The sequence below is a fragment of the Pseudomonas sp. Pse79 genome, assembly GCF_024519615.1.
GTDB lineage: Bacteria > Pseudomonadota > Gammaproteobacteria > Pseudomonadales > Pseudomonadaceae > Aquipseudomonas > Aquipseudomonas veronii.
On record NZ_JALJRR010000010.1, the window covers coordinates 170863 to 213632 of the forward strand.

At 60.8% G+C, this 42770-nt stretch carries 48 protein-coding genes and 1 pseudogene (1 of these 49 running past the window's edge); 25 read left to right on the forward strand and 24 right to left on the reverse strand.

What is annotated here, in order from left to right; genetic code table 11:
- On the forward strand, positions 1-83 hold the end of the coding sequence (gene fadD1, locus NR164_RS15210; protein WP_017847197.1) for a long-chain-fatty-acid--CoA ligase FadD1. Its footprint begins 1609 nt before the window's first position; the window shows 83 of its 1692 coding nt (coding positions 1610-1692); the start codon falls outside the window, past its left edge; the stop codon is at positions 81-83.
- A 116-nt stretch (positions 84-199) separates the two neighbouring features.
- Here the strand turns inward: fadD1 and NR164_RS15215 are convergent, their stop codons facing one another.
- Positions 200-577, reverse strand: coding sequence for a hypothetical protein (locus NR164_RS15215; RefSeq protein ID WP_017847198.1), 378 nt, complete (start codon positions 575-577; stop codon positions 200-202).
- Between the two features lie 199 nt (positions 578-776).
- On the opposite strand from NR164_RS15215, the gene NR164_RS15220 reads away from it, so the two are divergent.
- The 3 genes from NR164_RS15220 to def all read left to right on the forward strand — a co-directional run bounded on the left by NR164_RS15220 (position 777) and on the right by def (position 2636).
- Positions 777-962, forward strand: coding sequence for a CsbD family protein (locus NR164_RS15220; protein WP_046382290.1), 186 nt, complete (start codon positions 777-779; stop codon positions 960-962).
- 180 nt (positions 963-1142) lie between these two features.
- Positions 1143-2093 carry a YihY/virulence factor BrkB family protein gene (locus tag NR164_RS15225; RefSeq protein ID WP_046382291.1) on the forward strand — a complete coding sequence of 317 codons (951 nt, stop codon included), beginning with the start codon at positions 1143-1145 and terminating at the stop codon, positions 2091-2093.
- A 3-nt stretch (positions 2094-2096) separates the two neighbouring features.
- Positions 2097-2636 (forward strand): peptide deformylase, encoded by a 540-nt coding sequence (def, locus tag NR164_RS15230; RefSeq protein ID WP_026140057.1) that lies wholly within the window; start codon positions 2097-2099, stop codon positions 2634-2636.
- A 43-nt stretch (positions 2637-2679) separates the two neighbouring features.
- Here the strand turns inward: def and NR164_RS15235 are convergent, their stop codons facing one another.
- The 5 genes from NR164_RS15235 to NR164_RS15255 form a co-directional block, all read right to left on the reverse strand.
- Positions 2680-3096, reverse strand: coding sequence for a GNAT family N-acetyltransferase (locus tag NR164_RS15235; RefSeq protein WP_046382292.1), 417 nt, complete (start codon positions 3094-3096; stop codon positions 2680-2682).
- Positions 3097-3493: 397 nt separating this feature from the next.
- Positions 3494-4006: a hypothetical protein gene (locus NR164_RS15240; protein ID WP_046382293.1), complete on the reverse strand. Its 513-nt coding sequence runs from the start codon at positions 4004-4006 to the stop codon at positions 3494-3496.
- 177 nt (positions 4007-4183) lie between these two features.
- The gene (locus NR164_RS15245; protein WP_046489885.1) at positions 4184-4609 is read right to left on the reverse strand and encodes a hypothetical protein; all 426 of its coding nucleotides are present in this window, start codon (positions 4607-4609) and stop codon (positions 4184-4186) included.
- Between the two features lie 213 nt (positions 4610-4822).
- Positions 4823-5455: a glutathione S-transferase family protein gene (locus NR164_RS15250; protein WP_017847205.1), complete on the reverse strand. Its 633-nt coding sequence runs from the start codon at positions 5453-5455 to the stop codon at positions 4823-4825.
- Positions 5456-5630: 175 nt separating this feature from the next.
- Positions 5631-6662 carry a LacI family DNA-binding transcriptional regulator gene (locus NR164_RS15255; protein ID WP_162231529.1) on the reverse strand — a complete coding sequence of 344 codons (1032 nt, stop codon included), beginning with the start codon at positions 6660-6662 and terminating at the stop codon, positions 5631-5633.
- A gap of 213 nt (positions 6663-6875) precedes the next feature.
- On the opposite strand from NR164_RS15255, the gene NR164_RS15260 reads away from it, so the two are divergent.
- Positions 6876-7409 carry a gluconokinase gene (locus tag NR164_RS15260; protein ID WP_046382296.1) on the forward strand — a complete coding sequence of 178 codons (534 nt, stop codon included), beginning with the start codon at positions 6876-6878 and terminating at the stop codon, positions 7407-7409.
- Positions 7410-7493: 84 nt separating this feature from the next.
- Positions 7494-8846, forward strand: coding sequence for a GntP family permease (locus NR164_RS15265; RefSeq protein WP_046382297.1), 1353 nt, complete (start codon positions 7494-7496; stop codon positions 8844-8846).
- Positions 8847-8987: 141 nt separating this feature from the next.
- Here NR164_RS15265 and alaC read toward each other — a convergent pair whose 3' ends face one another.
- Positions 8988-10205 carry an alanine transaminase gene (gene alaC / locus NR164_RS15270; RefSeq protein ID WP_256822909.1) on the reverse strand — a complete coding sequence of 406 codons (1218 nt, stop codon included), beginning with the start codon at positions 10203-10205 and terminating at the stop codon, positions 8988-8990.
- Positions 10206-10401: 196 nt separating this feature from the next.
- Here alaC and NR164_RS15275 point away from each other — a divergent pair, with 196 nt between their 5' ends.
- Complete coding sequence (locus NR164_RS15275; RefSeq protein ID WP_017847210.1) at positions 10402-10884, forward strand: GyrI-like domain-containing protein; 483 nt, start codon at positions 10402-10404, stop codon at positions 10882-10884.
- Positions 10885-10991: 107 nt separating this feature from the next.
- Here the strand turns inward: NR164_RS15275 and NR164_RS15280 are convergent, their stop codons facing one another.
- Positions 10992-11486 (reverse strand): GNAT family N-acetyltransferase, encoded by a 495-nt coding sequence (locus NR164_RS15280; protein WP_017847211.1) that lies wholly within the window; start codon positions 11484-11486, stop codon positions 10992-10994.
- Between the two features lie 144 nt (positions 11487-11630).
- Here NR164_RS15280 and NR164_RS15285 point away from each other — a divergent pair, with 144 nt between their 5' ends.
- The 3 genes from NR164_RS15285 to NR164_RS15295 all read left to right on the forward strand — a co-directional run bounded on the left by NR164_RS15285 (position 11631) and on the right by NR164_RS15295 (position 13778).
- Positions 11631-12050 (forward strand): nuclear transport factor 2 family protein, encoded by a 420-nt coding sequence (locus tag NR164_RS15285; RefSeq protein WP_046382301.1) that lies wholly within the window; start codon positions 11631-11633, stop codon positions 12048-12050.
- Between the two features lie 42 nt (positions 12051-12092).
- Positions 12093-12437, forward strand: coding sequence for a YciI family protein (locus NR164_RS15290; RefSeq protein ID WP_177034248.1), 345 nt, complete (start codon positions 12093-12095; stop codon positions 12435-12437).
- A gap of 123 nt (positions 12438-12560) precedes the next feature.
- Positions 12561-13778, forward strand: coding sequence for an RNA polymerase sigma factor (locus NR164_RS15295; RefSeq protein ID WP_256822910.1), 1218 nt, complete (start codon positions 12561-12563; stop codon positions 13776-13778).
- 54 nt (positions 13779-13832) lie between these two features.
- Here the strand turns inward: NR164_RS15295 and NR164_RS15300 are convergent, their stop codons facing one another.
- The gene (locus tag NR164_RS15300) at positions 13833-14687 is read right to left on the reverse strand and encodes a LysR family transcriptional regulator (protein ID WP_017847215.1); all 855 of its coding nucleotides are present in this window, start codon (positions 14685-14687) and stop codon (positions 13833-13835) included.
- A gap of 87 nt (positions 14688-14774) precedes the next feature.
- Here NR164_RS15300 and NR164_RS15305 point away from each other — a divergent pair, with 87 nt between their 5' ends.
- The gene (locus NR164_RS15305; protein WP_177034252.1) at positions 14775-15287 is read left to right on the forward strand and encodes a multidrug/biocide efflux PACE transporter; all 513 of its coding nucleotides are present in this window, start codon (positions 14775-14777) and stop codon (positions 15285-15287) included.
- Here NR164_RS15305 and NR164_RS15310 read toward each other — a convergent pair.
- Positions 15186-15944, reverse strand: a complete 759-nt coding sequence (locus tag NR164_RS15310) for an SDR family NAD(P)-dependent oxidoreductase (protein WP_126585418.1) — start codon at positions 15942-15944, stop codon at positions 15186-15188. The genes NR164_RS15305 and NR164_RS15310 overlap by 102 nt on opposite strands.
- Before the next feature lie 105 nt (positions 15945-16049).
- Here NR164_RS15310 and NR164_RS15315 point away from each other — a divergent pair, with 105 nt between their 5' ends.
- Complete coding sequence (locus tag NR164_RS15315) at positions 16050-16946, forward strand: LysR family transcriptional regulator (RefSeq protein WP_017847218.1); 897 nt, start codon at positions 16050-16052, stop codon at positions 16944-16946.
- On the opposite strand, the gene NR164_RS15320 is transcribed toward NR164_RS15315, so the two are convergent.
- Complete coding sequence (locus NR164_RS15320; protein WP_017847219.1) at positions 16943-17860, reverse strand: LysR family transcriptional regulator; 918 nt, start codon at positions 17858-17860, stop codon at positions 16943-16945. The genes NR164_RS15315 and NR164_RS15320 overlap by 4 nt on opposite strands.
- A 104-nt stretch (positions 17861-17964) precedes the next feature.
- Between NR164_RS15320 and NR164_RS15325 the strand changes: the two genes are divergently transcribed.
- The 3 genes from NR164_RS15325 to NR164_RS15335 are packed head-to-tail and all read left to right on the forward strand — an operon-like array spanning position 17965 to position 20629.
- A complete protein-coding gene (locus NR164_RS15325; RefSeq protein ID WP_232590509.1) occupies positions 17965-18723 on the forward strand; it encodes a 5-oxoprolinase subunit PxpA in 759 nt (252 codons plus the stop codon).
- A 56-nt stretch (positions 18724-18779) separates the two neighbouring features.
- A complete protein-coding gene (locus tag NR164_RS15330) occupies positions 18780-19658 on the forward strand; it encodes an allophanate hydrolase subunit 1 (RefSeq protein WP_256822911.1) in 879 nt (292 codons plus the stop codon).
- Positions 19655-20629 (forward strand): biotin-dependent carboxyltransferase family protein, encoded by a 975-nt coding sequence (locus NR164_RS15335; protein ID WP_256822912.1) that lies wholly within the window; start codon positions 19655-19657, stop codon positions 20627-20629. Before NR164_RS15330 ends, NR164_RS15335 begins: the two co-directional genes overlap by 4 nt.
- A gap of 139 nt (positions 20630-20768) precedes the next feature.
- Here NR164_RS15335 and NR164_RS15340 read toward each other — a convergent pair whose 3' ends face one another.
- Both NR164_RS15340 and NR164_RS15345 read right to left on the reverse strand, forming a co-directional pair.
- On the reverse strand, positions 20769-22385 hold the full coding sequence (locus NR164_RS15340) for an inorganic phosphate transporter (protein WP_256822913.1): 1617 nt from the start codon (positions 22383-22385) through the stop codon (positions 20769-20771).
- A gap of 140 nt (positions 22386-22525) precedes the next feature.
- Positions 22526-23548 (reverse strand): transporter, encoded by a 1023-nt coding sequence (locus NR164_RS15345; protein ID WP_017847224.1) that lies wholly within the window; start codon positions 23546-23548, stop codon positions 22526-22528.
- Between the two features lie 845 nt (positions 23549-24393).
- On the opposite strand from NR164_RS15345, the pseudogene NR164_RS30585 reads away from it, so the two are divergent.
- Together NR164_RS30585 and NR164_RS30590 are read left to right on the forward strand one after the other, a co-directional pair.
- A pseudogene (locus NR164_RS30585) lies at positions 24394-24504 on the forward strand (hypothetical protein); the annotation flags it as partial.
- Between the two features lie 228 nt (positions 24505-24732).
- Positions 24733-25437, forward strand: coding sequence for a methyl-accepting chemotaxis protein (locus tag NR164_RS30590; protein WP_371918780.1), 705 nt, complete (start codon positions 24733-24735; stop codon positions 25435-25437).
- A 59-nt stretch (positions 25438-25496) separates the two neighbouring features.
- Here the strand turns inward: NR164_RS30590 and NR164_RS15355 are convergent, their stop codons facing one another.
- Complete coding sequence (locus NR164_RS15355) at positions 25497-25805, reverse strand: PepSY domain-containing protein (RefSeq protein ID WP_017847226.1); 309 nt, start codon at positions 25803-25805, stop codon at positions 25497-25499.
- Between the two features lie 87 nt (positions 25806-25892).
- The gene (locus tag NR164_RS15360; protein WP_017847227.1) at positions 25893-27020 is read right to left on the reverse strand and encodes a glycerophosphodiester phosphodiesterase family protein; all 1128 of its coding nucleotides are present in this window, start codon (positions 27018-27020) and stop codon (positions 25893-25895) included.
- 233 nt (positions 27021-27253) lie between these two features.
- Here NR164_RS15360 and NR164_RS15365 point away from each other — a divergent pair, with 233 nt between their 5' ends.
- Positions 27254-27577 (forward strand): DUF2025 family protein, encoded by a 324-nt coding sequence (locus tag NR164_RS15365; RefSeq protein ID WP_017847228.1) that lies wholly within the window; start codon positions 27254-27256, stop codon positions 27575-27577.
- 58 nt (positions 27578-27635) lie between these two features.
- Here the strand turns inward: NR164_RS15365 and NR164_RS15370 are convergent, their stop codons facing one another.
- Both NR164_RS15370 and NR164_RS15375 read right to left on the reverse strand, forming a co-directional pair.
- A complete protein-coding gene (locus NR164_RS15370) occupies positions 27636-27956 on the reverse strand; it encodes an antibiotic biosynthesis monooxygenase (protein WP_046382310.1) in 321 nt (106 codons plus the stop codon).
- On the reverse strand, positions 27953-28660 hold the full coding sequence (locus tag NR164_RS15375) for a CTP synthase (RefSeq protein WP_256822915.1): 708 nt from the start codon (positions 28658-28660) through the stop codon (positions 27953-27955). The genes NR164_RS15370 and NR164_RS15375 overlap by 4 nt, the downstream gene beginning before the upstream one ends.
- A gap of 80 nt (positions 28661-28740) precedes the next feature.
- Between NR164_RS15375 and NR164_RS15380 the strand changes: the two genes are divergently transcribed.
- Positions 28741-29622 (forward strand): LysR family transcriptional regulator, encoded by an 882-nt coding sequence (locus tag NR164_RS15380; RefSeq protein WP_256822916.1) that lies wholly within the window; start codon positions 28741-28743, stop codon positions 29620-29622.
- Between the two features lie 20 nt (positions 29623-29642).
- Here NR164_RS15380 and NR164_RS15385 read toward each other — a convergent pair whose 3' ends face one another.
- The 3 genes from NR164_RS15385 to NR164_RS15395 form a co-directional block, all read right to left on the reverse strand.
- Positions 29643-30167, reverse strand: coding sequence for a DUF1003 domain-containing protein (locus NR164_RS15385; protein ID WP_046382313.1), 525 nt, complete (start codon positions 30165-30167; stop codon positions 29643-29645).
- A gap of 117 nt (positions 30168-30284) precedes the next feature.
- A complete protein-coding gene (locus NR164_RS15390; protein WP_046382314.1) occupies positions 30285-31343 on the reverse strand; it encodes a diguanylate cyclase in 1059 nt (352 codons plus the stop codon).
- Between the two features lie 191 nt (positions 31344-31534).
- A complete protein-coding gene (locus tag NR164_RS15395) occupies positions 31535-32161 on the reverse strand; it encodes a TetR/AcrR family transcriptional regulator (RefSeq protein WP_256822917.1) in 627 nt (208 codons plus the stop codon).
- Between the two features lie 124 nt (positions 32162-32285).
- On the opposite strand from NR164_RS15395, the gene NR164_RS15400 reads away from it, so the two are divergent.
- The 3 genes from NR164_RS15400 (at position 32286) to NR164_RS15410 (ending at position 35842) form a co-directional block, all read left to right on the forward strand.
- Positions 32286-33344: an MBL fold metallo-hydrolase gene (locus NR164_RS15400; RefSeq protein ID WP_079444556.1), complete on the forward strand. Its 1059-nt coding sequence runs from the start codon at positions 32286-32288 to the stop codon at positions 33342-33344.
- A gap of 198 nt (positions 33345-33542) precedes the next feature.
- Positions 33543-34196, forward strand: a complete 654-nt coding sequence (locus tag NR164_RS15405) for a hypothetical protein (protein WP_256822918.1) — start codon at positions 33543-33545, stop codon at positions 34194-34196.
- Positions 34197-34336: 140 nt separating this feature from the next.
- Positions 34337-35842 (forward strand): amidase family protein, encoded by a 1506-nt coding sequence (locus NR164_RS15410; RefSeq protein ID WP_256822919.1) that lies wholly within the window; start codon positions 34337-34339, stop codon positions 35840-35842.
- 58 nt (positions 35843-35900) lie between these two features.
- On the opposite strand, the gene NR164_RS15415 is transcribed toward NR164_RS15410, so the two are convergent.
- From NR164_RS15415 to NR164_RS15435, 4 genes are all read right to left on the reverse strand, one after another.
- On the reverse strand, positions 35901-36275 hold the full coding sequence (locus NR164_RS15415; RefSeq protein WP_256822920.1) for a helix-turn-helix transcriptional regulator: 375 nt from the start codon (positions 36273-36275) through the stop codon (positions 35901-35903).
- A gap of 157 nt (positions 36276-36432) precedes the next feature.
- Positions 36433-37386: a hypothetical protein gene (locus tag NR164_RS15420; protein WP_046382318.1), complete on the reverse strand. Its 954-nt coding sequence runs from the start codon at positions 37384-37386 to the stop codon at positions 36433-36435.
- Between the two features lie 114 nt (positions 37387-37500).
- Positions 37501-38148: an HAD-IB family hydrolase gene (locus tag NR164_RS15425; protein WP_256822924.1), complete on the reverse strand. Its 648-nt coding sequence runs from the start codon at positions 38146-38148 to the stop codon at positions 37501-37503.
- Between the two features lie 364 nt (positions 38149-38512).
- Positions 38513-39439, reverse strand: coding sequence for a LysR family transcriptional regulator (locus tag NR164_RS15435; RefSeq protein WP_046382319.1), 927 nt, complete (start codon positions 39437-39439; stop codon positions 38513-38515).
- Between the two features lie 305 nt (positions 39440-39744).
- Between NR164_RS15435 and NR164_RS15440 the strand changes: the two genes are divergently transcribed.
- The 3 genes from NR164_RS15440 to NR164_RS15450 are packed head-to-tail and all read left to right on the forward strand — an operon-like array spanning position 39745 to position 42530.
- Complete coding sequence (locus tag NR164_RS15440; RefSeq protein ID WP_256822921.1) at positions 39745-41181, forward strand: NAD-dependent succinate-semialdehyde dehydrogenase; 1437 nt, start codon at positions 39745-39747, stop codon at positions 41179-41181.
- A gap of 12 nt (positions 41182-41193) precedes the next feature.
- Entirely contained in the window at positions 41194-41526 is a 333-nt protein-coding gene (locus NR164_RS15445; protein ID WP_017847243.1) for a carboxymuconolactone decarboxylase family protein, read from the forward strand.
- A 2-nt stretch (positions 41527-41528) separates the two neighbouring features.
- Positions 41529-42530, forward strand: coding sequence for an NAD(P)H-quinone oxidoreductase (locus tag NR164_RS15450; RefSeq protein ID WP_256822922.1), 1002 nt, complete (start codon positions 41529-41531; stop codon positions 42528-42530).
- The last annotated feature ends 240 nt before the right edge of the window (positions 42531-42770 follow it).

Consider the following 42770-nt stretch of genomic DNA (forward strand, 5'->3'; position numbering starts at 1 on the left):
CCTTGCCGACCACCAACGTGGGCAAGATCCTGCGTCGCGAATTGCGTGATGAAGAACTGAAGAAACTGGGCCTGAAAAAGTAACCCAGGCCTAAATGTGAGAGGGGGCTTGCTCCCGATGGCAGAGTGTCAGCCACTGCATCGAGTGACTGAACCACCGCTATCGGGAGCAAGCCCCCTCTCACATTCTGACCGCGTTCCTACAGGGTGAATGGCGCGAAGCTGACGCCAGCACCGGCTGGGCGTACATCCTTGAGGAACGAGTCCTTGTCCGCGCTCAGCTCCAGGGTAATCTCTGGCTTGCGCTTGCCCGCATTGCGCACCACCAAGCCTTCGAGCTTTTCACGCAGGAACACCGTCGGCACCTTCAGGTGCAGCAACTGGTCAGTCTCGGCGTTGTGCAGCAACAAGTGAATCCACTCGTACTGGCCCACCGCGATCCGCGCCACCGGCAGGTCGAACCACCAGATGTTGCGTTTGCGGTCCAGGTCGGTGAAGTGGCAGTTGTTGACGCCGAGTACGGCACCGCCCAGTTCCTGGTTTCTGCGGGCGATGGCCTGTGCTTTATTGAGTTTCATAACCTTCCTACGGGATCTGTTATTCAGCGTTGTAGCCTGAATGTGCCGGGCATTCTCGTGGGTTGGCCGCAAAACATAAAGCCAAACCTGCTGCCGGCGATGAAATGCCCGCGTAAAAATAATTGAAACTCTGCCGAACAGCCTTGGGTCAATCTCTAGGTAATGACCAAAACCCCTCGATTGTTCCAGGAGAAATACCATGAGCAGCACATCGGATAAGGTAAAAGGCGTCGCCAACGAAGCAGTCGGCAACATCAAGCAAGGTGTCGGCAAAGTGACCGGCAACGACAAGCTGCGCGCTGAAGGGGTGGTCCAGGAAAAGAAAGGCGAAGTGCAGAAAGCCGTGGGTGATATCAAGGATGCGGTGAAGAAAGCGATCAAGTGACCCTGATTCGCCGGTTGGATTCACCCAGCCCGACGGCCATCCACGGATGGCCGTTTTTGTGTCACCTGAAGCGGTTAATCTTTCGAAATTGTTTCAATGTCGCCAAATAGGCTACCTTGATGTAGAAAACGGCCCCTGAGTCGCCCACGAACCTGACTTTTTGCGGCGAAAGGAGACGCTATGATTTTCCCGGTACTCGATGGTCTCAAGCTGCACCAAGTGCTGGTACGCACGGTCAAGGAATTCGTCAACGACGAGATGTCCACCTACGCCTCGGCACTGGCCTACCAGATGCTGTTCTCGTTGTTTCCGTTCCTGCTGTTTCTCATTGCGTTGATCGGTTTCCTGCATTTGCCGGACTTCTTCACCTGGCTGCGCCTGCAGTCGGAACTGGTGTTGCCGCCCCAGGCCCTCGAGCAGGTCAACCCGGTGATCGACCAGTTGCAGCAGTCCAAGGGCGGCCTGCTTTCGGTGGGTATCGTGATTGCCCTGTGGACCGCGTCGGCCGGCGTGCGCCTGATGATGAGCGCGATGAACGCCGCCTACGACGTGATCGAAGGCCGGCCGATCTGGAAGCGTTTCCCGCTGTCGGTTTTCTACACCGTCGGCATCGCTGGCATGTTGCTCGCCGCCGCCGCGCTGATGGTGCTCGGCCCGCAGGTCATGGAATGGCTGGCAGGGCAGATCGGCATGCAGGAATTCGTGGTCACGCTGTGGACCATCCTGCGCTGGCCGCTGATTGTGATCCTGCTGATGTTCGCCGTGGCCCTCATGTATTACGTGATGCCTGACGTGCAGCAGAAATTCCGCTTCATCACCCCAGGCTCGGTGCTGGCGGTGGTGGTGTGGATCGTCGCGTCCCTGGGCTTTGGCTACTACGTCAAAACCTTCGCCGACTACAACGCCATGTATGGCAGCATCGGCGCGATCATTGTCCTGCTCCTGTACTTCTATATTTCCGCCGCCGTGTTGTTGCTGGGGGCGGAGATGAATGCCGTGATCGAGCACATGTCGGCCGAAGGCAAGGACCCGGGAGAAAAGACATTCGATGAAAACACCCATGCCGGTGAAAAAAAGCACGTCTCCGGTCTTGGCCGAGACCATTCCAAGCCCACTCCCGATGAAGTCTGATTGATGATCCGTGAAATCCTGAAAATGGGCGATGAGCGCCTGCTGCGTATCGCTCCGCCGGTCCCGCCGGAAATGTTCGACAGCCCTGAACTGTGGCAACTGATCGATGACATGTTCCAGACCATGGAGCACGTCGGCGGTGTCGGCCTGGCCGCGCCGCAGATCGGTGTTGACCTGCAATTGGTGATCTTTGGTTTCGAGAGCAGCGAACGCTACCCGGAGGCGCCGGCCGTACCGCAGACGATTTTGATCAACCCACTGATCACGCCGCTCAGTCCGATCATGGAAGAGGGCTTTGAAGGCTGCCTGTCCGTGCCCGGTCTGCGTGGCGCGGTGGACCGTTACCAGCAGATCCGCTACGAAGGTTTCGACCCCAAGGGCGAACCGATCATCCGCATTGCCGATGGCTTCCATGCGCGGGTGGTGCAGCACGAGTGCGATCACCTGATCGGCCGCTTGTACCCGTCGCGGATTACCGATTTCAGCAAGTTCGGGTTCATCGAGGTGATGTTCCCCGACATGGACCCGACGGCCGACGAGTAGCCTCCTGACACAACGCAACGCCAACCTCAGCTCCCACGGGAGGTTACAAGGCGCGTTCCATGCCCATCGCGATCATCGGCTTGTTGCGCTTGTAGCGCACCAACCGTTCGCTGAGGGACTGCGGCAGCACGGTATCCTGGGTGAAACCCATGCGTTGATACCAGCCTTCCAGGTCCGGATGACACATCAGCCAGACCGTACCCTCCCCATCGGCCACCGCTTGACGAATCAAGCGCGCCGCCAGCCCCTGACCGCGATAGGCCGGGTCGACAAACACCCCGGTCAGCCATTGCCCGCCCACCACCGGCGTCAGGCATAAGCCGGCGACGATCTCGCGGTCCCGCGCCACCCACAGACGTCCGCCCTTGAGTGCCTTCATCGGCGAATCGTGGTGGCGATAAAACTTGTTCAGCAGCGGCCACAGGGGCTCTGCCAGCGGTTCGATGTGCAATTCGGGCATGGTGTTCAGGCAGGCGTTATCCAGGGCCGGGGATTATAAGCGCCTAATGTGCGGCAATAGGTGGTATACCCATTGTTACATCCCCTGTAAGTGGAGCATGCATCATGGCCAAAGGTATGGATTCAAAGAAAGCCGCGAAGAAGAAACCGGCAAAGACCGCCGATGAAAAACGCGCTGACAAGAAAGCCAAGAAATCCGAGACAGGGCTGTTCGGTCACTAAGTTGAACGTGTAGAAGCCTACGATCTGCAAGATGTTCCCGCCTTACCGCACAGAGCAGGACACACCTGCTCTGAGCTGTCGATGCCCAACTAGCGTGATGGCACCCAGTGCCGGGAAATCAACGTCCTGGCACACGGCGTTACTGCGCGACCGAATGGCCCCATTGGCCGGGTCGCTTAGATCGCGGCCAAGGTCTCTTTCACCGATTGCGCTTGTGGCTCTGCCGTCTTCACGGCTACCTGCTGCTCTTGCTGTTGCTTCAGACGATCAGCCACTTGCTTGGCGATTGCATCCTGTTTTTCCTGCGGCATTGTCTGCACCTCCGCCTCGGTCAACCCCTGCTCCTTGAGCAACTGTTCGCGAATGCGTTCGGCCGGGGTTTTGCTCATGTAATCGGTGAAGTCTGCGCGCGCGGAACTCGTGGTAGAACCGGCTGCGGGCACATCCGTGGTCGCCGGGGTGGCGGCCGTTGAGGCCTGCAACTGCACGCGGGTCTTGGCGAAGGCTTCGTCGATGCGGTCGGCGGCCTTGTCCAGTTGGGTCTGCGCGGCGGGTACGCTCACACTTTGCTGCGCCGTTTGCAGGGCACCGCTGTACAGCGTGCTGGCGGCGGCGTTGGCGGGGTCCATGTCGGGGCGCTTGAGCTTTTCGACGGTCGACAAGGCTTGAGTGTTGTTGTTAATCAGCATGATCGGTCACCTATGCAAATGTTCGATGCGTCAGCTGGAGCAAATAGCGTGCCGGGTGCACAGCCCCGGTTTTACGGGGGGCTGGCATGGCGCTAGCGGCAAACATTGTTCTGGCGCCGGCCAAACGTTGCCGTCGACAGGCCATCTTGTGCAGTACCTTCCCGGTGGCAGGGCCGTTCAGTCGTGTTTGAAGTCCTCGACGATGAACGATCCGCTCGTGAAGTCCATTTCCAGGGCATGGTGAAGTGCCGCCGTTTTGGCCTTGAAGTGAAAGGACGCCTTCAGGACACGGCCTTGCAGGTACAACACGGTGAATTTTCCGCTGGTTGCCAAATAGGTGCCCTGTTCACCTGACCTCGTGTCGTCAAATTCAAGCCTTACCTTGTGGTCTTCACTGGCCGTTGCACCAATCTCGTAGGTCTCGCCTTCCTTGATATTTTGGTCAATGCTGATTTTAAGCAGGGCGAAATCGGTCATGATCCCGACTGTTGAATTAAAGCCTGACCCGCCATTCAAATGAGCTACAAAGTCTGTGCTAAAGGGAACCGTCCATCCGGCTATTACCCCAGAGATTGCATCGTTTTTACCCAGTACCGAACCCATGATTGCTTCTCCATATTCAAGGGGCAATGTGTTGCACATTGCGTGTGCTTATGAATAGGCGAAGAGGAGAAACGGGGCTACTGTCAGACCTGACAGGTCCCTGCGCTTTCCTGACAGACGGTCTTTCGATGTTTCGAAAAAAGCGTTTTGCCGATTCTGTCGCAGGCACCTGAGAGCTGTGCGTTGAGTCCTTTCACGTTGCCGTCTTTGTGATCAGTCATGGCCGTCGAGGGCGAAGGTCTTAAAGCCGGCATGCTGGCCAAGGCGCTGGTAATACGCGGCAACTGCCGGGTAGGACGGGCGCTCCATCGGCGTCATCTGCCAGCGGTGAACCGAGAGGCCGATGAGGATGTCAGCCAGGGTGAATTCGTCGCCGGCCACGTAGGCACCGGTCTTTGCCAACTGTTGTTCCAGCAGGCCCATCTTGTCGTGCCAGGCTTGCACGCCCGCCTTGATGCGCTGCGGGTCCTGATGATCGGGGCTGTTGCGCACCAAGGCCTGGAAGGCATAGCCCCAGGACGGGTTGAGTTCGGTGGCTTGCCAGTCCATCCACTGCTCGACCCGGGCGCGGGGGGCGGGCTCGAGAGGCAGCAGGTCGTGGCGTTGGTAGAGGTTCACCAGATAGCGACAGATGGTGTTGGACTCCCACAGCACTCCGTGGTCGTCGATCAGCACCGGCACTTGGGCGTTGGGGTTCAGGGCAAGGAATTCGGCGGATTGGGTCGGCTTGAAGCCGATGCCCCAGTCTTCGCGCACATAGTCGATGCCCAGTTCCTGGCAGGTCCAGAGCACTTTGCGCACGTTGATGGACGAAGCGCGACCCAAGATTTTCAGTGAGTGTCCCATGGTGCTTCTCTGGCAGTGGAGAACACTCAATCTAGCAGGGGTCGGGCACTACGGCGATGCCTTCAAGCGGGCACGGTTAAAAATGTGTGTGGGGCCATGGCTTTGCCCACTGGCAATACGCTCAGCTCCCTCAACTGATGAATTGCCAGGGCAACATCGCAATGTCAGCCGCGTCCTACGTGCTCTCCCGCACCTGCAACTCAAACCCCATGTCCACCACCGGCTTGGCGATCTTGTTCCCCGCCATGACCGTCAGCAGATGCTCCGCCGCGCGCCGACCGATGGCCTCGCGCGGCGTGCTGATGCTGCTCAGGCGCGGCACCATGAAGGAGGAGGCGGGCAGGTCGTTGAAACCCAGCACGGCCACGCGCCCCGGGACGTTGATGCCGTGACGCAGGGCTTCGAGCAGCGCGCCCTGGGCCAGGTCGTCGTTGCCGAAGAAGATCGCATCCACATCCGGATGGGCCGCCAGCAACTGCAAGAACAACTCGCCGCCCAGGCCCACGGAGGAGGGGCGTGGCGTCAACAGTTCCAGCGCCGGGTCGTACAGCCCGGCCTGTTGCAACGCACGGCGGAAGCCTTCGCCGCGCAGCAAGGTGCGTTGGTCCAGTTGCGCGCCGATATACGCCAGGCGCTTGCGCCCACGGGACAGCAAATGCGCCGCCGCCGTCTCACCCGCCGCCAACTGCGAAAAGCCCACGCAGTTCACGCCAGCGTTGGGGTCCAGATCCATCATGTACACGCACGGCACATTGCTGGCCTCGACCATCCGTCGCGCGCTTTCGGTCCGATCGAACCCGGTCAGCAGCAAACCCCGCGGCTGGTAGGCCATGTAGTTGCGCAGCAAAGTCTCTTCTTCGTCGCGGGAATAGTGGGAGTTGCCGATCAGCACTTCAAAGCCCTTGGGCCGCAGCACCTGGTGGATCGCTTCGAGGGTTTCGATAAACAGCAGGTTGGACAGCGAGGGCACCAGCACCACCACCGAATGGCTCTGGGCCGAGGCCAGGGCGCGGGCGGCGGGGTTGACCACGTAGTTCAACTCGGCGGCGGCCCGTTGCACTTTTTCCACCAGTTCGGTGGCCACGGTGCTGATGCCACGCAAGGCGCGGGAAGCGGTAATCGGGCTGACGCCGGCCAGGCGGGCGACTTCATTGAGGGTCGGGCGACCCGTGGTGCGCGTATTTTTATCGTTCTTGGAGGTCATCAGGCGGCTTGCCAAACAAAAATCGAGGCACTAAGGTAGCGCTGTCTCCAAACGGCTGCAAATGCTTGAATGCTGGGTTGCCTGATCCAGTTCAAATGCTTGGAGCGGATGCACGCGTCACTCCATAAAAAAAGACAAGACGGCGCGGGAAAAGCCTGTTTTTGCACTAGCCTTACAGCGTGCAAAGGTAGCGCTATCTGCGTCCTGAGGTGTTTCATGAGTCAACCTGTTACCGCCCTGGTCATCATGGGTGTCGCCGGCTGCGGCAAGACCAGCGTCAGCGAGGCCGTGTGCCGTCTGAACGGTGCCACCGCCATTGAAGGCGACAGCTTTCACCCCGCCGCGAACATCGAAAAAATGAGCGCCGGCCACCCCCTCGACGACAACGACCGCGCCGGCTGGCTCGACATCCTGTGCGATGAGTTGCGCCGTTCGCTCAAGGCCGGCGAACACCCGGTCCTCACCTGTTCCGCATTGAAAAAGAAATACCGCGACCACCTGCGCGAAGCCGCGCCGGGCCTGGGCTTTGTGTTTCTGGAACTGAACCGCGAAGTCGCCGCCGACCGCGTGTCCCATCGGCCCGGGCATTTCATGCCGGCAAGCCTGATCGACAGCCAGTTCGCCACCCTTGAGTCGCCCATCGGCGAGCCGCTGACCCTGGCCCTCAACGCCAGCGAAGACAGCGTCGAGGCGTTGGCCGAGCAAACCCATGCGTGGTGGTGCAAACACGGTTTTGAACCAGCTCATTAATTTTTGTGTCGGAAAAGATAGCGCTATCTCCGACAACAAATTCAACACCCGCTTTAATAACAACAACAAACAGGAGAGACCCCCATGTTTGGCATGTCCCACGAGTCCTACCTGCTGCTTGATGCAGTGGTCACTATCATTGGTCTGATCTTCTTGATCACCAAGTTCAAGGTTCACCCGTTTATCGCGTTGATCATCGCCGCCGGCTTCCTTGGCCTGACCTCGGGCATGCCCGTGGACAAGATCATCAAGGCCTTCCAGGACGGCTTCGGCGGGGTGCTCGGCTTTGTCGGCATTATCCTCGCGCTGGGTACGATGCTCGGCAAGATGATGGCCGAATCTGGCGGTGCCGATCAGATCGCCCAGACCCTGATCCGCGCCTTCGGCAAGGAAAAGGTCCAGTGGGCGATGATGTTCGCCGCGTTCCTGGTGGGTATCCCGCTGTTCTTCGAGATCGGTTTTGTGTTGCTGATCCCGCTGGTGTTTATCGTCGCGCGCCGTACCGGCGTGTCGCTGATCAAGATCGGCATCCCGCTGCTCGCCGGCCTGTCGGCGGTCCATGGCCTGGTGCCACCGCACCCGGGCCCGCTGCTGGCCATCGGCGTGTTTGGCGCGGACATCGGCAAGACCATTCTGTACGGCCTGATCGTCGCGCTGCCGACTGCCATCATCGCCGGCCCGATCTTCGGTACGTTCATCGCCAAGTACATCCCGGGCAATCCGTCCCAGGAACTGATCGACCAACTGGCCCGCGAGTCGGAGCACAAGACGCTGCCGAGCTTCAGCATCACCCTGATCACCGTGCTGTTGCCGGTATTCCTGATGCTGCTGAAAACCTTCGCCGACATCGCCTTGGTCGACGGTCATGTGGTGCGCAACTGGATGGACATGATCGGTCACCCGATCAGTGCCTTGCTGCTGGCGTTGCTGCTGTCGCTGTACACCTTCGGTCATCGCCAGGGCATCCACTCCAAGCAGATCCTCAAGCTGCTCGACGCCAGCCTGGCGCCGACCGCCGCGATCATCCTGATCATCGGTGCCGGTGGTGGTTTCAAACAGATGCTGGTGACCAGCGGCGTGGGCGACGTGATCGGCCATATGGCGGTGAACGCGCAGATCAACCCGATCCTGCTGGCGTGGCTGGTGGCGGCGGTGATTCGGGTGGCGACCGGTTCGGCGACAGTCGCGACCATCACTGGCGCAGGCATCGTGGTGCCGGTGGTGGGCATGATTCCGGGGGTTAACCGCGAGCTACTGGTGTTGGCGACGGGGGCGGGTTCGTTGATCCTGTCTCACGTCAACGATGCGGGGTTCTGGCTGGTGAAGCAGTACTTCAACATGACCGTGGCCGAGACGTTCAAGACCTGGACGGCGATGGAGACCATTCTGTCGGTGGTGGCGCTGATCTTCATCATGTTGCTGTCGTTGGTGGTGTGACAGACACACCGTAAGGCAAGGGTGCAAACCCAATCCAAATGTAGGAGGGGGCTTGCCCCCGATAGCGGTGTTTCAGTCACCCGATACAGTGACTGACACCCTGCCATCGGGAGCAAGCCCCCTCCCACATGTTTGACTGAGTTAGACGCCGTTTTTTGGTAAGAGGCCATCGGCGCGGAACATCCCGCGAATCCCGCGTACCGCCTGGCGAATCCGGTCCTGGTTCTCGATCAGCGCAAAGCGCACATGGTCGTCGCCATATTCACCAAAGCCAATCCCCGGCGATACACAGACCTTGGCTTCCAGCAGCAGCTTCTTGGCAAACTCCAGCGAGCCCATGGCGGCATACGCTTCGGGGATCTTGGCCCAGACGTACATCGACGCCTTGGGATTCTCCACCATCCAGCCCAACTCATGCAGGCCTTTGACCAGTACATTGCGGCGCTGGCGGTACTGCTCGGCGATGTCTTTCACGCACTGTTGGTCGCCTTCCAGCGCGGCAATCGCCGCCACTTGCAGCGGGGTGAAGGTGCCGTAGTCGTGGTAGCTCTTGATCCGCGCCAGGGCGTTGACCAGTTCTGCGTTGCCCACCATGAAACCAATGCGCCAGCCGGCCATGTTGTAGCTCTTGGACAGGGTGAAAAACTCCACCGCAATGTCCTTGGCGCCCGGCACCTGCATGATCGACGGGGCTTTCCAGCCGTCGTAGACGATGTCGGCGTAGGCCAGGTCATGCACCACCAGCACGTCGTACTGCTTGGCCAGGGCGATCACCCGCTCGAAGAAATCCAGCTCCACGCACTGCGCGGTCGGGTTGGACGGGAACCCCAGGATCATCATCTTCGGCTTGGGAATCGAACCGCGAATCGCCCGTTCCAGCTCGGCGAAAAAGTCCACGCCCGGAATCAACGGCACCGAACGCACCTGGGCGCCGGCAATCACGGCACCGTAGATATGAATCGGGTAGCTCGGGTTGGGCACCAGTACGGTGTCGCCCTGGTCCAGGGTGGCCAGCATCAAGTGCGCCAGGCCTTCCTTGGAACCGATGGTGACGATGGCTTCCGACTCGGGGTCGATATCCACTTCATAACGGTCCTTGTACCAGCGCGAAATCGCCCGGCGCAGGCGCGGAATGCCTTTGGAGGTGGAGTAGCCGTGGGTGTCTTCACGCTGGGCGACGGTGACCATTTTTTCCACGATATGTGGTGGGGTCGGGCCGTCAGGGTTGCCCATGCTCAAGTCGATGATGTCTTCGCCGCGCCGACGCGCAGCCATCTTCAGCTCGGCAGTGATATTGAAAACGTAGGGGGGGAGTCGATCTATGCGCGCAAAGCGGCGCGGCAAACCTTGGTCGGCCATTGTTGCCTCGAAAGTACGTAAGCGCCCGGAACCGTCCGAGCGACGTCGGCCACTGCGGTGGCCTGCGGGGCAGACAATACGGTTGATGATGGCCAGTTGTCCAGATGCGTAGGAAAAATTTCTACATGCAGTGCAATCCGGATATACCCCTATACTCAATACGGGTTTGTTCTCTCATAAGAAGGAGACTGTTCAGATGGATCAGCAGACGCAACAACCGTTAGAGCCGCGCATGGAAGAGGGCAAGGCCCTGGTGATCGCCGGGGTGCAAGGGCATTATTCGAAGGCCACCACCGGGGATATTCCCAAGTTGTGGGGCGTTTTTGACGAGAGCGTCAAATACATCAAAAAGCGTTTGGGCGGCTTTACCTACGGGGTTTGTCATAACCCCAGACACGATGAGTTCGACTACATCGCCGGGGTTGAAGTCCCCGCCAAGGGCGATGTGCCGAGCAATTTCGAGTTCATCGAAATCCCGCCGCATCACTATGCCGTGTTCGCGCACTACGGCGAGGTGCACGCGTTGCCGCAGACCTACGAGCGGATCATGTTCGAATGGTTGCCGCATTCCGGGTACAAGGTTGCCGGCGTGGATTTCGAGCGGTACAGCGCGGATTTTGATGTGAGAAAGGGCCTCGGCACCGTGGAGGTCTGGCTGCCTGTGGAAGCAAAGGCCTGAAGCGCCGGCCGAAGATGATGGCGACTCTTCGGCCGTTTTTCCTGCGCGGGAATGCTCATGATCCAGCGTCCCCTCAAGCGTTGGTCGCTGTCATCTCTACGTGACATCTACTGCGGCTCCAAGCCCCGACTCAAACGGCGCTCATACCCGACCCGCCCTTTGTACGCCTCCCCGCGATCCACCCAGCCCAGCCCCAGGTACAAGCCCATCGCCGCGACATTGTGCGTGTCCACCGACAACTCCAGCGCCTTGATCTGCGGCCAGGCCTGAAGCGCCGCCGCGGGTAGCGCCTGCAGGCAGGCTTTGCCAAATCCCCGGCCCTGTTGGCTGCGATCCACCTGCAACGCGTGCAGCGTGGCGCTGTGGGCATCGGCCCAATGGGGCAGGCATGGCGGGCATTTGAGCAGGAGGAAGGCCACGGGCACATCGTCGGCCAGCAGCGCAAAGCCTTTGATGCCGGGGCTGGGGTTGACCAGCAGGGTGTTGAGTGCGCAATACATGTCGCCGCAAAACGGCAACTGCTCAGGGTGAACTTCGATCGCGCCGACTTGCTGTGTTTGCACAGCGTTCAGCGCCTCGTAGGCGACAAGGCGGGTTTGCATCGGGGCGTCCGAACGGCTGCAAAGAAGGGCGCAGTCTATCGGGTTTGCACGCTGCGAGATTTTTTTTCAGCGCGCTGTCGATCGGGCGACGGGCCATTCGACTAAGGGTGTCTCTGAAGATTTTCACCCCCCAGGAGTATCGCCATGAACACTGCAATCCACACCCTGATCAAACAATGGAAACAAGCCGTCGTCGCCAAGGACATCGATAAGATTGTCAGCTTTTACGCCGACGATATCATCGCGTTCGACGCGGTTAGCGCCCTGCAGTTCAAGGGTAAGGCGGCCTACCGCGCGCACTGGCAGGCGTGCATGGAAGTCTGCCCCGGCCCCGGTGTGTTCGACTTCCATGAGTTGCATATCGTCGCCGCCGACAACAGCGCCTTTGCCCATTGGCTGGCTCACTGCGGTGGCACCGGCCCGGACGGCGTGCTCAAGACCTGCTGGATGCGCGTCACCGTCGGTTACCAGCGTGTCGACGGCCAATGGAAGGTGGTGCATGAGCATTGGTCGGCCCCCTTCGACATGGCCACCGGCGTCGCGCTGTTCGACCTGAAACCTTGAGCCCCGCGAACTATAGTCAGTAGTCCGAAAACGGAGAACGCCATGAAATACCTGTGCCTGATCTACAGCAACGAACAGGTGCTGCACACCGCGCCGGACAGTCCGGCCGACCCGGAGTGCTTCGCCTACGCGCAGTCCGTCGAAAAGAGCGGGCGCATGCTCGCCGCTGAGCCGCTGGAGTCGGTGAGCACCGCCACCACTGTGCGTATGCGCAATGGCAAGCTGTCGATCACCGACGGGCCGTTTGCCGAAACCAAGGAGCAGTTGGCCGGGTTTTACCTGATCGAAGCCCGGGACTTGAACGAAGCGCTCCAGGTCGCCGGCGGCATTCCGGCGGCCCGGGTCGGTAGTGTGGAAGTACGCCCCGTGCGCCAATTGAATCTCTGAACACAAAACACCCATAACATAAACAGGAGGTTTACCCATGAACACTCAACCTGCCGAATGTGAACGGTTTATCAAACCTGGGGGCGACGCGCCCAATCGCCCGGTGACCCAGGATCTGCCCGATTGACCCCTCCGATCGAGACGATTTACCGCCGCGAATCACGGCGCGTGCTGGCGACGCTGATTCGCTTGCTCGGCGATTTCGACCTGGCCGAGGAAGCGCTGCACGAGGCGTTCCTGGTCGCCATGCAGCGCTGGGAGCACGACGGCGTGCCGAGCAATCCGCGGGCATGGCTGGTCTCGACCGGGCGCTTCAAGGCCATCGATCGCCTGCGCCGCCAGGCCCGTTTCACCCCGTTATTGCAGGCGCAGGCCGATGCGCTGGCAGCGGCCGATTGGGACGACGAAGACGTGGAAGACGACCGCCTGCGCCTGATCTTCACCTGCTGCCACCCGGCGCTGGCGGCTGACGCCCAAGTGCCGTTGACCTTGCGTGAAATCTGCGACCTGACCACCGAAGAAATCGCCCGCGCCTTTTTGGTTCCGCCGGCCACCATCGCCCAGCGGATCGTGCGGGCCAAGGGCAAGATCCGCGAGGCGAAGATTCCCTATCAGGTGCCGTCGCTGGCCGAATTGCCCGAGCGCCTCGACAGCGTGCTGCGTGTGATTTACCTGGTGTTCAACGAAGGCTACTCGGCGTCGATGGGCACGGATCTCACGCGCGACGACCTGACCCGTGAAGCCATCCGCCTCGGCCGTTTGTTGCTGGAGTTGCTGCCGGAGCCGGAAGTCATGGGCTTGCTGGCATTGATGCTGCTGCACGAGTCGCGCCGCCCGGCGCGGACCTCGGCCAGCGGCGAATTGGTGCTCCTGGACGAACAGGACCGAGCATTGTGGGATGCATCCCTGATTGCCGAAGGCTGCGCACTGGTGGAGCAAGCGCTGACGACCCGGCGCTTTGGGCCCTATGGCTTGCAGGCGGCGATTGCGGCGGTACATGCCGAAGCGCCGAGTGCCGAGCACACCGACTGGCCGCAGATTGTCGGGCTATACGATGTGCTGCTCAGCACCGTGCCGTCGCCCGTGATCGAACTGAACCGCGCAGTGGCGCTGGCCATGCGCGATGGGCCGTTGGCCGGATTGCAACAGGTGGAGGCGATTCTGGCGCGGGGCGAATTGCTGGACTATCACCTGGCGTATTCGGCGCGTGGCGAATTCTGCCGACAATTGGGGCGGCTGGACGAGGCGCGGCTGGCGTATGAAAAAGCCCTGTCTCTGACCCGGCAAACCCCGGAAAAGCACTTCCTCGAGCGCCGCCTGGCCAGCCTGACCCCGATCTAGCGTCCAACGCATTTCCACTGTGGGACCACCAAGCGCTGCCTGCTCTGGACGAACTCAATCGAGCATCTGCCCCAACAACCAACTCCCCGCAGGCCCCGGCGGATATTGCCGCGACCACAGCGCATCCACCGCCACCGAGCGCGGCCAACTGCGCACGCTCAGTTCAATCAGCCCGGCATTGCCAAAGCGTTCCACCAACCAGCGCGGCAGTGCGGCCCAGCCAAAACCGAGCTGGGCCATTTCCATCAGCATCAGAAAACTCGGCGCCGACCAGACGCGGCCCATGGGGCGGGTTTCATTCGGGTTGATGATGCTCGCCAGGCGCAGCTCACGGTGTTGCTGCAACACCTGTTGGTTGACGCTTTCCAGGCTGGCCAAGGGGTGCGTGGGCGCGACGAACAGGGCAATTTCGGTGCGCTCTTCCACTGGCGAACGGCTCAGGTCGGGTGGGTAAACCTCCTGGGCCTCCACCAGGGCAATCTGGGCCCGGCCACTTTGCACCAGGGCTATCAGGTCTTCGCACTCGGCGATCAGCCATTCCAGTTCCAGGTCGGGGTAGCGTTGCTCAAAGGCCTTGAGCGCAAGCTCGAAGCGCTCCGACTGGTAGGTGTCGGACATCGCAATCGTCACTTTCGCCTCCAACCCCTGGGATAGCTGACTTGCCGCCAGCGCCAGCCGACTGCTTGCCTCCAGCACCTGCTCGGCGCGTTGCAGCAGCACGTGGCCAGCGGCGGTCAGCGTCGGCTTGCGGCTGCTGCGGTCGAACAGCAGCACATCGAGGTCAATCTCCAGGCTCGCCACCGCCGCGCTGACGGTGGACTGGCTCTTGCCCAGCTTGCGTGCCGCCGCAGAAAAAGAGCCTTGGGTCGCGGCCTGAACAAAGGCCTGGAGCACTTCATGGGAGGCCATGACTATCGCCTTTATCGATGGTTATTGGTTATGAAGTATCGATACAAAACGCAATGATGGCAACACAGTCACTCACGGAGCCGGGGCATGAACCCTACCAAGTCGATTACTGAACGTGTGTGCCAGGCCATCGGTTTCGAGGCCCTGGCGTTGTTGATCTGCACGCCGTTGCTGGCGTGGATCATGGACAAGCCCGCGGTGGAAATGGGCATGGTCACCCTGGCAATCAGCCTGATGGCGCTGACCTGGAACGTGATTTTCAACGGCCTGTTCGACCGCATCAAGGCACGCCTGCAACTGGCCAACAACGGCTGGACCCGAGTGTTGCACGCCTTGCTGTTTGAAGGCGGGCTGGTCCTGATGTGCGTGCCGTTGATTGCCGCGTGGCTGAACATCAGCCTGCTGCAGGCGTTTATCCTCGATATCGGCGTGTTGCTGTTTTTCCTGCCGTACACCTACGTGTACCACTGGGGCTACGACGTGATGCGCGAAAAGCTCTTACAGAAACATGCCGCCCGAAGCCTCGATCCGCTGGCCGGTGATCCAGTGGCTACCGTCCGCCAGCAGGCTGGCAATGGCCCCGCCGATATCATCCGGTAACCCGGCGCGGCCCAGGGCGGTGTTATTGGCGACCATCGCGTTGAGGTTGGCGTTGTCGCGCACGGCGCCGCCGCCGAAGTCGGTTTCGATGGCGCCCGGCGCGAGGATGTTGACGCTGATACCGCGCGCGCCGAGCTCTTTGGCCTGGTAGCGGGTCAGCACTTCCATGGCGCCTTTCATCGCCGCATACGCGGCATAGCCGGGCAGGCTGAAACGGGCGAGGCCGCTGGAGATATTGAGGATGCGGCCACCGTCACGGATCAGCGGCAGCAGTTTCTGGGTCAGGAAAAACGGGCCTTTGAATTGAATCGCGACCAGTTGGTCGAACTGCGCTTCGCTGGTCTCGGCAAAGCTGGCGTGGATGCCGATACCGGCGTTGTTGATCAGAAAGTCGAAATCATCCCGTGCGAAAACACGCTTGAGCACGCCGCTGACGGCTTCGACGAACGCGTCGAAGGTGGCGCTCTGGCTCACATCCAGTTTCAGCATGGCGGCGCGGCCACCCCATTGTTCGATCTGCTCGACCACTGCCTGGGCTTCATCCGCCTGGCTGTGGTAAGTGCCGATGATATCCACGCCTTGTGCGGCCAGGCGCAACGCAGCGCTTCTACCCAAGCCGCGGCTGGCGCCGGTGATCAGTGCGATTTTGCGGGTCATGGTGCAGTCCTCTGAGGTGATCGTGGGAATGAGTGTATTTGTCCGCCTGTAACGTGATAAACAGCGGTAAAGCGAAATCACTGGCCGGAAAAAGCGAACAATCCCATGAACAAACTGGAGTTGCTGCGCACCTTCGTGCGCGTCACCGAACTGTCGAGTTTCACCGGCGCCGGCGAGAGCCTGGGCCTGCCGCGTTCCACGGTGTCCGAGCATGTGCAGGCACTGGAAGAACTGCTCGGCGCGCGCCTGCTGCAGCGCACCACGCGCAAGGTGCAGGCGACCCAGGACGGCCGTGTGCTGTATGAACGCAGCAAGGACTTGCTTGCGCACATGGAGGAACTGGAGGGCTTGTTTCGCCAGGACGAAACACAACTGACCGGACGCATTCGGGTGGACCTGCCGACCATGATGGCGCGGGATTTGATCCTGCCGCGCCTGCCGCATTTCATGGACGCGCACCCGTTGATCGAGCTGGAAATCAGCGCCACCGACCGTCAGGTCGACCTGCTGGCCGAGGGGTTCGATTGCGTGCTGCGCGTCGGTGCACAGCCGGACCAGTCGGTGGTCGCCCGGTTGTTGTGCAGCATGCCGATGATCAACTGCGTGAGCGCGGGCTACCTGCAACGCTATGGCGTGCCGCGGACGCTGGCCGACCTGGCCGACCACCACTTGGTGCATTACGTGCGCCCGCTGGGTTCGCGCTCGGCGGGGTTCGAATACCTGCAGGGCAACAAGGTGCAGCGCCTGCCCATGGCCGGGCGGGTCACGGTCAACAGCACTGATGCCTACAAGTCGGCTTGCCTGGGCGGTTTCGGGATTATCCAGGTGCCGGCCCTGGGCATTGGCGATCAGTTGGCCAGTGGCGAACTGGTGGCGGTTTTGCCGGAATACCCGGCGCCGCCGTTGGACGTGTCCCTGCTCTATGCCGGGCAGCGGCATTTACCGCTGCGGGTGCGGGTGTTCATGGACTGGTTGGCCGCGACGCTGCAAGCCCAACTCTAACGCCGTGCCGACAACTGCTGCGGGGCCAGGAAGGCGTCGTGGAAGTAGTCCCGGAACGCCTGCATCGCCGGGGTAAATGCGCGCTCGCGGTGCCAGGCCAGGCCGACGCTCATGGGCGTCACCGGGTCGGTCACGGTCAGGGTTTCGATGCGCTTGCCTTCCAGGGACCAGGGCCGATGCACCAGGTCCGACAGGATCGCCACGCCGCTGCCATTGGCGACCATGCTGCGCACCGCTTCCACCGAACTGGTGCGCAGCCGCACCTTGGGCGTTTGCCCGGCCTGTTCCCAGTAGCGCATGGCACTGTGTTCGGCTTCGTCGACAGTCAGCAGGATGTAGGGCTCGCGGGCCACGTCCGCCAGGCTGACGGCGCCGCGTTCGCATAATGGGTGATGACTGGGCAGCCACAGGCGGCGTTCGGAGTTGAAGAGGATTTCCGACACGATATCCGCGTGGGTGAGGTTGGCGGTGAGCACCACGGCCATGTCGAACTGGCCGTCGAGCAGGCCGTGTTCGATGGCCTGGCGCTCCTGCTCGAACACCTCGATGGTCACGTCCGGGTGCCAGTGTTCCATGCGCTGCAGATGGTGCGGCAGGAAGTAACCGAGCACCGTGTAACTGGCGGCGACCCTTAGCACGCCGCTGGCGCGGTAGTCGGGCAATGGGCTGTTCAGCGCGTCGTCGACACTGCGCACGATCACATAGGCGCGGTTGAGAAAGTGCCGCCCGGCGTCGGTCAGGTTCATGCCCTGGGCCGAACGCACGAACAATTGCACGCCGAGCATCGCCTCCAGTTCCTTGATCGCCGTGGTCACGGCCGATTGGGAGATGTTCAGGTGAATCGCCGCCTGGGAAATCTGGCCGATCTCGGCGGTGGCGACGAAGTAGCGGATTTGGCGCAAGGTCAGCGACATGGCGATATCTGTTTTTCAGAAGATAGGCCATCTGATAATAGATCTTCCCAAGGGGTCAAGCCGCAGCCTACTTTTCAGCATCACCTTTGGCGGAGCGACTTTTCATGCAGGCAGTGGATTTCAATTCAGACATGGGCGAAGGCTTCGGCCCCTGGACGATCGGCGATGGCGTCGATGCCGAGCTGATGGCCTACATCAGCTCGGCCAATATCGCCACCGGCTTCCACGCCGGCGACCCCGGCACCATGCGCCGCACCGTCGCACGCGCCAAGCAACTGGGGGTCGCCATCGGCGCCCATCCGGGCTTTCGCGACCTGGTGGGCTTCGGTCGCCGCCATATCAACGCGCCGGCCCAGGAGTTGGTGGACGACATGCTCTACCAGCTCGGCGCCCTGCGTGAAATCGCCCGCGCCCAGGGTGTGCCCGTGCAACACATCAAGCCCCACGGCGCGCTCTACATGCACCTGGCCCGCGATGAAGACGCCGCGCGGTTGTTGGTGCAAAACCTGCAACTGATTGAGCCGACACTGTTGCTGTACTGCATGCCGAATTCGGTGATCTGGCGCATTGCCAGGGAACTGGGGCAGCCGGTGGTGCGTGAGTTCTACGCCGACCGCGAGTACGACCTGAGCGGCTCCATCGTGTTCACCCGCACGGTGCGCGCCCTCGACCCTGCCACCGTCGCGGCGCGGGTCCTACGGGCTTGTCAGACGGGTCTTGTACGCACCGTAGAAGGCGAAGACCTGTTTATCGAATTCGATTCCATCTGCCTGCACAGCGACACCCCCGGCGCCCTGGAATTGGTCGAAGCCACCCGTGAAGCCCTGGACCAAGCAGGCATTGCGGTCAGAACACCCGAATAAGATCGACCCCATACTTTTTTGCCTGCCTTTCTATAACGATTCCAAGAGGAACAGACATGGCTGAAACGTCCCCCATCCGCTACAGCTTCGGCGCCGATGAACACCTGTTCGCCGAGGTCAGCGACAGCATGTCCCTGGAGGCTTTCTTCAAAGGCATGGCCGTGACCCGCGCCGTGGAACGCCTGGCGTTGGACGGTGTGCTGGATGTGTGCCTGGCCAACGCCTCCTTCCAGATCCGCTTCGACCCGGACCGCATTGCGCCCCATGTGCTGCTCGACGCGGTGCAAAGCGCCGAAGCCCAGGCCGTGGCCGAACGCACCTTGCACACGCGCATCATCGAAATCCCGGTGCTCTACAACGACCCCTGGACCCACGAAACCCTGATGCGCTTTCGCGATCGCCATCAAGACCCCGGCGGCACCGACCTGGAATATGCGGCGCGGATCAACGGCCTGGCCGATGTCGACGCTTTCATCGCGGCCCACAGTGGCGCGCCGTGGTTTGTGTCGATGGTCGGCTTTGTCGCGGGCTTGCCGTTCATGTTCCAGATGGTCGAGCGCGAGCGGCAGTTGCAGGTGCCCAAGTACCTGCGCCCGCGCACCGACACGCCGAAACTGACCCTCGGCCATGGCGGCTGCTTTGGCTGCATCTACTCGGTGCGCGGCGCTGGCGGCTACCAGATGTTTGGCGTCACTCCGGCACCGATCTACGACCCGGCGCAGCAGTTGGCCTACCTCAAGGACCACATGGTGTTCTTCCGGCCGGGCGACATCGTGCAGTTCAAACCGATCGACCGCGAGGCCTACGACCTGGCCGTCGCCGAGGTGGACGCAGGACGTTTCGACCTGCGCATCCGCCCCCTGGAATTTTCCCTGGATGCGTTTCTCGCCGACCCCATCGGTTATCCGAAAACCCTGCAGGAGGCGCTGGCATGATCAAGGTGCTCAAACCCGGCCTGGCGACCTCGGTACAGGACCTGGGCCGCGAAGGTTATTACCACCTGGGTATTCCGCCGTCGGGCGCGCTGGACCAGTACGCGCTGAGCGCGGCCAACCATTTGGTGGGCAACCCACCGGGCGCGGCCGGCCTGGAATGCACGCTGATCGGTCCCGTGCTGGAGTTTCGCCGGGACGCCTTGGTCGCCCTGAGCGGCGCCTTGATGGCGCCGCGCCTGGACGGTGAAGTGGTCCACCAGGACACCGCGTTCCAGGTCCGCGCCGGGCAGGTGTTGCGCTTCGAATTCCCCCTGGCCGGTGCGCGTACCTATCTGGCGGTCGCCGGCGGCATCGACGTGCCGTTGGTGCTCGGCAGTCGCTCGACCTACACCCTCGGCGCACTCGGTGGCTTTCACGGGCGGCGGTTGCAGGCGGGGGATGAGCTGCCCATCGGCGAGCCCAGTGGGCAGGGGCGGGCGGGCAACAGCTTGCCGATGGCCTTGCGCCGGGCAGTCGGTGGCGATGTGACCTTGCGCGTGGTGCCCGGCCTGTATTACGAACGCCTGACGGCGGCGGCGAAAAGCAGCTTTTTTGCCGAGCCGTGGACGGTGGGGTCCGAGGCGGATCGTATCGGCTATCGCTTCAAGGGCGGCAGTGCGTTGAGCTTTCAGCCACGGGAGCAGCCGTTTGGCGCGGGGTCCGATCCGTCGAACATCGTCGACAGTTGCTACCCGATCGGCTCGATCCAGGTGCCGGCCGGGCTGGAGCCGATCGTGCTGCATCGGGACGCGGTGTCGGGCGGCGGCTACGCGATGATCGGCACGGTGATCAGTGCCGACCTGGACTTGATCGGGCAGATGCAGCCGAACCAGCGGGCGGGGTTTGTGGCGGTCAGCCTGGAGCAGGCGTTGGAGGCGCGGCGGGTGTACAAGAAGCGTCTGAAGGCAATGACCGGGCTCTTCAATACCTGAAACACCGCCCAGCAAAATGTAGTGGGTCAGCAGCGTTTGGTGAACAGCCAGTAGAGCAGCATCGCCACCCTGGTCACTGCCACGCCGGCCAACAATGTGGGAGGGAGCAAGCCCCTCCCACCTTTGATCCGGCGCTGGGTCAGAAGAGTTGGGTGAATAACCAGTACAGGCTACCCGACAGTAGAATCGCTGCCGGCAAGGTCAGCACCCAGGCCATCAGCAAATTGCGGATGGTCTTCATCTGCAAGCCGCCGCCGTTCGCCACCATGGTCCCCGCCACGCCGGACGACAACACATGGGTGGTCGACACCGGCAAGCCGAACATATCCGCAGCGCCGATGGTCAGCATCGCCACGGTCTCGGCCGAGGCGCCTTGGGCGTAAGTCATGTGCGTCTTGCCGATTTTCTCGCCCACGGTCACCACGATGCGCTTCCAGCCGACCATGGTCCCGAGCCCCAGGGCGATGGCCACGGCGATCTTCACCCACAGCGGAATGAAGCGCGTGGAGTTGTCGATCTGTTGCTTGAACAGTTGCAGCTTGCCTTGGGTGTCGGCGTCGAAGTTGCCGATCTTGGCCTTGTCCATCAACCGAATGGTTTCGCTGGTCAGGTACATGTCGTTACGCACGTTGCCTACGGCTTCGGCGGGGACTTTAGCCAAAGAGCCGTAGCCTTTGACTTCATCGCCGATCTGGCCGGCGAGGGCGGCGAGGGCCGGGATCAGTTCGGGTGTGGCGTCCTTGGTCCGCACGTAGGTCGAGAGGATGGGGCGCGGGTCGCCCGGCAGCGCTTGCGGCGCGCTTTTCATCAGCGCGACCTGGGTCACTTCAGCCACCGCGGCAAACTGCAGCGATTGTTCGGCGGGCATGGCGCGGTTCAGCGCATACGCCATCGGCAGGGTGCCGACCAGGATCAGCATGATCAGGCCCATGCCTTTTTGCCCGTCGTTGGAGCCGTGGGCGAACGATACACCGGTGCAGGTAAGGATCAGCATGCCGCGAATCCACCATGGCGGCGGGGTGTCGCCTTTGGGCGCCTTGTACAGCGCGCGGTTTTTCACGAAGGCGCGCAGGGCCAGCAACAGCAGGGCGGCGAAAGCGAAACCGATCAGCGGCGAGAGCAGCAGGGCGTAACCGATCTTGATCGCCTGGCTCCAGTCCACGCCGCTGGTGCCATCACGCCCGTGCATCAAGGCATTGGCCACGCCGACGCCGATGATCGAACCGATCAGAGTATGGGAGGACGAGGCCGGCAGGCCCAGCCACCAGGTGCCAAGGTTCCACAGGATCGCCGCGATCAGCAGGGCGAAGATCATCGCGAAACCGGCCGAGGAACCCACCTGCAAAATCAGCTCGACCGGCAGCAGGGCAATGATGCCGAACGCCACTGCGCCGCTGGAGAGCAGCACCCCGAGGAAGTTGAAAAAACCCGACCACACCACCGCGAACTGCGGCGGCAGTGAGTTGGTGTAGATCACCGTCGCCACGGCGTTGGCGGTGTCGTGGAAACCGTTGACGAATTCGAAACCCAGGGCGATCAGCAGCGCCACGCCCAGCAGCAGGAACGGCGTCCAGGTGGTGACCAGCGTGCCCAGTTCGTGCATGTCGCGCATCAGGCTGTAGGCGGTGAACAACAGGCCCATCGCGAGCACGGCAAAGAACATGATCACCGTCAGCAGGCCGGGTTTTTTGTCCAGCCTGGGTCGGGTATCAACGGATGACGTATGCGTTGAAGCTGTCAGGGAAGGGGTGGCCATGCAGTAACATCCAGTGTCGGAGAGGATGTCGCTCATGATCATTGCAGAATATTACAGAGATGCTGCGATAGATCAGTGTTTAGCGGATTGGATCGGCCATTGGTCTACAAACGCACAGATTTTTTGAGCGCATGTGAGGGTCAGTAGTCGTTGCGTTTCCTGAAGGCCCAGCGCCCGGCAATCAAGGTAAAGGTCGCGACCAACGCCACCAGAATCCAGAAGCCTTCCGGGTCTTGGGAAAGCGGCACGCCGCCTACGTTCATGCCGAAAAAGCCGGCAATGATATTGATCGGCAACGCCAGCACCGTGACCACCGTCAGCGTAAACAGCGTGCGGTTGCTTTGTTCGTTGAGGTTGGCGGCGATTTCTTCCTGCAACAATTTGATGCGTTCGCCCAGGGCCGTCAGGTCGTTGATGATCAGCGCAAACTCCTCGGTGGATTTGCGCAGCTCCTTGACGTCTTCCTTTTGCAGCCACTGCGGCGGGCGGTTGAGCAGGCGCAGCAGCGAGCCGGGCTCCAGCGCCAGCAGGCGTTGCAGGCGCACCAGCACCCGGCGCATGGCGCCCAGCTCGGCGCGGTTGGTGGACAGGTGCGAGGAGAGCAATTGGTCTTCGATGTGGTCGACGCTGATGCTGGTCTTGCGCACGATCTGCGTCAGCACCTCGCCCTGGTCGCGCAGCAGGTGGACCAGCAACTCCAGCGGCGAGCGGAAGTGCTCACCGGCCTTGACCGACGAACGCAACTTGTCCACCGAGTGCAGCGGTTGCAGGCGCGCGCTGATCAGCAAGTGACTGCGGGCGCAGACCCACAATGTGGAAATATCCGACGAGACCATGCTGCTGAAGTTGAACACCACGTCGTTGACCACCGCGAGCAAGGCTGAGTCGACGTGTTCGATACGGGTGGAGCGCGAGCCTTCGTGCAAGGCTTCGAAGAATTCTTCCGGCAATTGCAGATGCGCCAGCATCCAGCGCTCGCATCCGGCATGCGCCAGGTTCAGGTGCAGCCATAGAAACTCCTGCGGGTCTTGCGGTTGCTGCAAGGCCTGGAGAGCGGTGGCTGAATCAATCTGCTCACCCTTTTCGCCTGGGCGGAAACGGAAACCGTAAAGCAAGCCAAACAGATCGGAGTCCTGGTGGCTGTGGTCGATGCTGTGGTTCATGGAGTCTCGCAGAGAAAGGACCTGTAGGACGTTTCACAGGTTCGCGTGAGCGAATCATTGCAAGGATGCTTGACAGTTTTGTGACAGTTTTCGACTTATTTCGCCTTGATGACATTTTATTGACCGGCTATCGAAATGAGCTCAAGAAGTGTCTAGATCGGCCGATTCAGGGCGCAAGAACCGCTGCGGATGACGGCGCCTTCGACGACAGGGATGTCATGACGTATTTGCACCTTTTCCTTGTTTCGAGGCTTTTCCCGATGACTTTTTTACGAACATCCCTGCGGGCACAGATTTTGTCGCTGCTCGGCGGCAGCCTGCTGGCGATGCTGTTGATCGCCCTGGCCTGTTTCAACTTCCTTTCCAACGGGGTGCAGAGTTACCGCAGTTTGCTCGACGGGCCGTTGCTCACTTCACAGTTGATCGATGAGGCCAACCTGCAATTCAAGGTGCAGGTGCAAGAATGGAAAAACGTGTTGTTGCGCGGCAAGCAGCCGCAGGACCTGGAGAAATACTGGGGCCAGTTCCAGGATCGGCAGCGCGATGTACAAGGCATTCTCTCGCGGCTGGTCACCCAGACCGCCGGTGACCCGGCGCTGAGCCAGCGTATCCAGAACCTGCGTCAGGAACACCAGCAGCTCGGCGTTGCCTACCAGAAGGGCCGCGATGCCTACTTGGCCGCCGGCGCCGACCCGAGCGCCGGAGACGCCGCGGTCAAGGGCGTGGACCGCGCCGCCAGTGAACAGATGAGCGCGCTGGTCAGCGACCTGCGTGCCCAAAGCACCCAGCAATCCCAGGTCATCAGCGCCCATGCCGAGCGCACGGTGATGGTGGGGCTGGCGATCATGTTGCTGTCCGGCGTATTGATCGGCCTGTTCAGCCTGTGGTTGATCAACCGCAACCTGATCCTGCCGATCCGTGGCTTGATCGACTATGTGAGCCAACTGAGTCACGGCCGTTTTGCCGAGCGTGTCGCCAGTCGTCGCCAGGACGAACTGGGGCATCTGGCGGAGGCCGCGAACACCTTGCGCGACTTCTTGGCCGAAACCTTCAGCCGCCTGCAGCGCAGTGCCACCGACCTGGTCCACGCCAGCGGTGAGTTGAATTCGATCGCCGGGCAAATGGCGACTGGTACCCACGAACAATTCAACCGTACCGACCAGGTGGCCACGGCCATGACCGAAATGTCGGCCACCGCCCAGGAAGTGGCGCACCACGCCGCCAGTGCGTCCCGTGCGGCCGATGACGCAGACCAATCGGCCCGCGAGGGCGGCGAAGTGATGAAAGTCACCATTGCCACCATCGGCCAGATGCGTACTGAAATCCTCAACACCGGCACCATCATCCGCCGCCTGGAAACCGACAGCGTGCGGATCGGCAAGGTGCTCGAAGTGATTCGCGGGATCGCCGAGCAGACCAACCTGCTGGCGCTCAACGCCGCGATCGAGGCGGCACGGGCGGGCGAGGCGGGGCGCGGGTTTGCGGTGGTGGCCGATGAAGTGCGCAGCCTGGCGCAACGCACGGCGGCGTCGATCATCGAGATCAATCAGATTATCCAGGCGGTGCAAACCGGCGCGGTCGATGCGGCCGAGGCGATTGTCACTGGCCAGTCGTGCAGCGATGACAGCGTGGAAAAAGTCACCCAGGCCGGCGCGATGCTGGCTCACATCACCCAGGCCGTCGAAGCGATTCGCGACATGAACCGCCAGATCGCCACGGCGGCCGAGGAGCAGACGTCGGTGGCCGAGGATATTTCGCGCAATATCACCCAGATCACCACCGTGGCCACCGCCAACCTCGACAACGTGAAGCGCACCGAAGCGGCGAGCCAGAATCTGCGTGGTTTGTCCGGCGAATTGAACGAGGTGACGGCGCGACTGAGCGCTTGATCAAGCGCCCATAAAAAACCGCGCCACCCGAAGGTGGCGCGGTTTTTTCAGGGTTTGACTCAGGTGTCTTGCTTGTCTTCGAGCACGGTGCCGGTCTTGGCGTCGAGTTTCACTTCAAAGCGCTTGCCGGCGGTGTCGGTCAGTTCAACTTCGTAGACCAGGACGCCGCTGTTGTTGTGGTCCAGCTCGGTGTCGGTAATCTGGGCGCCGGCGTGTTTGGCCACGGCGGCGGCGTTGAGCTTGTCGAAAGGCATCACGGCACCGGATTTGAGCAGACCTTCGATATGATCCGGGCGGACATCGGCCTGGGCCAGGCCGGCGGCCAGGGTCAGGGCGGTCGCGGCAAACAGGGCAGTCAAGGTTTTCATGGTGTGTATCCTTTTTCGGTGAGCTGTTTAAGTGGCGCCAGATTAACCGGCGCAACTTAATTCATCCTTAATGGCACACTGACTCGCTCAGTATTTGTGGTCGTTCAGCAGGTCCTGCACGCTGGACGACGGCCAGCGCTTGTAGAACTTCAGCAGTTCGGCGGCGCGGTTGGTGAAGATACCGTCGACGCCGGCGTTCATCACTTTCTCGAAGTCCACAGGTTCATCCACGGTGTAGACGTGTACCAGCAGGCCCTTGTCGTGGGTCAGCTTGTTCATTCCAGGCTTCACCAGGTCGGTGTAGCTCTGGTCGCCAAGGGCGGTCAGCTCCGCCGACGGGCCCGTGCCGATGGCGCCGAGGCTCTTGGCTTCGTCGACCCATTTTTCGAACTCGGCGGCGTCCTTGGGCTCTTGCTTGGCGTAGTAAGCGGCCTTGGTCGCTTCGCCGGATTCGGCGAAGGTTTGCTTGGATTTCGGCTCGATGCTGCCTTCACCCACCCACAGCAGCAGGATTTTCGGGGTGTTGGGCATTTCTTTCTGCAGCTCTTTCAGGCTGGCCGTCTCGAAGGTCTGCAGCACCACGCGCCCTTTGCCCTGTCCGACACCGGTGTTGCTCTTGCCCAGCTTGGAGCCGGCGGAGCTCAACCAGCCTTTGTCCAGCAGCTTGTTTTTCAGGTCGGCTTCGATGCCCGGGAATTGCTTGGGCTCTTTGGTTTCGATGTACAGGCCCGGTTTGTGCTGCGGGTTGCCTTCGGCGATCTTGATGATGTCGTCCAGGCTGAGGATTTTCAGGCCGACGAAGCCCGGGCGGGCGCGGTCCGGGTAGGCGGCGTTGAACCAACTGCCGGCGTCGAGGGTTTGCAGTTCTTTCCAGGTGAACTCGTTGGCCGGAGCGTCTTTGCGCTCGGGGAACTTGGTGGCCACGTCGGTGGTGCGTTGCAGGTTGTTGTCGTGCAGGGCGAACAGCACGCCGTCCTTGCTGCGCTGCAGGTCCAACTCCAGGTAGTCGGCGCCCAGGTCGCGCGCGACCTTGTAGGCTGCGGCAGTGGACTCGGGGGCGTCGTAGGACGCACCGCGGTGGGCGATCACCGCAGGGTAGGGAATGCCTTCGTTAGTTGCCAATTCAGCCGGGCTGATCGGGTCGGCAGCCTGCGCCTGGCCAAGGCCAAGCATCAGGGCGAGCAGCAAGGCACTCTTGGTGAACGTGACAGGCATATATGGAGTCCTTTCGTGGAGGGAGCTTTGAGAAGGCTTCCTTTTTAACAATTGATAACGAAAGGCGCTATCACCAAACCGACATTAACGTGTGTGCGCGCTAATTTTCTGGGTTTTTTTTGCGTGGCTTTGCAGTACTCTTGCCGCGAACCGCCCCGTAAGAGGGCAGTACTTTCCGCCACGCGTGTAAACCATCTTTCCAGTCCCTGTGGGACTTTTCAGTGAGGTTTACCATGCGAATCACCTCCGAGCTTATCTGCCAGGCCGCCGACCAGCTTCACGGTTTTGTCGGCCTCAACCGCAAGACCGGCCAGTACATCGTGCGGTTCAGCGAAGACTCCTTCGGTATGGATGTCGCCGATGACGGCATCATCCCCACTGCCGAATTTGTCTGGCTGCCGGCCCCCGAGCACGTCATGACGTTGTCCCGTGAGCGTCTGCAACTGCTGCTCGATCAGAACATTGACGACCGCATCAACATCACCGAGCCGCTGCGCGTGTACATGCGGCGGGTGGAGATCCCGCAGATCAGTGCGTTGCGCAGTCTCGTCAGCTAGCCTGAGCGGCGTTTTGGCATCGATGAAGATCAACGGCGGGAGGGCCTCCGGCTGCCGTTCAGTTCTGGAATGTGTAGGCCCGCTCCACTTTGCATACGCGGGTGTGAAACGCCGAGTACCAAGTGGAACGCCCCTGCTCGCGCACCGCCCGATGCTCGGTCTGTTGTTTCCAGGCGAGGATGTCGGCTTCGCTGCGCCAGTACGATACGGTGATCCCCAGGCCATCCTCCCGCGCCGACTCAACCCCGAGAAAGCCCGGCTGCTCGCGCGCCAGTTCCAGCATGCGCGTGGCAGCCTCAGCGTAACCGTGGTCACCGGCGGTGCGCAGTGAGCTGAAAATCACTGCGTAGTAAGGCGGAGCGGGGGTGTGGGCAATCATACCGAGGTCTCCTGGCAGGCTTTGAGCAGAGCGATCGCCAGCGGCGGCGTGACGCCCCTGAGGGCGGCGCGTTCGGGTTGGAACAGCGTGGCGACAAAAAACGGATGGTCCAGCAACTCCACCGCGCGCAGGTCGCCGGCCGAGTCGTGGCCGCAGGGGATCAGAGCACCGTCCAGCAGCGCGCTGGCGAAGTCGGGGTTGATGCCGTAGCGGCAGCGATAACCTTCGTGGATATCGCGTGTGCCGTAGGCGTCGGCGATGCGCGTGTAGGCGGCCAGGCGCACGGTGTCGGTGGCGTCCACCAGAGAACAGCTCAGTGGCGCGATCACCGCACGTGGGGCGTTGGGGGCCAGTTCGCCATGTTCGGCATCGGCCCAGCCCAACACATTGCGGGCATATTCCAACACCGCGTGTTGAAAACCGCCGCAGGTGCCGAGGAAAGGGCGCCGCTGCTCGCGGGCAAAACGGATCGCACGCAGTGCGCCGTCGATGTCGCGGTACGGGCTGGCGGGCACGCACCAAAAGCCATCGAAACCCTGCAGCGCGGAGGTGGTGTTGAGGGTGTCGGTCTCCAGCCATTGCGTGCGAACCGTCAGGCCCAAGGCGTCGGCGGCCTGTTGCAGCGCCACGGGAATGGCCTGGTGCGCAATGACATCGGGGTTGTAATCGCCGATCAGGGCGAGGTGCAGCGTGCTGGCGTTCATCTTAGGCATCCCCTGGCTTGTTGTGTCCTGACGCGCACTATAGATTGGCGTTCACGCAATCAATATTGGCGTTTACCCACATGCTCAATGCGCTCACGCACTATCGAATCGATTACCCCGACCTGTCGCTGATCCTCGCCCTGGTGCGCGGTGGCACCCTGGCGCGGGCGGCCGCGTTGTTGCGGGTGGATGTGTCGACGGTGTTCCGCGCCGTGCGGCGCCTGGAGGCCGCGCTGGGCCAGACGTTGTTTGAAAAAAGCCGCGCCGGTTACCTGCCCACCGGCCTGGCCAGTCATCTGGCGCAACAGGCCGAACGCGCCGAACAAGCCCTGGAAGCGGCGCGGGTCGGCGTCGAGCAAGGCGGCGAAGTGATCAGCGGCACCGTGCGCCTGACCTGCACCGACTCGGTACTGCAAGGCTTGTTGTTGCCGGCGCTGGCGCAGTTCATGCCGGATTACCCGGCGCTGACCCTGGAGCTGAGCACCTCCAATGACTTCGCCAACCTCAGCCGCCGCGATGCCGACATCGCTTTGCGCCTGACCCGGACACCGCCGCAGCATCTGGTCGGACGTTGCCTCGGCACCGTGAGGTATCAGGTGTGCGCGAGCACAGATTTTGCGCGTCAGCACGCAGGACGCGAGCTGGCAGAGCTGGCCTGGATCGCACCGGATGATTTCCTGCCCGATCATCCCACCGTCGTCTGGCGCCGCGCGCAGTTGCCGGGTGTGCTTCCCGGCTATCGCTGCAACAGCATGTTGTCGGTCACCGAACTGGTGCGGGCAGGGCTGGGCGTGGCGGCGCTGCCGGATTTCCTGTTGGATGAACACCTGCAACCGCTGGGCCCCGCGTTGGCGGGGCATGACACGGCGCTATGGCTGCTGACGCGCCCCGATTGCCGGGCATTGCGCTCGGTGGTGACGCTGTTTGATCAACTGGGGCGGCATGTCCGACTGAGCCCCTGAGACCGGCGGGCATGGGGTGCTTAAGGTTTTCGCACAAACTGCGCGTGCATTTCACACGTCAGGGTCTCGATGCGCTCGGTCAGTTGCTTGGTCATTTCCGTCAGCCGAGTGTTCTGCTCCAGCAGTTCCAGCAGCTGTTTGCTGGTGTTCTGCGCCTCGGCCTGGCGCTCGGCATTGGCGACGGCCAGCGCTTCACGGTGCTGCGCGTCGGCGTCGGACTGGGCTTTGTCGCGCGCGGCCTGGCGTGTCTGGGCCAGCAGAATCAGCGGCGCCGCGTAGGCCGCTTGCAGGCTGAAGGCCAGGTTGAGCAGGATGAACGGGTAGACGTCGAAGTGCGTGATGCCGCTGACGTTGAGCGCAATCCACACGGCCACGATCAAGGTTTGCGCACCGAGGAACATCGGTGTGCCGAAGAAGCGTGCGAAAGCCTCGGCCTTGAGGGCGAAGGTGTCGTTGCCAAAGGTCGGCGCCAGGTGCGCGTGGCGTCGATGGAAACGTAGATGATCGACGGGGACGGCTTTGGGGTTGTCGGGGGTTGGGCTCATGGCAAACTCGGGTCATCAATGTTTAAGACAGGCGGCCACTATAGCCTTGGCGACCTGTCTTACACATGAATAACCCGAGGACGACCTGGGGTGCCTACGAGATGCCGTATGACCGCCTCAGGCGGAATGGGCGACCGCGTAGTTACTCGCATTGACCCGGTTGCGCCCGGTGTCCTTGGCGGCGTACAGCGCGCGATCCGCCGCGTTCAGCCAGGTGGCGGCATCGGTGAAGATCCGTTGGAAATCGGCGAGGCCGATGCTCAGGCTCACGCGCAACTCGGGGATCTGCGGGTTGCGATAATTACTGAAGTTTTCGCGGATACGCTCCATCACCCGTGCAGCTTCTTCCAAGGGCATTTGCGGAAGAATCACACAGAACTCATCGCCCCCGTAGCGTCCGGCCAGATCGTTTTCGCGCAGGTTGCGCCGTATCTCCAGGCTCAGTTGGCGCAGTACGGCATCGCCGACGATATGGCCGTGAGTGTCATTGATTTGTTTGAAGTGATCGATATCGATCAGCGCGATGGTGGCGTGGCTTTGCTGCTGCCGGCACTTGTGGAACTTGAGGTGCAGCAGATCTTTCCAGGAACCGTGGTTGAGCAGGCCGGTGAGGCTGTCGGTGCGGCTCAGGGCGCTGAGCGCACGTTTGTGTTCCGACAGTTTGATCGCCAACTCGTAGCAGACCATGCCGATGGCCATGGGGTACAACGTCAACATCGGCAGGCAGGTGTAGACCTGCAGCAGGCTGACGTCGGGGTTGAACCGCACGCCGAACAGCGCCCATGCCACCCCGATCCCCACCCCTTGCGCGAGCAAACCGCGCAGGAACAGGCGCTTGCCGCCGGCGGCGAAGTTGTTCATGGTCATCATCGAGAGGATGGTCACGGCCGTCAGCGGCGTGAACTGGGCAGCGGCGGCCCAGAAACCACCGCACAACGAGTCATACAAAATGTTGCGCTGTTCGGCGTGGTAGGGGAAGGGTGAGCGGATTGACAGTTGGTACGCCACATGTGCCCACGCCAACCCATTGAACAGCAGGAACGCCCACACCCAGCCCGGCATCGCGAGCGGGTACAAGCCGCCGATGACACTGATGCAGCCGATACCCAGGCCGATGATCCTTGGCTTGTAAATACGCCTGGCAAATGAAAGCCCTTTGCCTCGTCTGTTTTCCATAGATTCCCAGGTCAGCTCTTTTTCACAGATTCAGCCGCGCGCGTGTGCAGGGATAACCGTTGATCGGATAATGTGTGTGAATATTGTCGATTATTCATGTAGGAATAATCAGTGTCCTTCCAGGCCATTCGCGCAAAACAGAGGGCAAATAGGCCAAAAACGACCAGGTATGTCGCGTCTGCAACGGTCGTTTACTGCGGGCGGCGAGTATCGGCGTCGTAGCAGGACAGAAACATATCGATTGCCGACTCGATCACGCGGGCTTGGTCGGCGGCGTCGAGGGTGGGTTGGCCGAGGGTGATCTGCGGCCAGAAGGCGAATGCCTTGAGCAGGCTTTGAATCTGGTGCGCGGCGAAGGCCGGGTCGGCACACGTGAGCCGGCCGTCTTCCTGGGCGGCGCGCACCCATTGAGTGAAACCTTCTTCGCGCATGCTCAAGCGGTTGACCATGTCCTGGGCGCGTTCCGGCGAGTGAATGGTGGCGGCGATGGCGACCCGGGCCAGGTCGAGGAAGTTAACGTCCGACATCATCTTCATCTTCGCTTCCAGCAACCCGCGCAGTTGTTCACGCAACGAGCGGTCGCCGGCGTAGCTCACGTCGAGTTGCGCGACGCTGCTGGCCCAGAGTTGGTTGAGAATTTCGGCGAACAACTCTTCTTTGCTGGGGAAGTGGTTGTACACCGTGCGCTTGGAAACGCCGGCGGTGGCGGCGATCCTGTCCATGCTGGTGACCTCGAACCCATTGACCCGAAACTCTGCGATGGCGGCGGCCAGGATGGCTTCGCGTTTGCGTTGGGTGAGGCGTTGAGGCGCAGTCATGAACAGTGATCGACTCTAAAAGGAAAATTACACTCGGTAGTTTACTTGCTCCGGGTTTTGTTGCAATCTTGAAACTACACTGTGCAGTGTAATTCCATGAGCGGTCCGTAGGAGTCACCTTGTAATGGCCACGATTTCAACCCGTCTCGATCCCTCGCCTGTGGTACGCAAAGCTGCCGAACAGGAGCAAGGCACCTTCAGTAACCATGCTCCCGTACAGCGCGCCGGCTTCGGCAGAACCTTGCGCATTTTCTGGAAGATGCTGTTTCACAAGCCGCGCAGTACGCGGCCGGTGGGGGAGATTCCGGTACATTCGCTGACCCGCGAACAGCTGTCGGCCGCCCCCGACCACAGTGTGTTCCGCCTGGGACATTCCACCGTGCTGCTGAAAATGCGCGGCAAATTCTGGCTGACCGACCCGGTATTCGCCGAGCGCGCTTCGCCGTTCAGTTGGGCCGGCCCCAAGCGATTCCATGCCCCGCCGATCAGTCTCGAAGACCTGCCGCCGTTGGAAGCGGTGATTCTTTCCCACAACCATTACGACCATCTCGACCGCAAGGCCGTCATCCAACTGGCCGACAAGACCCGCTACTTCCTTGCGCCGCTGGGCGTCGGCGACATCCTGGTGAAGTGGGGTGTGGACGCCGGCCAAGTGCGGCAGTTGGATTGGTGGCAGGGCAGCGAAGTCGATGGCATTCATTTTGTCGCCACTCCCGCGCAGCATTTTTCCGGGCGTGGTTTGTTTGATAGCAACCAGACGCTGTGGTGTTCCTGGGTGATGATCGATGGCGCGCGTCGCGTGTTTTTCAGCGGCGACACCGGTTATTTCGACGGCTTCAAACGCATCGGCGAACAGTACGGGCCGTTTGATCTGACGCTGATGGAAACCGGTGCTTACAACGTCGACTGGCCCCATGTACACATGCAACCGGAGCAAACCCTGCAGGCGCACATCGACCTCAAAGGCCGCTGGCTGCTGCCGATTCACAATGGCACCTTCGACCTGGCCTTCCATGCCTGGCACGAGCCTTTCGACCGTATCATGGCGTTGGCGTGGGAGCGTAACGTGTCGATTACCACACCGGCCATGGGGCAGGCGTTCAGTTTGAGCCAGCCCGCGCGAGGTGTCGCGTGGTGGTTGGAGGTGGAGGTTCAGAGCGGTAAGGAAGCGCTTGTGAACTGACGGTTGGGAAAAACGGAAAAAAAGGAATTTTCAAGGTGTTGCAGGCCTACGACAAACGCCAGATGAGAGTGCGATGATCTCGGGAAGGTCAATTTCCGGGAGTCGGCTCTGATGGACAATAAATGTGGGAAGTCTTTGCTATCGCCTATGTCTTGTCGGCGGGAAGCGTTTTTACCCCCCTCTGCGGAACCGGTTTGTTTGGCGCAGGCGCCCTCCAACGCTCACGTCGAAACGGGGACCACGACGGCACTGGGTATCGGCTACGTCCCCGATGCACATCTTGGTGCCGGCGTTGTAATCCCTGGCTATAACGTGCCGGCCCTGCCTCTGAAACCTGTGCGCGACCCCGCGCTGTCATTGATCGCCTTGAGTGGTGTCGAGCCCACTGAATCGGGCAAGGTGGAAGCTGCCTTGGTGCAACACTCCAGCAATTGCGCCGTCCCCTACACGTTGGCGGGCACTCGCGTGGGGTTCGCCGACCGCCTTGTGCGTGGCAATGATCAGGAGCCGATTGAACACAGCGCATCCTTCCTGGAAGCGTTGGGCTTCCTGCGTCAGGCCGGTGCCCAACTGGTGGCGGTGCCGGCAGAGCGGGCTGATGACGGCCTGCGCTTCACCCTGGATTCGCGCAATGAAATCGATGAGCGTGTGAGTGAGTATCGGCTGGATGCGCTGGTGTCCGAGAGCCATAGCGCTGCATTCCATGCCGCGTGCTGGAGTGGCTACCCGAGCCTTGGTGAGCCGCTGGGGGACGGGGTGACGCTGTGGTTCTATGGCGCGCAGTGGTCGAAAGACTCGCTGAAGGTGCTGGTGCAGGGCTATCGCAACGCCCGTGGCCTGACTAATGGGTAGGCAAAGCTACCAACTGCGCTGAACAATCCCACGGTTTGAACAACCTGCGTCGCGCAGCCTGGAAGGAGGGGGGTTTTTAGACTGGTGTACGGATCAATGTGGGTCCTTCATCACTTCTTACGCCTTCCGGGAGGTGCTTCATGTTGGGTATTGGTTATGGCATGGGTGTGTTTGTTCACCAGGTGCAGCGAGTGCTGCCTGCGCAGTCTTCATCGGGGGCTTCAGCGCCGGTTCCCCCGGGAACGGAATACGCCAGTGTGCGTGAGCTCGGCGAGCAAATGGCCCGACCGGGTGGGCTCACTTCGGCGAATCTGGTCAGTTACCTGCAGGAGCGCATTCATAAGCTGGACCCCAAATTGAGTTCGATCATTGAACTGAACCCCGAGGCCTTGCAGATCGCCCGCGAGCTCGATCTGGAGCGCGCCAATGGCAAGGTGCGTGGCCCGCTGCATGGCATTCCCGTGTTACTCAAGGACACTATCGAGACGGGAGATACCCAGCAAACCAGCGCTGGCGCCTTTGGCTTGGTGGGCAGTGCGGCGCCCAAGGATGCCTTCATCGTCGAGCGCTTGCGCGAGCAGGGGGCCGTGATCCTGGGTAAAACCAACCTGACTGAACTGGCGGGCTTTCGCGGTGGCCCCGATGGTTCGAGTGGGCGGGGCGGGCAGACGCGTAACCCGCATCAAGCGGGCGCAGAGGTGGGTGGTTCGAGTTCGGGGTCGGCCGCCGCGGTCGCCGCAGGCTTCGTCCCCTTGGCGGTGGGCACCGAGACCAATGGCTCGATCATCGTGCCGGCGGCGTTCAACGGGGTGGTCGGTTTCAAGCCCGGCGTGGGTTTGTTGAGCCGCAGCGGCATCATTCCAGCCAGCCATCGGCAGGACACGCCGGGCCCGATGACGCGTTCGGTGTTTGATGCTGCGTTGATGCTTAACGCGATGTCGGGCAGGGACCCTCATGATGCCGCCAGTGTGGATGCGCCCCAAGGGATTGATTACACCGCGTTGCTCAAGCCCGGTGCGTTGCAGGACAAACGTATCGGCTATCCCGTGACCTTTTCCGCGAATGGCGAAAGCTTACCGGTGGACAACAGTCCGCAATTTCGCAAGACGCTTGAAGTGCTTCGCGCGCAAGGCGCGGTTCTGGTGCCGGTCGATATGCGCTTGGCCGACGCATCACGCTATGGCGAACTCTTGTACGCCGATGTGAAGGATGAGTTGAACGACTACCTGGCCAAGCGCGAGGGGTTGCCGGTCAAGTCGGTGTCCGAGTTGATCGCGTTCAATGAAAAGCGCGATGGCACCGACACCGATCACCAACCGACACTCAAGGAGATCAACGCGTCCACCCTCACAGCCGATGAGCGCCAACCGTTATGGGACGCAATGATCGAGGATTTTCGTGGCACGGTGGATGAGCTGATCGCGCGGGAAAACCTCGACGCCATGGTGTCGGACTTTGATACGAACAGCTACTTCGCGGTTGCGGTGGCCGGCTACCCAGGGATCAGCGTGCCATCCGGGAAGAATGAGGACGGCGTGCCGACCAGTGCGTACTTCTTTGGTGCCCGTGGGTCTGAACCCACACTGCTTGCTGTGGGCCATGGCTATGAGCAGGCGGCACAGAAGGTCGCCAAGCCCCGCCTCTAAGCCGTCAGGCAATGTTCACACCCTGGCGTGGCCAACGTTGGGGTTCGCACTCAGCGCCTTACTGCGCCTGCGGGGTTGGGGAATCAATTGACGCCGCTGTTGAACCCATCAATCGAGACAGGATGTTTTGTGCAGCGGGTTCCGTTGCGGCGGCTCCCAACTTGCGCGCACGCATCCCCCAGCCAGGCGCAAACCCCGGGAAAAACACCAACCCTTCGGCTTCCAGGCGAAACGCCAGGGTCAGGCGCACGTCGTCCTCCACGGTGCCCTGGGTTTCAAACCGTTGAATCGCATCCACCGTCACACCGGCCTGGCGCGACAGCTCTTCGCGGCTCCAGCCGAGCATGACGCGGGCCTGCACGCTGTGCTTGGCGGTGAATTGATGCAGGACGATCTGCTGTTCTACGAAAGAGCTCATTGCCAGAGAGGACATGGGGTGTCTCCAGGGTTCGACGGGGAGGACAAACTATACTGTGTTTTTGTACAGTTGTTTTGACCGCTCATCAACTGGAATTTTCTCCGGCGCCGACACCGTTCTATTTTGAGGCTTGCACGAGGGTATTCGTGTGCGAGGTCGGACACGGTCTCGGCTAACCCGCCTCAGCCGCCGGCACTTCGCGAATAATCAAATGATCCAGATTCTCGATATCGGCGCTGAACACCCCAAACGTCTGCTCGGGGTTTTTCTTGCTGGGCACCTGTCTAAGTGCCGGCGTCACCCCGTAAAAGAAGCAATATAACGGCCGTGCGCTGCTGGCCGCGGCCTTGATCTGCTCGAGGAACGCTGTGCGCTTGCGGTAATTCTCGATGAGTTTCTTGCTCAGGTAGACGTTGACCGAGTAGGGCTTCTTGTCGAGCCAAACCTTCTTTTCGAAGTCGATGCGAAAGCTGCTGGTGTAGTCCTTGATCGCTTTGATCCGGCCCCAGTAGATCAGGCCCTGATTGTCCTGCAGGTACTCGATCTTCTTGAAAAACGTCCAGTACGTCGCGGTATGGTCGCCGATCTTCAAGGGCATCGCCTTGAGCTTGTCCTTGTCGTCGAGGTTTGACACATAACATTCCACCGGGTGTGCGAACACGCTGGTTTTATCCGGGGTGGTGTCGTTGGCGCCGACAGACGCGCTGGTGCGGGTTGAAGGGGGCTTCGCCGGGGCTTGTGGGACTTGTCCGTCAGTGCCGGCCTGCGGGGTTTTACGCGGGTAGGTGCGCCGGGTCAGGACGAATTCCGATGGGAAGTGTTCTTCGCGCTCGTCCTCACTTTCGCCCGTGGCCGGCTTGTGGCTGCTGGCGTAACGGCAACCCTCGATGTGCCGGGTGCCTGGGGTGTTCTTGAAATGCGGGGTGCGTCGGTAGTTGACGTTTTTTGCGTTGAATGTGCTCAGCACATTGCCTGCGTCAAAGGCCGCGCGGCATGTGTCGTTGGGGCAGAGGAAACGGTCCGTGTCGGAGTCGTAGGCGTCGGTTTCGTCGAAATTCAACTCTCGCACGTCGTAGATCGACAGCTTGTCGTCGAGACTCAGGCTGTAGGCCGTGTCGAATTTCATGGGCTCGGGTCCGTGAGATGTTTGGCTATTGATAGCCGGATATTACGCAGATGTCGCTAGGAAACCGCAACATCGCGTATCCCAGCGAGGCTGCGATGGCATCCCCCACCGCCCCTATCGGCGCTGCAACCTGGCCTGCTGCTGCTTCCCATGAAAATGCCGAAAATGCGCGTCCTGCGCCGCCGCCAACAACTCCCGATCCCCACGCGTATCGCCCCAGGCCCTGAGCCGATACTCCCCCAGGTCGCCATACACCGCTTCAAGTCGCAGCACCTTGTTCTCGCACCGGCAGTTGTTCCCGGTGAGCTTGCCGGTCAACACACCGTCGACCACCTCAAGTTCGGTCCCGATCAACTTGATCCCAAGCCGATCGGCAAACGGCTGCAACACCAACGCCGGCGACGCCGAACACAACGTCACCACCGCCCCCGAGCCCAGCTCCTGCTCCACCGACAACACCCCCGCCGGCCGCATCAACCGCGCCCAACTGCGCTGGCAGTACTCCTCGGCCTTCTGCTGCACCCACGCCTTCTCCACCCCGGTCATAAAGGTGCGGATCAACTGCGCCTTCAACTCGTCCCGGCTGATCTGCCGCACCAGAAACCGCAGCCCAGGCACCGCCAGCTTGATCATCCGGCCATAGAACTCGCCGGCGCCAAAGGCAAACTTGAGGAAGGGCACGAAACTGTCGTGATGGGTCAGGGTGCCGTCGAAGTCAAAGACGGAAAGTACTTTGGCATCCACGGGGCCGGCTTCGAGCATATCTGGGTTCACGGGGTGGCCTCGGTCCTGGCTAGTATTGATTGAGAATGCATCAGCTGTGACCGCAAGAGTTTACTCCTGTATCAATCGGCCGATTGTCGAGTAGAGCCCGGCGGTGAATTCATCCCGGTCGTTCGAGCGGTGACAGTGCTGATAGCAATTGGCGGACAAGGCTACAGCATTGGTGATGCGATCCGAACCCTTCGTGATGGACTGCAAAAAATGGCAAAACAAACACTTCAAGTGGTATGACCGAACCTTAGCCCGCCTGATTGTCTTTAGCGTCTTCTGTTTCGAAATGCCTCGAAATGAGGAAGACACCCATCCTGATACTGCCTCCCCGTCGGGCCTTGGTTGGCGTCCTTCAAGCGATGAGCTCCTGAGCGGTCATCATCAGCTCAGTACCGACCCGATTTTTTAACGTGTCGATGAATCGAGTAACTTTTGCATCGATGAACTGACGTGATGTGTAGACGGCGTAAACATTACGCTCGTAGGTATGGTACTCGGGCAAAACACGCACGAGCCTGCCTGAACGCAAGTCCTCAATGGCTGAAAAACCGGCCAGCAAACCTATGCCTGCTCCCTCTCGAATGGCGACTGCCATTGCGTCCATATCATTGACGCTGAAACTCGGGCCCTTGGGGGTAAATAGCGCATCCCCGGTCTTGCTCTTTAATTGCCATTCATCCCGCACATAATCGACGGTGCCCAACAGCAAACACTGATGATCGCTGAGATCTTCTGGCGTTACAGGGGCAGCGTGTTGCTCCAGATATGCTGGAGACGCCACCAGCACACAATGGCTGATGCCGATCTTTTGGCTGACATACGCTGAATCTGGCAGCGTTCGGGCAATCAGAATCGAGACGTCCAGTTGGTCTTCCAGGAGGTTAGGCATTCGCTGAGAAAGCATTAAGTCCACGGTGACATCGGGGAATTCCCGGCGGTAATCCAGCACGGCCGAAGTAACCAACTGCCGTGCTAGCCCCGGCACACAATGCACACGCAACGTCCCCCTGGGTTTCAACGCGGCGTTGCTCGCTTCGGCTTCTGCATTTTCAAGGTCTGCCAGAATTTTGGTACAGCGCTCATAAAAGCGCCGGCCAGCGTCTGTCACCGAAAGGCGGCGGGTCGAGCGCTGTAACAGGCGGGCGTCGAGCACGTTTTCAAGCGCGGAAACCGCACGCGAGACATTGCCGACCGTAGAGTCCAGATGGTTAGCCACCGCAGTAAAACTGCCCATCTCAACAACTTTGACGTACACGGACATGTTCGTAAGCTTATCCATCCAACTCTACCTGTCGATCTGATTGCAAACGTTCTTCACTGCAGAAGTCCCCACCCCAAAAAACAATCAAGCCTGGAACGACGAGCCAGGCTGTCATTGCCGCATGACGTGAGCGGTATTTGCAGATGCTACACGCTCCTGGCGGTGCTCGATATTACCTCCAGGCACAACAATGATTCCCTTCTGGTCGGCTAAATCAAACGGTTCGTACTCCATAGACTTGGTTGCACAGGGCGCCTGAACACGGCAACCCAGGCGCAGAGTCTTGTACGAACTTGTTGATAAACCAACCGAAGGGCAACCTCATGAACACGTCTTACGACCCGCTTTATCTCTTTATCGGTGGTGAATGGATCAGTGCCGAAGGACGCGCGACCGCCGCTGTCGTCAACCCCGCAACCGCACGTGAGATCGGGCGTGTTCCACTCGCCACCGCAGGCGACCTCGATCACGCGCTCGAAGTGACTCAACAGAGCTTTGAACAATGGCGCCAGACCGTACCCGACAAGCGCGCAAAAATTCTCAAACGCGCTGCCGATCTCATCCTGGAACGGGCCCCACACATCGCCGAGCAAATGACGCTGGAAGAAGGCAAACCGCTTGCGGAAAGCCTGGATGAGGTCACGCGTGCGGCTGAGTACTTCGAGTGGTTTGCCGAAAGCGCGCGCCGTATCGATGGGCGTGTAGTTCCGGCCAATCGTCCCGGTGTGCTGCAAATGGTAAAACGCCAAGCCATCGGCCCGGTCGCTGCGTTCACGCCCTGGAATTTCCCGGCCATTACACCCGCCCGTAAGCTCTCGGCAGCCTTGGCCGCAGGTTGCAGTGTCATCCTCAAGCCAGGGGAAGAAAGCCCCTCCACCGCGTTGGCCCTGGCGCGTGCTCTCGACGATGCAGGATTGCCTAAAGGCGTGTTGCAAGTGGTCTTTGGTGTGCCGGACCAAGTTTCCCGCCACCTGATCGCTTCTCCCATCATTCGCAAGGTGACTTTTACCGGTTCGGTTCCCATCGGTCGGCTGCTATCCGCTCGTGCTGCCGAGGGCGTCAAGCCCATCACCCTTGAACTGGGAGGACACGGGCCGGTGCTGGTATTCGATGACGCAGAAATCGAAAAAGCAGCCGTCGAAGGCGTTGCCAATCGGTTCCGCGGGACTGGCCAAGTCTGCATCTCGTCAACGCGCTTTCTGATTCAGCGTGGCGTCTATGAAACGTTTGTTGAGCACTTTGTGACGGCCACCCTCGCGTTGAACATTGGCGATGGCCTGACGCCCGGCACCCAGGTTGGGCCGCTCGCCAATCCACGGCAGTTGGCCAAGATGGAAGAGCTGGTGGCAGATGCCGTTGCCAAAGGCGCACGCGTGTTGGCCGGTGGTAAACGCCTGGAATGCAGCGGCTACTTTTTTGAGCCCACCGTGTTGGCGGACGTGCCTATGCATGCCCGAGTCATGCATGAAGAACCCTTCGGGCCTATCGCCGTGCTGATGCCATTCGATCACTTGGCTGATGGTTTGAAGGAGGCCAATCGTCTGCCTTACGGGCTTTCAGCCTACGCGTTCACGTCGAGTGCTCGAACGGCCATTGACGTCGCTGACGGGTTAGAGGCCGGGATGATCGGGATCAACCAATACCGCATCGTCGCCACAGAACTTCCCTTCGGCGGCATGAAAGAAAGCGGCCACGGTTCGGAAGGTGGCATTGAAGGCATCGAGCACTACCTCACCCACAAATTCATCAGCCAGGTTTAAGGAGACAGCATCATGTCCAATCTCAATTTCAGCAGTCCTCGTGAAGCGGCCCGGGCGTTTACCCCAAAGCTGTCGCAATTCGTTGATTCGACGCTGTATCCGCAGATCTGGAGCGATCCGGCATTGTCCCCACGCGACCGCAGCCTGATCACAGTGGCCGCATTGATTGCCGGTGGTCACTCTGAAGAGTTGCCCGCGCATCTGCGACGGGCGCTGAGCAACGGGGTGACCCATGACGAAATCGCCGCCGCGATCACTCACCTGGCGTTCTACGTAGGCTTTCCAGGCGCCATTACCGCTTCTGCTATCGCTAATGCCACGTTTACCGAACCGGAGAAAAACTGATCATGAAAGCCATCAGCATCAGAGCATTCGGCGCGGCGGACGTACTTGAACTGGCAGATGCTCCCAATCCACAACTGCGCCCAACCGACTTGCTGGTACGTGTCTATGCCGCTGGCGTGAACCGTGCGGACCTGACACATCGAACGGGTGGCTACGGCCATCCGAATTTCGGTGACTCGCTGATCATCGGGCTGGAGATCGCCGGTGAGGTGATTGGCAAAGGTGATTTGGTCGCGGGTTTCGAGGTTGGAGATCGAGTGATGGGGGTCGTCGGAGGTGGGGCCTATGCCGAGCTTGCGCGTATCGATTACCGCATGGCCATGCATATCCCTGCGCAGCTGGACTATGTGCATGCCGCGGCTATTCCCGAGGTCTTCGTCACGGCCCATGAAGCGATGATGCACCTGGCTCGGCTCAAGTCCGGCGACTCGGTATTGATCCACGCCGCCGCAGGCGGTGTGGGATCTGCCGCCGTTCAACTGGCCTACGCCACCGGGGCGACGGTGTATGCGACAACCGAGGGCAGCAAGCTGGCGCGTGTCGAGCATTTAGGCGCGGATATTGCCATTGATTACAAGACGCAGGATTTTTCTGAAGTCATCGCAGCCAAAACCAATGGTCGAGGCGTTGATGTCGTCATCGATTTCATTGGCGAGCCCTACTTTGCACGCAACATCGCTTCTCTCGCTCATGGCGGCCGACTTGTTCAGGTCGGTATCCTGGGCGGAGGCGGTAAGGTGAGCGTAGAACTGGAACACATTCTTTACCGTCACTTGCAAATCATCGGTACAGTCATGAAGTCGCGTACACAGCCGGAGAAGCACGACATGATCAAGCGCTTTCGCGAGTATTGGCTTGATCGCTTCGATGGCGCTGGAAGTTTGGAGCCGGTCGTCGACAGTACTTTCCCGCTGTCACGCGCGGCCGATGCCCATCGCCGAATGGAGTCGTCTGAAAACGTTGGAAAAATCATCCTGACGATGCAGCCTGCGGACTTGGTTTAAGTGCGAGGGCTAAAAGAGGGTGGCATAGAGGCTTCGTTGGCACAAATACGCGGGCACCGTCACCCTTGATGCTGGCGTTTTGAAGGGGATTTGGCCGGATTACAGGTAATCCATCTGCTGTTCCAAACCACTGAGTTTTTTGCAAAAAAAAGAGCTGCCAATGGGCAGCTCCTTTGTACCGTTAAAATCAATCCCAGCTCAACGCACCGCCAGTCTGGTACTCGATCACACGGGTCTCAA

Coding starts and splice junctions, on each gene's coding strand:
- NR164_RS15245 (WP_046489885.1), bottom strand. CDS start 4,609: ATGGGTTCGGTACTGGGTAAAAACGATGCAATCTCTGGGGTAATAGCC.
- NR164_RS15290 (WP_177034248.1), top strand. CDS start 12,093: ATGAAATACCTGTGCCTGATCTACAGCAACGAACAGGTGCTGCACACC.
- NR164_RS15265 (WP_046382297.1), top strand. CDS start 7,494: ATGTTTGGCATGTCCCACGAGTCCTACCTGCTGCTTGATGCAGTGGTC.
- NR164_RS15260 (WP_046382296.1), top strand. CDS start 6,876: ATGAGTCAACCTGTTACCGCCCTGGTCATCATGGGTGTCGCCGGCTGC.
- NR164_RS15225 (WP_046382291.1), top strand. CDS start 1,143: ATGATTTTCCCGGTACTCGATGGTCTCAAGCTGCACCAAGTGCTGGTA.
- NR164_RS15315 (WP_017847218.1), top strand. CDS start 16,050: ATGAACAAACTGGAGTTGCTGCGCACCTTCGTGCGCGTCACCGAACTG.
- NR164_RS30590 (WP_371918780.1), top strand. CDS start 24,733: ATGTCGGCCACCGCCCAGGAAGTGGCGCACCACGCCGCCAGTGCGTCC.
- NR164_RS15250 (WP_017847205.1), bottom strand. CDS start 5,455: ATGGGACACTCACTGAAAATCTTGGGTCGCGCTTCGTCCATCAACGTG.
- NR164_RS15300 (WP_017847215.1), bottom strand. CDS start 14,687: ATGGCCTCCCATGAAGTGCTCCAGGCCTTTGTTCAGGCCGCGACCCAA.
- NR164_RS15325 (WP_232590509.1), top strand. CDS start 17,965: ATGCAGGCAGTGGATTTCAATTCAGACATGGGCGAAGGCTTCGGCCCC.
- NR164_RS15335 (WP_256822912.1), top strand. CDS start 19,655: ATGATCAAGGTGCTCAAACCCGGCCTGGCGACCTCGGTACAGGACCTG.
- NR164_RS15410 (WP_256822919.1), top strand. CDS start 34,337: ATGTTGGGTATTGGTTATGGCATGGGTGTGTTTGTTCACCAGGTGCAG.
- NR164_RS15425 (WP_256822924.1), bottom strand. CDS start 38,148: ATGCTCGAAGCCGGCCCCGTGGATGCCAAAGTACTTTCCGTCTTTGAC.
- NR164_RS15380 (WP_256822916.1), top strand. CDS start 28,741: ATGCTCAATGCGCTCACGCACTATCGAATCGATTACCCCGACCTGTCG.
- NR164_RS15365 (WP_017847228.1), top strand. CDS start 27,254: ATGCGAATCACCTCCGAGCTTATCTGCCAGGCCGCCGACCAGCTTCAC.
- NR164_RS15440 (WP_256822921.1), top strand. CDS start 39,745: ATGAACACGTCTTACGACCCGCTTTATCTCTTTATCGGTGGTGAATGG.
- NR164_RS15385 (WP_046382313.1), bottom strand. CDS start 30,167: ATGAGCCCAACCCCCGACAACCCCAAAGCCGTCCCCGTCGATCATCTA.
- NR164_RS15275 (WP_017847210.1), top strand. CDS start 10,402: ATGGATCAGCAGACGCAACAACCGTTAGAGCCGCGCATGGAAGAGGGC.
- NR164_RS15285 (WP_046382301.1), top strand. CDS start 11,631: ATGAACACTGCAATCCACACCCTGATCAAACAATGGAAACAAGCCGTC.
- alaC (WP_256822909.1), bottom strand. CDS start 10,205: ATGGCCGACCAAGGTTTGCCGCGCCGCTTTGCGCGCATAGATCGACTC.
- NR164_RS15395 (WP_256822917.1), bottom strand. CDS start 32,161: ATGACTGCGCCTCAACGCCTCACCCAACGCAAACGCGAAGCCATCCTG.
- NR164_RS15240 (WP_046382293.1), bottom strand. CDS start 4,006: ATGCTGATTAACAACAACACTCAAGCCTTGTCGACCGTCGAAAAGCTC.
- NR164_RS15220 (WP_046382290.1), top strand. CDS start 777: ATGAGCAGCACATCGGATAAGGTAAAAGGCGTCGCCAACGAAGCAGTC.
- def (WP_026140057.1), top strand. CDS start 2,097: ATGATCCGTGAAATCCTGAAAATGGGCGATGAGCGCCTGCTGCGTATC.
- NR164_RS15330 (WP_256822911.1), top strand. CDS start 18,780: ATGGCTGAAACGTCCCCCATCCGCTACAGCTTCGGCGCCGATGAACAC.
- NR164_RS15340 (WP_256822913.1), bottom strand. CDS start 22,385: ATGGCCACCCCTTCCCTGACAGCTTCAACGCATACGTCATCCGTTGAT.
- NR164_RS15310 (WP_126585418.1), bottom strand. CDS start 15,944: ATGACCCGCAAAATCGCACTGATCACCGGCGCCAGCCGCGGCTTGGGT.
- NR164_RS15400 (WP_079444556.1), top strand. CDS start 32,286: ATGGCCACGATTTCAACCCGTCTCGATCCCTCGCCTGTGGTACGCAAA.
- NR164_RS15390 (WP_046382314.1), bottom strand. CDS start 31,343: ATGGAAAACAGACGAGGCAAAGGGCTTTCATTTGCCAGGCGTATTTAC.
- NR164_RS15345 (WP_017847224.1), bottom strand. CDS start 23,548: ATGAACCACAGCATCGACCACAGCCACCAGGACTCCGATCTGTTTGGC.
- NR164_RS15375 (WP_256822915.1), bottom strand. CDS start 28,660: ATGAACGCCAGCACGCTGCACCTCGCCCTGATCGGCGATTACAACCCC.
- NR164_RS15450 (WP_256822922.1), top strand. CDS start 41,529: ATGAAAGCCATCAGCATCAGAGCATTCGGCGCGGCGGACGTACTTGAA.
- NR164_RS15305 (WP_177034252.1), top strand. CDS start 14,775: ATGAACCCTACCAAGTCGATTACTGAACGTGTGTGCCAGGCCATCGGT.
- NR164_RS15215 (WP_017847198.1), bottom strand. CDS start 577: ATGAAACTCAATAAAGCACAGGCCATCGCCCGCAGAAACCAGGAACTG.
- NR164_RS15370 (WP_046382310.1), bottom strand. CDS start 27,956: ATGATTGCCCACACCCCCGCTCCGCCTTACTACGCAGTGATTTTCAGC.
- NR164_RS15445 (WP_017847243.1), top strand. CDS start 41,194: ATGTCCAATCTCAATTTCAGCAGTCCTCGTGAAGCGGCCCGGGCGTTT.
- NR164_RS15420 (WP_046382318.1), bottom strand. CDS start 37,386: ATGAAATTCGACACGGCCTACAGCCTGAGTCTCGACGACAAGCTGTCG.
- NR164_RS15435 (WP_046382319.1), bottom strand. CDS start 39,439: ATGGATAAGCTTACGAACATGTCCGTGTACGTCAAAGTTGTTGAGATG.
- NR164_RS15320 (WP_017847219.1), bottom strand. CDS start 17,860: ATGTCGCTGACCTTGCGCCAAATCCGCTACTTCGTCGCCACCGCCGAG.
- NR164_RS15280 (WP_017847211.1), bottom strand. CDS start 11,486: ATGCAAACCCGCCTTGTCGCCTACGAGGCGCTGAACGCTGTGCAAACA.
- NR164_RS15235 (WP_046382292.1), bottom strand. CDS start 3,096: ATGCCCGAATTGCACATCGAACCGCTGGCAGAGCCCCTGTGGCCGCTG.
- NR164_RS15360 (WP_017847227.1), bottom strand. CDS start 27,020: ATGCCTGTCACGTTCACCAAGAGTGCCTTGCTGCTCGCCCTGATGCTT.
- NR164_RS15415 (WP_256822920.1), bottom strand. CDS start 36,275: ATGTCCTCTCTGGCAATGAGCTCTTTCGTAGAACAGCAGATCGTCCTG.
- NR164_RS15355 (WP_017847226.1), bottom strand. CDS start 25,805: ATGAAAACCTTGACTGCCCTGTTTGCCGCGACCGCCCTGACCCTGGCC.